Genomic DNA, 57,671 nt, shown 5'->3' with positions numbered 1-57,671 from the left:
AGCAATCATTTAAACTTGAGGTATAAATACTTATTTAAGTATGAACGAAATTCAATAACTGCATAGCTAAAACTGATAGGTCTAAGACACAGAAGAGTTAGCTAAGTAGTTATATTCTCCTGAGTAGCGTGATTTAAAGTCATGAAAGTTTCATTGAATAAGCTAAAAATTAAAAGCCACAGTTAATCTTAAAACGGCAAATAGCTAAAAGCTCAAAACAATTAAATCAAAAAACTTATCCTAAATCCCTAACCCACTAAATTGCCGATATTTTCTAACAGTCGGGAACTCGTTCCCGACCCCAGTGTGATCTAAATTTTCTAAAGCATCACAGATAATTTTTAAGCAATACACAAAACAGATAAATAGTAACAAACAGTCAAAAAGAGGAAATAATGCTACAGTTAGGTATTGATTTCGGAACTTGTTATTCTAGTGCGGCTGTAATGGTTGATAGGACTCTTAAATCTGTAAAAGAACCTTCACAACACAGCTATTCTTTTCCCTCAAGTATATTTGTAGAAAAACAAGGAGAAATTTTAGTAGGTCAGGCAGCAGAGCGGAAACGTAATTCGGAGCCTGAGTGCTATAAATCCAAATTTAAAAGGGATTTAGGCAGCAATTGCCCTTATTTTTTAGGAAATCATAGATTTTTGCCTGAAGAATTAGTAACCGCAGTGATTCGTAAGCTAAAAAGCGAAGCGGATAAAATGATGGAAGGACAGGGAAAAAGCCGCTTTACTGATGCAATTATAACGGTTCCTGCCACTTACAAAAGTAATAAACGTCAGTTGATGGAACAAGTAGGAAAATTGGCCGGATTTAACCAGGTACAGCTTCTTGAGGAACCGGTGGCGGCAGCGATTCATTTTACACAACAGTATCAACTACAAGAAGGAGAAATTTTTTTGGTATATGACTTAGGAGCCGGAACATTTGATGCTACCTTACTACAAAAAAAAGCTGGCACTTATCAAGTTCTGGCGGCTCCCGTAGGATTATCGGATTGTGGAGGAATAGACTTTGACAGAAAAATTTATAAAGATATATTAGCTAAATGTAGTGATCAATTAAAAGAGCGCTTAGACTCTCATAATAGAACTAAAGAAGCTTTATTGGCACGTGCTATTGTTGGAGATTATTGTCGAGATTTAAAACACCTTTTAAGCGAAACAAAAGAGGGAGAAATCATCATGCCCCTCACCTTGGAGTCCTATAGTTTGACTCGTTCAGATTTTAATAGAATGATTGCGCCACTCGTAGAAGAAACAATAGAATCTTGTGACCTATTGGTAAAAAAGGCTGGAATTAATTGGCAGCAAGTTAATAAAATTTTGTTAGTGGGAGGAAGTTGTCGTATTCCTTATATTAAGGAAGCAATTACCCAAAAATTAGGGCGACCTATATTGATGATAGATGAGCCAGAATTAGCTGTTAGTTTGGGAGCGGCTATTTATGGGGAAGAACAGCAAGAAAGGAGAAAATATTTTGTGGTTTCTGCCCAAGGTGGTTGGGCTAAATATTCTACTATCGGACAAGCGCTCGAAGAAGCTAAACCCGGTCAACGCATTAAAATTGAGCCTGGAATTTATCGAGAAGGTCTTGTATTGAATAAGTCAGTAGAGCTTGTTGGGGAGGGAAAACTAGAAGATATTGTAATTGAAAGTGCTGACTCCGATTGTATTTTGATGGCAACTGATAGCGCTGTAGTTCGGGGTTTGACTTTGCGCGGTCGTGCGGGAATAAACGAATATAAATATTTTGGCGTAGATGTGGCTGAAGGACATTTGATTTTAGAAAATTGTAATATTACTTCTGATTCTTTGGCCTGTGTTGGCATTCATAATTTAAGCGCTAACGCCACTCTTCGTAACTGCCGAATTCATCAGGGAAAATCCGCCGGAATTTTTATCTATGATCATGGGGAAGCCAAAGTATTAAATTGTAATATTTTTGGCAATAAGTTGTCAGGAATAGAAATTAGATCTGATGGTGGTTTAGAAGTTTCTAATTGTCGAGTATATGAAAACGGATCTAAAGGAATTTGCCTTCTTAACGAAGGAAAAAATAAAATAGAAAAGACGGTAATTTATTCTAATATAAAAGAAGGAATTTATATCTCAGGTAGTAAAGATGTTTATGTTGCTTCCTGTCAAATTTACGACGGAAAAGATGATGGTATTTGTCTTTTAAGCAACAGTGAAGCACAGATTGAAGGCTGTAAAATATTTAATAATGAGGGGATTAATATTAATGTTCTTACCCAGAGTAAGGTAAACGTTAATGATTGTCAAATTTATGACAGTAAATCCTTTGGTCTTGCTTTTGTGGAAAATAGTCAAGGATTTATTTATAATTGTAATATTTATGGTCATGAAAAATCAGGAGTAGTAAGTGCAGATAGCAGTTATACCGTCCTGGAAAAATGTCAAATACATAAGTGTCAAACCTATGGAATATATTTCTACGAGTCTGGTCAGGGTAAAGTCGAAGACTGTAACATTTATGAAAATAAAGAGTCAGAAATAGCCATTGAAGAAAACAGCAATCCTACTCTTTTAAACTGCAAAATTTATGATGGACAAAATTACGGAATTTATATCTTTGACAAGGGAAAAGGAACTATTAAAAATTGCAATATTTATGGTCATGCTAATTCAGGAGTATTAATTAGAGATAACAGTCAACCAGTTCTGCAAAACTGTCAAATACATAAGTGTCAAAACTATGGAATAGTTTTCTATAATTTAGGTCAGGGCAAAGTCGAAGACTGTAACATTTATGAAAATAAAGAGTCAGAAATAGCCATTAAAGAACACAGCAATCCGACTATTTTTAACTGCAAAATTCATGATAGCAAAAGTCATGGTATTTTTATTTGTGACAATGGCAAGGGAACTCTAAAAAATTGTAATATTTATGGTCATGCCCAGTCAGGAGTATTTATTAGAGATAATAGTGAACCCGTTCTGGAAAACTGTCAAATACATAACTGTCAAGAAGCTGGAATATATTTCTGCGAGTCAGGTCAGGGTCAAGTAGAAAACTGTGAAATTTATAAAAATAAAGAGTTGGAAATATTGATTGAAGAAAACAGCAATCCGACTATTTTAAACTGCAAAATTTATGATGGCAAATTTGGCATTGGTGTCTGGGATAAGGGAAAGGGAACTCTAAAAAATTGTAATATTTATGGTCATGCTATTGCAGGAGTATTAATTAGAGATAACAGTAAGCCAGTTCTGCAAAACTGTCAAATACATAAGTGTCAGGGACATGGAATATATTTCTGCGAATCTGGTCAGGGTAAAGTCGAATACTGTAACATTTATGAAAATAAAGAGTCAGAAATAGCCATTGAAGAAAACAGCAATCCGACTATTTTAAACTGCAAAATTTATGAGGGACAAAAGTTCGGAATTTATATCTTTGACAAGGGCAAGGGAACTATTAAAAATTGTAATATTTATGGTCATGCCCAGTCAGGAGTAATAATTAGAGATAACAGTGAACCAGTCCTGGAAAACTGTCAAATACATAAGTGTCAAATCTATGGAATATATTTCTGCGAATCTGGTCAGGGACAAGTCAAAAACTGTAACATTTATGAAAATAAGACAGGAGGAGTAAAACTTGAAAAAAGTAAGGCAACCATTTTAGACTGCAAAATTCATTCAAATAACCATCAGGCTGTAGAGATAAAAGCCAATAGTAAAGCAACAATTAGAGCCTGTGACCTGACCAAAAATAAAGGAGGATCATGGGACATAGATGACAGTTCTAAAGTTGAACGTAGTGATAATCAAGAAGAGGGTTATTGGAAAGCTTTTTGGAATAATTAGTGAACCTTTAAATTTATCTACAAGATAACTTTTATTAAGAGGAATAAACTATGACATTTAGGGACTTTTCCGACGATCTACCCGATCTCGATTCAAGTTTAGACGAGGGTTTTTACTCAGAACCAGAATCTACACTATTCGATCTTGACAACGATGGCACATTCGAAACCACCGCTCAAGGTTTTGATACCAATGGCGACGGAATAGCCGATCACTGGAGCTTACAAACCGACCTAGATGGCGATGGTATTGCCGACGAAACTAACATCATTGAAGGATTAGATAGCGACGGTGATGGAATCCCCGATACTTGGGAGATGTCAATAAATCTTGATAACGAAGAGATGGTTAATCAAAGCGCTTATTTTCAAGATACAGACGGGGATAGTTATCCCCATTTTCTAGAAACCAGTGATTTTAGTAATACCATTGGCGATCCTGCCGCAGACATGGAACACTGGCATCAACAAACCTATCAAGACACCTGTGCCATCGCCTCACAAGAATTCATCCTCGATGAACTAACCGGACAGGACTTTTCTGAAGACGAACTGCGTCAGGAAGCCATAGACAACGGATGGTATCTTCCTGGCGGCGGAACCCCCCTAGACAGTATGGGAAATTTGCTAGAAGCTCACGGTATAGACGTTGCCAAACAATACAATTGTACTTTTAAAGACTTAAATGACAAACTCGCTCAAGGAGAAAAAGTCATAGTAGCAGTAGATGCAGAAGAAATCTGGTATCCGGATCGGATTGATACAGACGACCTAATCGCCAACGCTTTGGGAATGCCAGGACAGGGAACTAACCACGCCATACAAGTTATAGGCATTGACAACAGTAACCCAGATCATCCGATGGTCATACTTAATGATCCAGGTTCTCCCAATGGACAAGGAATGGCAGTTCCTGCGGAGCAATTTATCAATGCTTGGGAAGATAGCGGTAATTACATGGTTTCTACCACAGGCCACACGGCTGTTGCAACAGTAGATGCTCATACTGCCGTAGGAGAGCAAATGGTGGGAAATTATGCAGATGCCAGTTATTACAAAGGAAAAGCAGACTCACAGCAAGAAATGGCTAAATGGTACGCAGAACATGGGGATTTTTTTGAAGCTTCTTGGAGACAAAAAGCGGCAGATGAATACCGCCAAAAAGCTGAAGAAGCCGCCAAGCATCCATGACCGATTTTACCTATAAAAATATCGACAAAGTTTCATTATGAATACTCAACTTATTAATAAGGCTTCTAGACATTCTGAGCCAATAACCTGCAAAACTGAACAAATTCTCAAAGATATTCGTAAAACACCAATTTTCTGCCAACTTATCCCCCAAGAAGCAGGAATTGGTTATCCGATACCCCTACGCAAAGAAGGTAAAGTTTACATTATTCTGCCTTTTTTTGGCATTGCACAAGCGCCAGAAAAAGAAACTAAAATCTTTCCTCCCTTTGCCACCATTACCTTAAATTGGTTTAATCAAGTGCCTGTGGAATATGTTAATTTGCGTTTTCGCAACCCGGCTCCGGAATTGAATTGGGAAGAAGAAGTCGGCACATTTCCTCATCCTGCCATACAACCGCTAACCATCGAACAATACAAAGAACATCGGCGAGAATTATTCGCTATGTATGATGAAATGTTTGACAATCTCGCTCAAGGGACTTCTTTTTCTCCTGACTGGTGTGAGCTATTTAGTCAACAATTACGGTTGTTAATTGAACCTTCTCTAGTGCCATATTACCGCGCTTTAGGTCAGAAATTTTTTGATAAATTTAACATTTAAGGAGTTTACAATGAATAACTATCAACAACGAAAACAGCAAATTTTGAAACTATTTGATCAAGCCAGTGCTGTAGCTAATCTTCACCGATATTCACAGACTCAGAAAAGCTTAGACGAAGCTAAACAGCATCTAAAAGAAGGCAAATTATTTGTAGTAGTATGTGGAGAATTTAAACAAGGAAAATCCAGCCTAATCAATGCTTTTTTAAACGAGAAAGATTTATTTCCCGTTGACACTGATATTACAACTAATCTTGTCTCAACCATTACTTATGGCAAAGAAGAAAAAATAAGTATTATTTTAGGTGAACAAGGAAACGAAACCGTCAAGCAAATTTCACGAAATGAAATTCCCGACTACGTTACCGAACAGCGAAATATCAGAAACGCTAAAAAAGCCAAAATGCTAGTCATTGAGTCTCCTAATCCTCAGCTTAAAGAAGGTTTAGTCTTAGTAGATACGCCAGGGGTAGGAAGTCTGAATACTGAACATACTGCTATTACTTACGCTTTCATTCCTAATGCGGATGCCATTCTTTTTGTAACAGATATTCTCAAGCCTTTAACTACAGAAGAACTTCAATTTCTCAAAGAAAGAATTTTTCCTCATTGCCAAAATATAATTTTTGTAGTAACGAAAATTGATGCGGTTAATAATTTTCAAGAAATCGTTGAAAATAATTTGGAAAAATTAACTAAAGTCTTGGATTGTTCCCGAGAACAAATTAGTATTATCCCTATTTCTAGCCGAGCAAAATTAGATTATCTCAAATTTAAAGAAAAAGAAGATTTAGAACTGAGTAACTTCTCTGAACTAGAAAATAAAATCTGGCAATTCATTAGTGAACAAAGGGGACAAGGCCTTCTCTTACGCGCTTTAAATGAATTAGAACAGTCAGTTAACGAAATGAAAGCGCCTATTGAAGTCGCAGTGGAAGCTCATCAAAATCGAACAAAAGAAGAATTAGATGAACTAGAACAACAAATGAAAGATACTCAAGAGCAACTTCAAGATTTACTTGATAGCAAGGCAGAATGGCGTAATATCCTTACAGATAGTCTTGAAGATATTAAACAAGAATTGCTAGTAAAATTTCAACAGAACTTTTCTCAAATACGTTCCCAAACCACTAAATATCTAGATGATCCTAGGCTAATGAAAAATCCCAAACAAATCGCTAGTTTAGTAGAAACAGATATTGATGTTTTAATGTCCGCTCTCAGTAAAGATTTAAATCAACAAGCTGCTGATTTATATGGTCAAATTGAAACACTATCAGGACTAAAATTAAGGAATTTTGAAGTAGAATTATTTGATCAACAAAAAGCACATCTTTCTCAGGAAACAGTAGAGGTTCAACAAAGCAGTTTACTAGACAAATCAATGAGCGCTACACGCGGCGCTTTATTTAATAGTACAGCCGGTTCGATTATTGGAGGTATTTTAGGAGGAGTTGTCGGTGGAATTGCTGGTTTATTTGTAGGAGGAGTTGGCGCATTTCCCGGCGCGGTAGCAGGGGCACAAATTGGCGCTGGTTTAGGGACGATTGGCGGTGCTGCCACAGGAGTTAAAGATGGTATATCCCAAGTTCAAGAAAAAGATCAAAATCGGCTTAAACGAGAAGTATCAAGAATAATCACTCCTTTTATTGAGGATAGTCAACGAATTTGTCACCAGACTTTGAACAAAGCCGTAAAAGGCTTAGAGCGCTCTATGCGCGACGAATTTACTAATCAGATTAAACGGCAAAAAGAAGGATGGGAAAGAACTTTACGCTCACTACAAGTATCCCGCAAACTCTCTCAAAGCAAAGCCATTCAACAAGCAAAAGAGTTACAAATTCCCTTGCAGCAACTCAAGCAACTTCAAACCACTATAGAACAACTTACTCAGGCCATTGTAGAGCAACCTATTTCTATTCCTTCAATACAAGCACCTTCTCAACCTAAAGTAAAAACTCCTGAAAAACCATCTAAAGAACCAGCAAAAGTCAGCACTTCCGCCAATTATGATTCAGGAGATTGGGCAGATGAATGAAATAACTTCCCTAGAAAATGAAGTTGAGCTATTATTAACCAGGGCGATTAATTCCACTGCTAATTATCCCGCCCTAGAAAATTTTCATCACCTCCTAAAACAGTGCCAAGACCGCTTAAAGCAACCGATGAGAATTGCAATTGTTGGGGTAATTAAAGCGGGTAAATCTACCTTAATGAATGCCTTATTAGGGGATAAAGTAGTTGCCACTGGTTCCGTTGAAGCAACTTTTAATATAAACTGGCTTCGCTATGGTAATCAACCTTCTTTAAAAGTTCACTTCAAAGACCAATATCAGCGCCCTCCAGAGACAAAATCTATTGAGGAATTAACAGCCCTCACCTTAAGAGCCAAGGAAAACTCTCAATATTTTTTAAGCATTAAATATATTGAGGTATTTTATCCCCAAGAAATGCTGAAAATTTTTAACATTATCGACACCCCGGGGCTGAAATCTTTTTATGAGGAAGACTCAAAAAATACTCAAGAATTCCTGCAATTGTGTGGAGATGAATTAACTCAAGTCACTCAAGAACAAGCCGCTCAGGCTGATGCGGTGTTATATCTATTCAGTCAGGCAATTGGTTTGCAAGATGCTCAAACAGTAGAAGCATTTCAAGGGCCTTTAGTCAATAACGCTACTCCGATCAACGCCATCGGTGCCCTGACTAAAGTTGATATGTACGCCAGTGATCCTAATATTACAGATCCGATGGCAGAGGGAGAGAAAAATTCTCAACGGTTGATGCAAAACACTCAGGTAAATCGGCTATTTTATACAATTTATCCGATTTGTGGACTATTGGCCGAAGGAGCGCAAACCCTAACCGCAAAACACTGGGATATTCTCCTCAAATTAAAGCAACAGCTTCCTGAGAAAAAATTTAGAAGCATCAGCCGCTATTATGGAAAATTCACAGGTGACTATAATTCTGAAGAAGTACCTATCTCTAAAAAAGATCGCGAAGAAATCATCAACCAACTAGGTTTATATGGAATCTCTTTAGCTTATGATTTAATTAGCTCAGGAGTGAATACTCTAGAACAACTTCAGGAAGAATTAATGAAAAAAACCGGCATTCCTGAATTGCGTCATCTAATTTTATCTCACTTCGGTCATCGCGCTTTTTTGATTAAATTGGGTACAGTTTTAGGACAAATTACTACAGCCTACTTTCAAGAAAGACAGCGCTTAAAAGGAACACAGCTACAAATTTTGGAGGAAATCGCCGGACAATTTGATACCTTACAAGCACAAGAACAGGCTTTTCAAGAATTAAATGTTCTTCGCAGTTATTACGAGAAAAAACTCGATTTTGATGAACAGGAGGAAAAACAACTTTTACAAATAACAGGAGAAAATGGCAACTCTTGTGGGGAAAGATTAGGAATGGAACAAGGAGAACAAGCAACCGTAACTGAAATGCTCCTTGTAGCTGAAGAAAGAATGCGCTATTGGACACAAAGAGCTAATGATTATATGGCAGGTGATCGCGCTACCCTTGCTGCGGCTAAAGTTCTCGCTCGTTCCTATGAACGCATTCTCTACCGAGTTCAAAAAGCCAAAGACAATCTATATATTTAGTCCCCTCAAATGTTACACCCAAAAAAAGGCGTAACATCTTAACCTATTTTTTGGAGATTTGATTATGATTCCCTTTTCTTTGTTCAAAGAAAAAAAACAAGCTGAAGAACTGGCTTTACAAGTAGAAGCGCTTGTCAGAAATTTAAGCGGGTTACCCCCGGCTCAATCTGACGACAAAAACATTATTGATGTTTTAGAATCTGTCGGGTTACTTTTAAAACGTTTTCAAGAAAATCCTGAACTTCTTAAGCAAAAAAAAACGCCTACGCCTGAACCTGAACCTGTTCAAACACCCCCCATAGAAGACCCACCTACTCAACAAGAATCACCACCTGTGATAGAAATTGTTCGGGAAGTTGAAGCCCAACCTTCCCAAACGGTTTACGCTTTAATTAGACTCAGAGATTGGGTTTTAGGCTCAAAAAGTGAAGATCAACAAGAAAAGTTAAATCCGAAAGTTTTAGAAATTATCTATAACGAATTGGCCCAAATTCTGGAAAATGAAGGAGTAATTTGTTTAGAAGAGGTAGGAAAATTTAATTACGAGCATCAACAAGCAGTCTCGACTGAAACAACAAATGACCCAGAAAAAAAAGATTTAATTTGCGATACCGTTAGACCCGGATATCTGTTTCAGGACAAGTTGATCCGTCCTCAAGAAGTAATTGTCTATACTTTTACCAATTCATAAACTCTAAACCAATAGTCAGCAGGCATAATTAAAAGAAAGGTGGGCAGCACAAAAAAATTAAAAATATTATCTAGAGGTAACGTAAGATACTACCCACCCGACAATCAAGACTATTGAACAAACCTTCATAAATAATCATGTTAGAAACCCTATTCACCCCCAACCCAGAAGCCGAAAAACCCACCCCGATACGTCCTCGCAAAGGCGTTATCATCGGTGCTGGACAAGTGGGGATGGCCTGCGCTTATTCAATGCTGATTCAAGACTGCTTTGATGAATTAATCTTACAAGATGTGGCCAAAGATCGCGTAGAAGGCGAAGTGATGGACTTAATGCACGGAATGCCTTTTCTAGCACCCACCGATATCAAAGCCGGCAGCGTAGCCGACGTAGGACAAGATGCTGATATAGTTATCATAACCGCCGGAGCCGCTCAAAAACCCGGCGAAACCCGCTTACACCTAGTGGAACGAAACGTCGCTATCTTTGAAAACATCCTCAAAGACGTGGTGAAATACTGCCCCAACGCTATATTACTGGTAGTCACTAATCCGGTTGATATTTTGACCTATATCACCTTAAAAATAACCGGTTTTCCCAGTTCTAGAGTGATCGGAAGCGGAACCGTACTAGATACAGCGCGTTTTCGTTCCTTACTCGGTCAAAAAATGGACATAGACGCAAGAAGCGTTCACGCTTATATCATTGGCGAACATGGAGATAGTGAAGTGCCGGTTTGGAGTACCGCCAATATAGCCGGTTTAAAACTCATTCCCGATAACTGGGAAAATTTATCTAAAAATGAACAGGAAGAACTCGAAGCCATCTATCATCAAGTCAAAAACGCGGCTTATGACATCATAAAACTCAAAGGATATACCTCATACGCCATCGGACTAGCCACCACCGACATCGTTAAAGCTATTTTACGCTCACAAGAAAGAATTTTAACCGTTAGTAGCCTGTTAACCAATAATTATGGAATAAAAGATGTCTGTTTGAGTATCCCCACCGTCGTCAATGACCGAGGAATCCTCAAAACCGTCAACATCTCCCTCAATGAAACCGAAAAACAAAAACTGCAAAACTCCGCTAAACTATTGCGAGAAGTATTTGACAGTCTAAACCTGTAAAAATGCTGAAGTCTGAACTTTTCTCTACCATTTGTGAATTAGATTTCATAAAGCACGACTTGAATGTCAGGATATAAATGCTATGGTTTATCAGGCACTCTGGCAACGTTACTTAGATTGGTTATATTATCACCCAGGCTTAGGTTTTTATGTGGATGTCAGTAGAGTCCGCTTCGATGACCCATTTTTAGAAACCATCAAACCTAAGTTTGAGAAAGCTTTTAAGGATACCGAGGAGTTGGAAAAGGGGGCGATCGCAAATCCTGATGAAGGTCGGATGGTAGGCCATTACTGGTTACGCGCCCCGGAACTCGCCCCTAATGATGACGTTAGAAAAGAGATTACCGAACCCTTAAAAGCTATTGAAGCTTTTGCCGCTAAAGTCCTCGATGGGACCATTAAACCCCCTACAGCCGATAAATTTACCGATGTGATCTCCATTGGAATTGGAGGATCTGCATTAGGTCCGCAATTTGTCTCGGAAGCCTTAGCGGGTGATTTTCCGCCAATGGCGATTCATTTTATTGATAACACTGATCCAGCCGGGATCGATAGTCTTTTAACCCGTCTCAAAGATCGCCTCAAGAGTACCCTGGTGATCGTGACTTCTAAATCCGGTGGCACTCCTGAAACCCGTAACGGGATGTTAGAAGTCAGACACGCCTATGAACAAAGCGGCTTAGATTTTCCTAAATATGCCGTTGCTGTCACCATGCCCGGCAGTAAAATGGACCAAGTGGCCCATGATTGGTTAGCGCGTTTTGCGATGCAAGACTGGGTAGGCGGACGTACTTCCGAATTATCTCCTGTTGGGTTGCTGCCGGCGGCGTTACAAGGGATTGATATTCAGGCCATGTTAGCCGGGGCCAAAGAAATGGACGTGGCCACCCGGGTCCAGGATATCAAAACCAATCCCTCGGCTTTACTCGCCCTCAGTTGGTATTATGTGGGCAATGGGAAAGGGGAAAAAGATATGGTGGTCCTTCCCTATAAAGACAGTTTGTCCCTGTTGAGTCGCTATCTACAGCAGCTAGTGATGGAATCTTTGGGGAAAGAAAAAGACCTCGATGGAAATATCGTTCATCAAGGAATTGCGGTTTACGGAAATAAGGGTTCTACTGACCAACACGCCTACGTTCAACAGTTACGCGACGGGGTGCCCAACTTCTTTGTCACCTTTATTGAGGTATTAGAAGACCGTCAAGGGCCCTCCATTGATTTAGAACCTGGGGTCACTTCTGGTGATTATTTATCCGGTTTTATTCAAGGCACTCGACAAGCTTTGTATGAGAATAATCGGGATTCGATTACCATTACTATACCCCAAGTTAATCCTCGCACCGTTGGGGCGTTAATTGCCCTTTATGAACGGGCGGTTACTTATTATGGGTTCTTGGTTAATATCAATGCTTATCACCAACCTGGGGTAGAAGCCGGTAAAAAAGCGGCGGCTTCTATTTTGGAGTTACAGCAAGGGGTGGTGAATGTGTTGAAGGATGCAGGGACAGGGTTAGATTTAACGACTCTCGCCGAAAAAGCCGGTCATCCCGAAAGCGTGGAAGCGGTTTATAAAATTGTTCGTCATCTGGCGGCTAATAACCGAGGAGTTGTCTTGACGGGGGATTTCGGTAAACCGGCAAGTTTAAAAGTGTCTCTTGGTTAAATTAAGATGAGGCTTACACCCTCAAAAGTGCAGCTACACGGGCGACTCAAGCTGCGCCATGCGATGGCGCAGTCGCGCCCTCATGAACAAAGCCCGCCTGCGCGGGCTAAATATTCAACTAATAATCTTGAAGCCATTTAATTGCCTGTACTTGATCTTTGAAAACTCTCAGCCGGTAACCGTTATTATGTGCCACTACCGGTAAAAAATCATAGGAATTATCTTCTAGAGAAGCTAAAATAGCAACAGTAAACCTTCTTTTCGGATTAATTCTTGTCAGTTCTTTATTAACAAAAAAATATTGAGAACTGAGTGAACCTTGATAAGAACTGCTTCGAACATCAATTAAAAATTTAGTCACTTTATACTGGTGAGCCAGCAGAACAATTTTTTCAGCCAATTTTACTGATTCTTGATAACCAAAAGATTTATCTATTCGTATCCCGATACAAGATTGATCATTGCCTAAACTCAATTGCTCACTCATGAAGCTGTCAAAACAAGAATAAAAAGTATTTTTAAACATTGTTTAAACTAATTATTAACTCCAATAATTAACTTAAACCTCAGTCAATAAAACAGGATTAAATCTTTATATTAAAACTTTACCAACTGAGGAATTTATATTGATTGTCCGATCTTTATTTACTTTTAAGAACGGCAATTAATGCAGGATATTCAGACTTTAAAAAAAATTTTTTGAACCTATTGATTAGGGATTGTAAACCCAAAAAACTAGCAAAGCCCACAAGGCCTGGCACTGAACTAGGTTCTGTCGGTTGAGGAATACTAATATTTTGAACCGGATGATTTACTTTTGCCGCATTTTCCTGGAAAATCGAGGAATAAATCCCTGAATTCCCTCCCCAAAACGCCACTCTACTAAAATTAATAAATGATTGATTGCATCTCGATGCCGCTAGATCATTATTTATCCCCAAAAATTCATTAGAGCCTAAACACAAATCTAACCTATCATTTTTGTCAAAGTCTGAAGGAATAACTGATGTTGTTTTCTCACTCAAGCTATTGCCGAAAATTTTGCCGCTACTGTCAGTAGAAATTGGTAAATTAGCCGCTAAAGTTCCATTTATAAGAACAATTTCAATTTGATTCGACTCATTAAAAGTTAAAGCATAAGCCGCCTGCTCTCCGATAGCCAGACTGGCGAAAATACTCAAAATTGTTAATTTAACAAAAATATTTTTCATGGCCTTCATTCCCTTTCTTGCAAGTCGCTAATCTGTTGTTTATTGATAAGGCTGGTCGATTTTTTGGGCTTGTTATTGCCGTGTTTCAGTCCATTGATGTTGAGCCTCGTACTCCTGCAAAGCGATTTCGTATTTGGACAAGCGAGAGGTGATCGCTCTCAATAATTCTTCTCGGGTAAAAGGCTTAGTCAGATAATCATCGGCTCCCAATTCCATGCCATATCTGATATCAGCTTTGTCAGCCATTGCCGTTAAAAAAATGAAAGGAATTGATGCCCTCATGGGGATTTGGCGTAATCCTTCCAGCACTTCGTAGCCATCGATTTCAGGCATCATCACGTCACAAATAATCAGATCAGGAAGATTATCTTCTGCCCATAACAAGGCTAGGATGCCATTATCGGTACTAAAGACCTGAAAACCTTCAGCTTCGAGCAACTCTACTAAGTTTTCTCTAACAGATAGTTCATCTTCAATCACAAGAATTTTTTTCATGGTTTTTTACCTATTGATTTAATAAGGGTGCAGTTGCAGTTGTGCTTGGGTGGAGAGAGACTAATTTATCTTTGTCAGATAACCGACAACCACTATAAGGAAGCTTGACGGTAAAGGTTGTACCCTCTCCCAGGCGGCTTTCTACTTCTATTTGCCCGCCGTGTAAATCCACAGCTTTTTTAACAATGCTCAATCCTAGTCCCGTCCCGGATATAGAACCGACATTACTCGCTCTAAAGAAAGAATTAAATAATTCTGGTTGTTCATTAGCCGGAATGCCGATCCCTTGGTCTTGAATGCGAAAAATGACCTTTTGAGATTCACATATTAAGTCAAACTGAACCAGACTGCTTTCAGGAGAATACTTAATGGCATTGGTGAGCAAATTAGTGAGGATATGTCGCAGAAGTTGTTGGTCTAGGCAACCGTTTGGGCATTGATTATGAGCGCAAAAGACAATGGTATGAGTGCTAGTGGTCAGTTGCACTTCCTCCACTAATTGGCGACAAAATTGTGCTAAAGAGATTGGTGTTGGCATAAACTCTATTTTGCCCGCTTCGGCTTTACCGAGTACCAGTACATCATTCAACAATCCGGTCATGTGTTTGACTGCCGTTTGAATGCGCTGAAGATGAGTCATTTTTTTCTTTTCATCCAATTTGTGAGCGTAATGTTCTATTAATTCGGCAGAAGATAAAATGATGGCTAATGGCGTGCGAAACTCATGGGAAGTCATGGTAACAAAGCGAGTTTTAAGTTCATTGAGTTGTTTTTCTTTTTCTAAAGCATGGCGAATATCTTGTTCTACTCGCTTGCGTTCGGTGATGTCACGCACAATCGCCATCACTTCATTTTCAGAGGTAATAGCAATGCGAACCTCGTAATCTTTTTCACCATGATGGCTGTTGAGTTGATACTCAAGAATTTGTAATTCTTCAGTTAAAAAAGCTTCTTTAATACAGTTCATCATCGATTGACCGATTTCAGAAGGCAAAACTTCCCCGAGATTTTTTTCTAAAAATTCCTCACTCAACAAAGGCACTTCAACACATTTGCCGGCTTTGAAGTTGACCACAGTCCCCTCTTTGGTGATACGAAACATCCAATCTGGAATCGCATTGAGAAGGGCCCGATTGGTTGCCATACTCTGTTTCAGGGCATTTTCGGCTCGCGCTCGCTCGGCAATTTCATCTTTTAAGGAAATATTGATCGACGCTAACTCGGCAGTCCGTTGTTGTACTCTGTGTTCTAGTTCTTCGTAAGACTGTTTGAGTAAGGCTTCTACCCGTTTGCGTTCGGTAATATCAGTCAGGTAAGTTCTAATTAGTTCTCCCACGATAATATAATGAATGGATTGTTCAAAAATTTGCTCGCCAACAGTTACTTCTCGGACAAAATGGGTTTGCTGCTCATTTTCTACCATCGAAACAATGCCAGCGAGAACCGGGTGTCGAAGTCCTTGTTGTCGAAGGTTAGGAAACTGGGACACAGCAGCCGGGTTGAGATAAGTAATGTTTCCTAATAAATCAATTTCGATAATCGGATTAGCAATTAGTTCCGGAAAAGAGGCTAATCTTTCTAATGAGGTTTCGCAAGAATAGCTTTTAGTGTCATCTGATGAAATCAGGGTGGTAAAAGGACTATTTAAATTGGATAAGAAACCGGAAACCTCTTCATCTTCACAAGAGTTTAAATACTCTATGTCTGCTCGATTGACAGTGGCATAATATCTGGCCCTAACATCCTTACTAAAGTAAATCTCATCTCCATGTTGAAGGTCATGAGAAAAGCAGGAACAACCATTAACGCTGATGCCATTTTTACTACGTTTTCCCTGTAAATCTCCATCGATAAGGCGGAAGCTATGATGAGTGGTTTCAGGCTGAGTTAGCCGCAATAAAATTGCGTGATAACGCGAAATTTCTGGAGAGTCGAGGACGATAGAATTAGTGGTAGCACGACCAATAGAACAGGTTGCCGACTCTAGCACTATAGTGCGTTTTCCACGTAGGTCTTCAATTATTAGGAGATGCTCAATGTTTTGATTTTGGTTCATAATTTATCTATTTTTTAGACTTTGAAGCAAAAATTTGTAAAATTTTCACAATTAATCTACACATGACACAGATTACTCTAGATACTCTCTTAAAGGAATTTATTCCCTTAAAAAAATATTCAAGTTCATCACTTAATGATGCTGTGCCGCTTCTTGGCTTTAAGCAACCAGAGTGACAAGGGTTTCGCTGATTTTAAGCTTTGTGTGCCGAATGGATACAACAAACGTGATGCTTAGTGTCCTTAATTTTAACTTTTTTTAAAAAATGCTTATTTTTTAGAGATAGCAAAATATTTCTCCTGATTGAACTTTTTTTTAGGAACTATTATTTGCTTACTTACTTACTTCAAAGACTAGCTTATTTAACTTCTTGAGTCTGATAAGGAGATAGACACTCATCAACAGAGAAAAATGAGGCAATGACTATGTTCGTCACTTCGCTATCTTTTGCGTGACAACCGTCATGAATTCAGGAAATTTAGCTTGTTTAATACAATGAGCTTGATTGCTCTCCTGAACCTTCACTCTTGATGAGTGAGTTGTCAACAATTTTTCTCATGCTCGTTTAAAATTTATCTTAATTATTATTATTGATTGTTTTGCCCAGAAAACCTACAGAAATTTCACGGAAAAATCTTGAAGCTTTTTTCAATATAGATGAGTTTATTGTTCGGTTTTAATACAAAATTTAACAACAATATACACTATATATAGGATGTTATAAAATATGAAGCTATTTTCAACTTGCTTTGATACAAGATATATTTTAGTCAAAGAAGTCCCCAAAAGAACGTAAATAAATATTATTTTATTAAGAAATGTAAATGAACTAAAATGATCAGTTTTAGAGCGGAAAAAGGTTAAGTTAAGGCGGAACGAGCCTATAGGATCAAATTTAAAAACTCAAATATCCGCCTAACCTATCTAAGTTTAGGAGTTTTTTAAATTAAGGCATCTGAAGCATTACCAACTCTTTTTCGGGTAAATAACTCTTAAACTGCCCCTGATCTGCCAACACGGCCACTAAATGCAAATGACAATCCGGTTCTAACCTTAAATCTGCCCAAGGAACTGCCACTTCTAAACATTCATTAAAGGCGGCTATGGCTTGAGTATTTCTCGGTTTCCAAAAACTTTTTTCATCTGCTTCTTGTAACCAAACCGACTCAGTCATTAAATTAATGCCTAAATGATGATGAAAATAATAATTTAAAGGCGCTTGATCCGGTAAATCTGCTAAATTAGCACGACTATTATGACGTTCTGCACCCGGATAATACCAAAGCAAATGCAACTCTAGCGGAATATCTTTACCCGGCACCACTCCCGGTTGAAAATCCAAACGCAGATAAAAATTTAAATGATCCCAACCATACAATAATCGTTGCACCACCTCTCGCCGGTGCATAGTACCACTCCCGCCGCCAAATTCTATCCGTCCGGCTTTATCCCAGTCTTGCTCATCTCCAAACCCATCAATAACGGGATGAATAAAGCTTTCAGGACGATGTTGACGCTTTCTGTGATGCTCTTCTAACGGTTGACGCAAAATCGGCGGAATCGGTTCATTTAGGGCGCTGTACAAGCCGGCCAGATGAGAGCGAAACAATTGATCAAACAATTCATCCTGATTAGAAGAATGTCCCTCACCAAACCACCAAAACCAATCTGAACCTTCTGCGGCATATAACGCCTCCCAAGCTTCGGGATTATTTTCCTCGGTTGCTTCGGGATGTTTCGCTAAAATCTCTCTAGCATCTGCTAATAAGTCCCAAGCGCGATTTTTAACCGGATCTCCGATCCAAGTGGTAAAACTCCCATCTACCCAAGAACCACTATGTAACCTTTCTGCGGGAAGGGTTTCTGTAGGAGGAAACTGATCTAAAAATTCTGAAACCGTCACTAATTGAATTTCTGGATGGTCGCTCAATTTTTGATAAAGCGCTTCTAAGAAAGGAATACCATCTCGCTCATAACTTTCCCAGCAATTTTCCCCATCTAAAGCAATGGTGACTAACCAAGGTTGCTCTAAACTCACGCCTTCTTGTTGTTGGTTGACCAAACAACGGTTAATGGCCTCTAAATGTCCCACTAAATCCGTTGCCGCCGCTTTTGAATCCATGCCACTATAGGTAAAACCGATTAAATCAGAAAGACGGTGGTCGCGAAAAACAATGGCTAAATCTCCTTGTGAGGTTTGGAGGCGGTAGGGACGATAGAGTGCTTTAGGGTCTTCGACATTGCCGGTTTCATCCCGATGAAAATAAGTGTTCAGGGTATGACCCAGTACCGCCTCATCCGAACAAATCCATTGAAAACCGGTTTTACTAATGTGGGGTAAAATAGCCGGACTAACCGACTGTTCAGAAGGCCATAACCCTCTCGGTTCTCGTCCAAAGCGATCGATATAAATATCCCACGCTTTGCGTAAATGTCGAGGAATATCCTCTTCCCACTGAAAACGCCGCTCAGGTAATCTCATATTAGGCACTGCCACTAAACCCTCATGGGTATCGGCTAGTAGGGGTAAAATGGGATGAGTATAAGGCGTGGTGGTCACTTCTAATTGTCCGCTTTCCTGCATCTTGCGGTGTTGGGGAAGAATGCGGCTAATGATTTGTTTTTGTTTGGTAAATAGACGCTGGCGATCACTTAAGGTAAAATCTTTGCCTTGTTTGAGCCAAGTTTCAATGTCCGGATCATCCCAAAACAGAGGATCGATCCAGGCTAAATTATGCCAAGTGAGTAAATCACTGTAATCTTGATGGGTCCAGTTTTCTAGACACCATAAGCGCCCTTCGTCTTGGCGTTGGCTATATAATTGAGCATAGCGAGGATGAGGATCAATGAGCCGATGGTGATTCGCATCAAAGAAATGTTCAATGATAAACTTTTTGTGTTTTTCTGTGAGTTGAGCTTCTGGCGTTAGGGTTAATGCAATGTAGGGATCTAACGCAGTACCGGCGGCATAGTCTTCGAGTTGTAAGATTAAAGAGGGAACTAGGTTAACCGTTTGATGAAGTTTTGGATAACGCTCCAAAATCAAAACTAAATCTAAGTAATCTTTAGTCCCATGAAGGCGCACCCAAGGGAGACGATATTGTCCTGAAGCATCGGTCACAGCTTCGGGGGATTTATAAAGGGGTTGGTGTTGATGCCAAATAAAAGCGACGTATAGAGGATAGGACATAGATAACTCAGTCAGCGTTCTTTGAGCAATTACTTTACAATTGTTAGCACAAAATCCCCTATTGAGTGAGTTAGTGACGATATATTTTTTTAGGGTCAATGGTGAGTCAGGCCTGTTTTAACTCTCGCCTTCCCCTATCACTGAGGGAGTTGTTGGGGAAAGTTGATGATAATTACCTTTCAAGACAGCAAACTGAGTTTTGAGAGTATGGACGTTAACTCGAAGCTCCTTTAAAGTTTTTTTTAACTTTCTTGATTGGGTAATGAGGGCATTACTATTAGAAATTATCGAAGGTTTTGTTTGATGAGTTAACTGGCCGTTAGATTCTAATATATCTAATGTGACCGGAAAGCCATAAAGAACACTAATTAGTTCCGCTAAACACTCAGCCGCAGGTTTTTCAGTGGCCAAAATTGCCTTGGCTAATTGTTTTACCTCAGCCAAGCTTGTATTCTGAAATCTAACTGCCTCAGCTAAGGCCTGATTGGTATACATTAATTCTTGGTAGAGTGCTTGTAACTCCTCATAGGCATCTCTGAGTTGTTGCTGGAGTTTTTCTAACTCCTGATTTTTTCTATCCTCGACACTACGCCAATAATCTATTTGTTCGCGTAATAACTCTAATTCATCAAAGATAGCCCATAAGTTTTGGTCATCAACAATTGTTGGTTTTTTTGGTTGGATAACTTGTTTTTTAATCCTGCTGTATCGGTTGGAAAAATTTTCACCGTTTAATTTATCCACTGATCAACTTCTAGTTTTTGAGTTATGTGGCAACAAAATAGAGAAAAAGTCTCTATCGTATTATATGATACTATATTTATTTGCCAGAGGCTGTTATCGAGAAAAACCCCTTCTATCAAAAAGGTGGGCAATGCCCACCCTAGATGACTTTAGGTATAACTTGATTACTTGTTCGGTTGAGGAGTGGTCCGTAAATAAGGCTTAACTTCGGTCACTCCTTTGGGGAATTTTTGCTTGGCTTCTTCGGTGGGAATAGAAGGAACAACCACACAATCATCTCCATCTTTCCAGTTAGCCGGCGTGGCTACTTGATAATTATCCGTCAATTGTAAAGAATCGATCACTCGAAGAATTTCATCAAAGTTACGCCCGGTACTCGCTGGATAAGTAATGGTTAGACGAAGTTTTTTGTTAGGGTCAATAATAAATACACTGCGGACAGTTAAATTATTGAGAGAATTCGGATGAATCATCCCATAGAGATCCGATACCTTACGGTCTGGGTCAGCAATAATAGGATAATTAACCGTTGTCTTCTGAGTTTCGTTAATGTCGTTGATCCAGCCTCGGTGAGACTCAGCATTATCCACACTTAAGGCGATCACTTTAACATTACGCTTATCAAACTCAGGTTTTAGACTTGCGACGGTGCCTAACTCAGTGGTGCAAACAGGAGTGTAGTCAGCCGGATGGGAAAACAGCACTACCCAGCTATCTCCTGCCCATTGGTGAAATGAAATACTGCCCTCGCTAGAGTCCTGAGTAAAGTCAGGTACAATATCGCCTAGTTGAAGAGCCATAATTCTGTATTTCCTGTAACAATTTAAAGAATTAATCTCTATTATGGGCACAAAACCCGTGCTTTCCTATAGAATTTTATGTCTTTGTAACAATTGGTAACATTTGTCGGCCCTTGATCCATGCTCCCCTCAACAAATTTTCTAAACTCCTGTATGATACGGAATACAGCAGATTAATCAAAGATCATCTGAGTCAGGAAATGCCCACAGGCAAGCTGAAAAAGTTTCCTTGGCGGCTTACCCTACTCAAATCGATCATTAAAATATTCTTTGGCATGATATAAATTTTTTTAAATACATCTGCTGTGACATTGTTCGGTTATCCCTAAATCTTAAGTGATGAGGGAGTTCTGTTAGGAGGAATCAAATTGATGAAAGTTATTGCTCGTATTCTCATTGTTTTTACCCTAATTCTCGGTTTAGTAGGGTTTTTTAACCCCATTCCAGCCCAAGCGGCTCTTAATGCGGTTGATGCTAAACTAACCACAGAATTTGGTCAAAAAATCGATTTAAATAATAGCCATATCCGTCAATTCCGGGATTTACGGGGTTTCTATCCCAATTTAGCCACCAAAATCATCAAAAATGCTCCTTATAACAAGGTAGAAGAGGTGCTAGATATTCCTGGCTTATCTGAAAGTCAAAAAAATCGCTTACAAGCTAATTTAAACAGATTTACCGTGACTCAACCTTCTAAAGAATTAAACGAAGGAGATGATCGCATTAACCCCGGTGTTTACTAAACACGCCTGAAAAACTTGACAAATTCCTGAAAACCTGCTCTAAATTCGGGGCGGGTTTTTAGGTTTTGTCGCTCAGATTCAAAGAGACACCAGAAGCGTTACAATAAATGAAATTTAAACAGATTTTAACTGAACTAATTAGCCTTGGCTGACCACCTTTACCCATCTTCAGACACCCCGAAAATTCCTAAGCAAAGCGACATTCTTGTAGTAGGGTCAGGTGCGGCTGGACTCTACGCCGCTTTGTGTTTACCTTCTCATTATCAAGTGTGTCTGATTACCAAAGATACCTTAAAAACGGGCGCAAGCGACTGGGCGCAAGGAGGAATTGCCGCCGCCGTAGATCCGGCCGACTCGCCTAAACTTCATTTTGAAGATACCTTAAGAGCCGGTGCCGGTTTATGCGACCCGAAAGCGGTTAAATTTTTAGTAGAACAAGCACCTGCCGCCATTAACAGGCTAGTAGAATTAGGGGTCAGCTTTGACCGCAAAGGGGAACAACTGGCCATGACTCTAGAAGCCGCCCACTCAAGACCTCGGGTTCTTCATGCGGCTGATACCACAGGTCGGGCCATTGTCAGCACGCTAACCGAAGAAGTCTTAAAACGTCCTAATATACAAATTCTTTCTCAGGCCGTCGCCTTGAGTTTATGGCTAAACCCCCAAAGCGGTCAATGTCAGGGCATTAGTTGTCTTTATCAAAATCAGATCCGTTGGCTCAAAGCCGGTGCCGTCATTTTAGCCACTGGAGGCGGCGGACAAGTTTATGCTCAAACCACTAACCCCACCGTCAGTACAGGGGATGGAGTCGCTTTAGCCTGGCGGTGCGGGGCAATGGTACGAGACTTAGAATTTGTTCAATTTCATCCCACTGCGCTGACTAAACCCGGTGCCCCCCATTTTCTCATCAGTGAAGCCGTTAGGGGAGAAGGCGCTTATCTGGTGGATAGTCTTGGGGAACGCTTTGCTTATGCTTATGACGAACGCGGAGAATTAGCCCCTAGAGATGTGGTGAGTCGAGCCATCTTTAATCATCTGCAAAAAACTAGCACAGATCCAGCCAAGGCTAACGTTTATCTGGATTTACGCCCCATAGAGCCAGAACGCATCCGGCGACGTTTTCCTAATATTATTCGTGTCTGTCAACAATGGGGAGTAGATGTTTTCACAGAACCCATTCCGGTTGTACCGGCTGCCCATTATTGGATGGGAGGAGTGTCCACAGATTTAAACGCACAAACCTCTATTCGCGGATTATACGCTATCGGTGAAACAGCAAGTACGGGAGTACATGGAGCTAATCGCTTGGCTAGTAACTCCCTATTAGAGTGTGTGGTGTTTTGCGCCCAACTTCCTTATCTAGAAATTGAGGCTATTTCCACAACCGAAGAGAGTTTACCTATATCGGTCATTCCAAAAACTGAAGCATGGTCCGAAGAAATCGACAAAATTAAACAACTCCGCGCAGATTTACCCGTCCTCATGTGGCAAAGTGCGGCTATTAGTCGCTCTCATGATGGCTTAGAATTAGCTTTAAAAAGAGTTATTGATTGGCGCGAAGAGGTGGCAGGCTTTAAGGTCTGTCAATATATCCTGAATTTAACAGCTAATCAAAATTTAATATTAGAGTCGCCGATCCAAGAGCAACAACTGAGAATAGCCGCAGAGGTGCTAAATTTGTTAGATATTGCCTATTTAATTCTCAAAAGTGCCCTCTTCCGCACAGAAAGCCGAGGAGGACACTATCGCAGTGATTATCCTCAGCCATCCCCCCATTGGCAAGTTCATACCTTAGTACAACATGATCGCTGGTGGACATCTTCCATCAACTCTTGAATAAGCTAAGAAGCTATTTCACTCCTCAATACAATAACTCGGTTTTCTGGCTAACCTAATCCCGGATTTGGAAAAATATCATTAGTTTTGCTTTAATCTATCTGTCGGTTAAAATCAAGGGAAACAGTTCTCAATTTTTAGGTGTCATCAGATGAAAAAACTGACATTATGGAAAAAGAGATTAATTAACTTTTAAGTAAAACTAAGCTAAGTGAAAACTAGCAGAAAAGCCAAGGGGGCATGACTAGACCGCTCAAGGAATATTGCTTGTAAAAACAGACTGGCTATAGCTTTTACCTATTTAACTCAATTATGATGCGTTATCCTTTTCCACTTTTAATGGCTATCTGTATTAGTTATCTGGGCCTTGCTCCTAATGAGATTCGCCTAGCTAAAGTTAAAACAACGGGTTCACAAATCTTAATAATCCAAATCCTAGAAGCTAATGCTCAACAACCCCCTTCTTCTACTCAAAAGGGATCAGCTTATGATCGCTATATGAAGGAGGGTTATCAGGCGATGCAAGAAAAAGATTATCAAAAAGCGAAAGCGTTCTTTGAAAAAGCCGTCTCAGCAAGACCCGGTGATTCTTATGCTAAGTCCGCCCTCAATAATGTCCAAAAAAACCTAGGTAAACCCACTCAAGAACACTCGGCTAACGCGGCTAAAAATCTTTCCCTTTTTTCGGGCAATTCCCTTTGGCTCATCATCGGTTTAAGCTTGCTATTTCTGGCTTTTTTGGGAGCATTAATTTCTTTCTTGACGCGGTTTAATAAAGGGTCTAAATCCCTAAAATTTTCCTCATCAAAACCGAAAAAAGATTCCTCAGAATTGGAAGCAGAATCGTCATTTTCTGGACATTTTTTCAACAAAAATAATGAGGAGCAAGCGGCGGATAATAGTTTTAAACCTAATGCTAACTCAGGGAGAGAATATTCTTTACCCGTTCAACCCACCACCCGAATTCCGAGTTTAGATCTCATTGAAGAGTTGATAAAATCTCTTGAAGATCCCGACTCAAAAAACCGACGCAAATCGATCTGGAAGCTTGCTCAAGTTTCAGATTCTCGGGCGATGAAGCCTTTGGTGGATTTAATGATTCAAACAGACTCTTATGAGCGGAGCTTAATTTTAGAAGCTCTATCACAAGTGTGTAGCCGCACCCTCAGACCCATGAATCAGGCATTGGCAATTTCCTTACAGGATAAAAATTCTCAAGTCCGTAAAAATGCCATCCGAGATTTAACGCGATTATATGATTTGATGTCTCAAATTAATGAACTTTTATGTTATGCTCTTGATGATGAAAATATCGAAGTTCAGGAAACCGCCAAATGGGCATTAAGCAAATTAAATCTGCGAATGCCAATTAAATTAAATTTAGGCACAGAGAATGTCGATGAAGAGAGTACATTTGAGGAAGATATAGACGATGAAGACATCAATGAAACCGACAATCGAAATCCTTGGAAAACCTAGATTTTGTCCGTTAAATATTTATTAAAGTTTCTCATGTTTAAATTATTATTTTTATCAACCCCAGTGGGTTTCCTCGGCTCGGGAATAGGAGGAGGCGTAGAATTAAGTTTATATAATGTCGCTAAAATTTTACTGTCTCGAGGCCACCAAATACAGGTAGTTGCCCCGGCCTCATCAGTATTACCTGAGATTCCTATCATTGAAATAGCTGGTAATTTACAGATTTCAGCCCAAAGCCAAGAACGAGATACTCCCATCTGTTTACCCCCGAATTCAGTATTAGAAAATATGTGGGACTATGCGCGGCAAGTGCAAACCGAGTATGATTTAATTGTCAATTTTGCCTATGATTGGCTTCCCTTTTATTTAACTCCTTTTTTTCATCGTCCTATCGCTCATTTTATTACGATGGCATCCCTCAGCACCGCGATGGATCAGATTATTCAAAAAATTTATGCTCAATTTCCCCAAACTTTGGGCTTTTATTCGAAAGTCCAAGCAGAAACCTTTGGTATAGGAGATAAGGGTCGTTACCTCAGTAGTGCCATCGATCTATCGTTATATGAATTTTGCAATACCCCAGAATCTCACTTAGCCTGGTGCGGACGCATTGCCCCAGAAAAGGCGTTAGAAGACGCAGTAGCCGCCTGTGATCAAACAGGAGTTCCCCTAAAAATTTTTGGCAAAATACAAGACCCGCAATATTGGCAAAAAATCTGTCAAGATTATCCCAATGCTCCCATAGAATATGTAGGGTTTTTATCTACAGACGAACTCCAACGCCATCTCCGTAAAAGCCGTGCTTTGATCATGACACCCCGTTGGGTAGAAGCTTTTGGCAATGTGGTTATTGAAGCTTTAGCTTGTGGTGTTCCTGTTATTGCCTACCGCCGAGGGGGTCCGGCAGAAATTATTGAGCAGGGAAAAACGGGGTTTTTAGTTGAACCCGATGATGTTATGGCATTGGTTAGCGCTATTGAACGACTCGATGAAATTGATCGTCTTAGTTGCCGCATCTCGGCAGAAACCCATTACTCTTTAGACGCATTGGGCGATCGCTTTGAAGCTTGGTTTAAGGATATTATCGCTATCGCTTAACGACGAGGATGTAATTCAATCACTTTTTCTTTGATCATTACATCATAGTCCCCAAAAAAGTTTTGTCCAAGCAGACCTTGGTCTTGTCCTTCCATTTGCGAAACAATACCCACGACGAGATTTTTCCGCGTTAAATTGCCAGCTTGTAGGGAAAATACACGACCTAGATGATACGCTACCGGACCTCCCGCCGTTTGAGCCACATCTTGAGTTTCTTTACGAACGCCGATCGCTTTGGCCATAGATTCTGTAATGGTGACTCCTGATGCACCGGTATCAAAAAGCATCTCAAAACGCTGTTTACCATTAAAAACCACCATAACCGTAGGAATTCCTGAAACGCGACGGATGATAGGGATTTGATAAACGCCTGAGACTCCCACAGACGGAGTTGATGAACCAGCACCACAAAGATGTCCTAAATCTATATGCTGCCCGCCTGTCCCTTCTAAATAACATCCTGATTGAGCTTGGGTTGAGGATGATGTCAACGGAGCAACCATTATTCCTGATGCCAGAATCAGGACACTAAAAAATTTTTTCATAAATTCCTGTTAATTGCTATAAAGACTTCAAAGCTCTATTAGTAAAGTGCCCTAATTAGTTGATTAATTTAACACCAATAGCTAAAAAAATTTTTAGATCGGCTGACTATGTTAACCTTGTTAACTTGATTTTTATCGGTGGTAGTTAATATCCAATCCTCACCCACACATATTTGATGCTTATTATAGGGGAAAACCGCCAACAGTCAAGGACAATAGGCATAATTCTTTTTCTGTTGATCGCCCTCTCCCTCTAAAAAAGTTTACTGCCTTTGTTCAACCGGGAGGCCATGTCATAGGACGATCCCCTAAAATATGTAAGTGCAGATGATAGACTGTCTGTCCACCATCATCGCCATTATTGATTACCACTCGATAACCGTTTTTAAGTCCTGCTTGAGCGGCTACTTTTTTGACACTTAGCAATAAATGCCCCAATAGCTGTTCATCTTCCTCGGTTGCTGCATCTAATTGAGTGATCGGTTTTTTGGGAATCACTAGAATATGAGTCGGCGCTTGTGGTTGAATATCTTTAAACGCTAAGACCAAATCGTCTTCGTAAACAATGCTTGCAGGTATTTCTCGGCGGATGATTTTCCCAAAAATCGTATCACTCATAGTTAGTTGAAATAGCTGTGAATTTTTTCTCCTCTTATGATATAATATTTGGTCTATTAAAATAATCTTCCAGAAAAATCTTCCCTCCTACCTTGCCGCTAGGGCTGTCAATAGAATTTGAATTTTAATGAGTTTTACTTAAGAAAAAACCGACATGGATCTCGGGGAAATTCCCCTTAAAAAAAGTTTTTCCATGCTTTCATGGAGGTCATTAATTTTTTTTATCAAAGACATTTATTATTAATAGCTAATTCAGTTGATTATTGTCAGTAATTTCCGAACAGTCTTTAGGGAAAACTAGGAACTAAATCAATCCGTCCTGCGTCTAACTCTTCCATGAGTAACTCTAGGGCCTCATAATCTACATCGGAAATATAACCATTACGGGTTAATTCTTCATTGATACCCTTTTCGATCTCAGGAGTTAACTGCTTGATATAAATAGCTTTTTCCACCAATTGACGAATAATAGAAATTGTGTTTACCAATTTTATCCTCCCAAAAACACTTGACAAATGAAATTTTTTAGTTAAATTAGTGATTAGTAGTAGGATTGATTTTTTTAGACAAAATCGTAAATAAATTTTTTATGTTATCATCTACCCCAAGAGGAAAATGCACATAGGTTAGCCTAGCTCGAGTACAACTCTCACTATTTGTATAGGGCTATACTTGAGCTAAACCGAAGGCTAAACTGTTATTTACGGATTATATAAGCTAAATACTCGGCAAAAACCTTAAAAAAAGCTTAAAATGCCCGAAAGCGCAGAGATTCAAAGGATAAAAAAATCTAGGCTCACGCTGATAGGGGATGATCAACACTAATTGTCCGACTGGAGCGTCAACTATGTTTAGTAAAGAGGGTTAAATAATGAGGAGTACAGTCAAATCATCTAAAATCATTACCATCGAACCGGCTGGATATATAACAGCCGCTAATATCTCCGAGTTTCAAGAAGAACTCACCTTGAGTCTCACATCGGGTGACCACTCCGTCTTTTTGATCGATATGACTAAAGTAGAGTTTCTCGATAGTGCAGGACTCATGGCTTTAGCATCGGCGTTTCGTCTGGCGGAAAAACTGGGCAAACGCTTTAGTTTATGTTCAATTCCTCCCTCAGTTAAAATTATTTTTGAACTGACTCAGTTAGATAGAGTTTTAGATATCTATGAGAGCCGCGAAGCTTTTGAGGCTTCGGTCCATCTCACCCCCGAAATGGCGGCCTAGTGCATTCAAGATGCTGTTCACTCTTAAACCGGTTCGCTATAGTAGAGTGTAGCTCGCGTTAGTCTGAACACCGGAGAAGCTCAACTGTGGCGGTAGCAATCGAGAAGATCTTAACATCGGAAATTCATAAACCGGCTCGCTATTTAGGTAACGAGTTAGGAGCAAAACATAAACCTTGGGAAAATGCTAAAGTCAGATGGGTACTTACTTACCCAGAAGTCTATGAAGTGGGTGCTTCCAATTTAGGACATATTATTCTCTATAACATTCTCAATAGTCAACCGCGCCAACTGTGCGATCGTACTTATTTACCTGCTTCAGACTTAGCCGCTAAATTACGCGCCACCAATACAGCCCTATTTGCCTTAGAGTCTCGCCGCTCCCTGAGAGAGTTTGATCTTCTGGGATTTAGTCTCAGTTATGAACTAGGAGCAACCAATATATTAGAAATGCTAGACTTAGCGGGGATTCCCCTAACCTGGCAAGAACGTCAAAACGGAGATTATCCGCTCATTTTTGCCGGCGGGCAAACAGCCACCTCAAACCCTGAACCCTACGCAGATTTTTTTGACTTTATCGCTTTAGGAGACGGAGAAGAATTACTCCCTGAAATAGGCTTAGTCATCGAAGAAGCCAAACAAGCCGGCTTAAACAAAGAAGAATTATTATTAGATTTAGCCCAAGTCCCGGGGGTTTATGTGCCCAGATTTTATGATCTTGCTGAAGATGGGTCCGTTTATCCCAACCGAGAAGACGTACCCAAAAGAATTATCAGACGAGTCGCTACCCCCATACCGGCTTATTCGATAGGTTTAGTGCCCTACATTGAAACCGTACACGATCGTCTGACGATGGAAATTCGCCGAGGATGCACCCGGGGATGCCGCTTTTGTCAACCGGGAATGCTAACCCGGCCTGCGCGGGATGTAGAACCCGAACAGGTGGTAGCCGCTATCGAAAAAGGCATGAGAGCAACCGGCTATAATGAATTTTCCCTTCTTTCTCTCAGTTGTTCCGACTATCTCGCCCTTCCGGCGGTGGGAATAGAAATTAAAAACCGTCTCAAAAACGACAATATTACTCTGTCTCTTCCTAGTCAACGGGTGGATCGCTTTGATGAAAATATTGCCAATATCATTGGCGGCACTCGTCAGTCTGGGTTAACCTTTGCGCCCGAAGCCGGCACCCAGCGCATGCGAGATGTGGTCAATAAAGGCTTAACCAACGAGGAATTACTCAGAGGGATAACAACCGCCGTAGAACAGGGGTGGGATAAAGTTAAACTCTACTTTATGATCGGGTTGCCCGGAGAAACCGACCTAGATGTGATCGGTATTGCTGAAACAGTGCGCTGGTTGCGTCGAGAATGCCAAATTAGAGGACGAAAGCGACTCGACTTTACCCTGACTATCTCTAACTTTACCCCGAAACCTCATACCCCCTTCCAATGGCACTCCGTCTCTACCGCCGAATTTTTGCGGAAACAAGACTTATTGCGACAAGAATTTCAGGGCATCAAAGGCGTTAAAGTCAATTACACCGATGTCCGCATTTCAGCAATGGAAGACTTTATCGGTAGAGGAGACAGGCGCTTAGGGGCTGTGGTGCGTCGTGCTTGGGAATTAGGAGCCGGTATGGACTCATGGTGGGAAAATTTAGGGAAAGCTTATCGGGCCTGGCAACAGGCCATCGATGAAGCCGGCTTAACCTGGAAGTATCGACAAGTAGAAAACGGTGAATGGAATCTTTTTGATCATTCACAAATTGATTATGATGCCCCCTTGCCTTGGGACCATATTGAGAGTGGCATTGATAAAAGCTGGCTCAAAACTGACTTACAAAAAGCAATTGATGCCGCCACCGTTCCTGACTGTTCTTTTGATGGCTGTTCTCATTGTGGGGTCTGTGGGCTAGATTTTGGCCATAATGTTGTGGTTCAACCGCCAAATATTCCCTCTTTTGCAGGGCATTTTCAGCCCAACCAAGACCGAGTTCAGCGCTTTCGGGTCTGGTTTGGTAAGCAAGGGGAAATGGCTTTTGTGAGTCATTTAGATTTAGTGCGGCTGTGGGATAGGGTAGTCAGAAGGGCGGCTATCCCCATTTCTTTTACTGGGGGTTTTCATCCGGGCCCGAGAATTTCTATGGCTAATGCGCTTCCCTTGGGCGCAACCAGTAGCGGCGAAATTGTGGATTTTGAACTGACTCAACGCATGAATTTAGAGGAGTTTCAAGCTAAATTAGCCGCTCAGTTGCCTGCGGATATCCCGATTTATCGAGTGGCTGAGTTGAGTCTCAAAGCCCCGGCGGCAACTCGGTTATTAGACCAAGCAGAGTATTTTATTACTGTGGGAACTCCGGAGTTAGTCAGTGATCAACAGTGGCAAAGTTGGGTTGATGCTGTGTTAAATTCCTCGGAAATTATCATGGCAAAAACCACGAAATCCGGTAAAGTTAATCAGGTGAATTTACGAGAGCGGCTCTATGAGTTATCGATTTATACTGAGGGTGAGTCTCCCGTTTTACGCTATCTAGGAAGTTCGAGAAATGATGGTTCTCTCCTGCAACCTGAACATCTTGTCTATATGTTAGAACAGGTTTCTGGGCAAGAGATTGAATTGCTGAATATTCATCGTCAGGAGTTGATTTTGGCTGATAAGTGTGTTGATGAAGTGGCGGCTACCCCCTGAACCGAGCAAAGTCTCTTAATATCCTACACCCCCTACCAATAGTCATTATTTTTGTCCAGAAAGATTATTTAAATATTGCACTTTGTCGATATTGAGGAATAGGTTTATTGGTGATGATTGAATAGAGAACATCTGGATCTAAATCTGCTCCATTTTCCCAATAAATTGTTCCCCATTCTGGATGAATTTTTACTTGTTTAAAAGTGTCTAAATTTTTTAAGGGTTCAAAAACTCCTGTAAATTCAATAATTTGGTTAAGTTCAACTATTCCTTCTTGTCCGTCTTCAAATTTCAGGTAGAGTTTATAGTTCTCTAAAGGAGTAACTTCAATGATATCTTTTAACATAATTTATTCTAAAGGTTCAATGGAGTTTAAAGGCTGATTATCTCTAGCTAATTGCCAGTTTTCTAACAATTCTGTTTGATGTAAAGCAGCCCATTCTATGACTAAGCCTAAAATTCGAGGAGTTAGTTTACCTTCTAAAACCGATAAATTTTCTAGGTCAATAAGAGCTTTTTGTTGGTTATAGCGAACATGAAAATGAGGTGGCGGATGGTCATTATAATACATAGTAATAATAATTCCTAAAAACCGACTAATTTCTGGCATGAAATTTTTGATATTTCTTAAAATAATTTAGGAAGGGTGCTGGGATGGTTGTGTTTTGAGTGTAGTGGGTTTCTTTGTTCGCGTCAAGACTTGTAACCTGTAATATATCACTAAGTAGTCGGACATAAATAAAGTCCACTGTGTCAAGAATTGTAAAACGCCTACAACCCTTCTCCATTGCCCATTCCCCATTGCCCATTCCCCAAACTCGCAGTTAACTTTAATTTTGTCCAGGTACTTATCACAGACCTTGCCCTTCAGGGTGTGGGTAAAATTAATAAAACAACTGTAGCCGCTTTTGTCATGCCCGACTTTGAACAATTCGTCAAAACCATTTATTCCAAAGACTTAGAAGAGAAAAAGACTTGGTATTCTTCAGTCGCCGTTGCTTATGATAAAACCCGACCTCGTTACCCTCAAGAACTCATTAAACCTGTCCTAGAATTAGCCCAACTGCCCCCCGATGCCACTATTCTAGAAATCGGATGTGGCCCAGGTACTGCGACAGTAAGCTTTGCCGAAAAAGGCTTTAAAATGGTCTGTCTCGAACCGAGTTTAGAAGCTTGTCAACTAGCACAAAAAAACTGTCAAGCTTATCCTAAAGTAGAGATTAAAAATAGTACCTTTGAAGAGTGGCAACCGGATACTGAGAAATTTGATGCTGTTCTTGCCGCTACTTCTTTTCACTGGGTAAAAGCTGAAATAGTTTGCTCTAAAGCGGCAGAAATTTTAAAAGATGATGGTTCTCTTATTTTGCTCTGGAATACTCCCCCTCAACCCTCTTATGAAGTGTTTCACCCGTTGCTAGAAATCTATCAACAAAAGGCTCCCTCTTTGGCAGGATACGCCGGCTATGAAGACTTAAAAATTCATCAAGAAAACCTGAGAAAGTTGGGTATAAAAGTCATTGAATCCGGTTTATTTAAGAATCTAGTCTATGAACAGATAGTCTGTGAAGTCACTTATACGGTTGATGATTATTTGGGACTTTTGAGTACCTTGTCGCCCTATATTATGTTAGAGTCGCAGGTGAGAGTTTCTTTGTTTGAAAGTTTGAGAGAACGACTTTTAAGTCTCTGCGGCAATAGCCTTCAATTGTCCCATATCTCCGCTTTTCAAATTACACAAAAAAGTTAAAATAATCAGTTAATGGGTGCGTTACTAACACACCCTACCAGTTAAAAGGGCCTTTGGCATTAGCAATCCAATCACAATCTTGCCCCACAAAATGAATGACCATAGATTTGCGGGTTAAAGCAGGATTGTTAATTTTTGCTCCTCCATGAATCAGCATCCCATGCCAGAGAAGTACATCTCCTTTCTGAGCAATAAATTCTTTTTTGGGAAATTGTTCTGCTCGGGATTTTACATATTCATTATATAAAGGCATTTTTTCCGGTTCACTATTCTTTAAATTTTGTTCTGGATAGTTGGGAAAAAAACTTTTAACTGTTGTATTTTTATGAGAACCCGGACAAACAATCAGAGGGCCTGAATCTTTAGAAATGTCTTCTAGCGCAATCCAAACGCCGACTAAATAATTTACGGGATTAATATAAAATACGGCCATGTCTTCATGAAGCGGCTGTTCAGTTCCATGTAAAAAATTTATCGAATATTTAGGAATAGAAGGTTTGCCCAAAATGCCACTCACTAATTCTTGCAGTTGCGGGTTTTCAAAAATGGCTTTGGCTAGGTTTGAGCGTTCATGAAAAGCGTGAACTCTCCAAATATAATTAACTAATTTTTTTCGAGTTTCTCGGTCTAAATTGAGAACATCTTTATGAGCTAGACTTGCCGCCAAACCTTCCATCTGTATTCCTTCAATTTGGAATCCTTCCAGAGGAACATCTAGAAAAAATAGATTTGCTAATTCATCGACTAACTGATCAATTAATATTTCAGGAATAACATTTTTGACGACAATATAGCCCTGATCTATCCAATTAGATAAAAGTTTATAAGTCTGTTTATTAAACTTTTTTTGTTTAAATTTTTGCTCTAATTGTGCTTGAGCGTTAGGCTGATCTAACCAAGGAATATCTGGATTAGTTTTTAAATTAAAGGGAGAAAAAGGAAGTAATTTATTGATTAAATTAAAAGCCATATTTTAACCGTGAGCCGAAAATATTTGGGTTGGTGAGTGATAAGAAGATGTCCACTCCTCAACGCTCCTATTTTATAGCTTTAGGGACAACTACAGGGGAATTGCTGCGACAGTTTGCATCATTTGCCTTGTGAACCCCAGCAATGACACAATTTAAAATGAATCTTATCGTCTTAAAACCGCCTTGAGTCTATCTCTATTTACTGAGTTTCAACCCCTAGCAGCGATCGCCACCACGCCAAGCGCCGCCGAAACCTTATATCCTCTGTGCCAAACCATCGGCGCAACTCTTCATCTCCCTGACTCGCTAACTCCCTTCAATAACAGCCAAACTTACACAATTTCGCTCAAAGAACATCTCGCTACCCTCTGGAAGACTCAGCGAACCCTGATCTTTTGTTTGGCTACTGGCGCAGTAGTACGTTTAATCGCCCCTTTACTAGAAGATAAATCCACCGATCCGGCCATTATAGTCATTGATCAAACCGGTAAATGGGTCATTAGTTTATGTAGTGGTCATACTGGAGGGGCAGATCGTCTGGCCGAGTTAATTGCTACTGAATTAGATGCTACCCCTATTATCACGGGTGCATCAGCCAATTTAGGATTGCCGGCTATCGATATTTTAGGGCTTCCTTTTGGCTGGCGTAAAGGGGAGGGAGATTGGACCCAAGTTAGCGCCGCCATCGCCCGTCAAGAAAAAGTACAGGTGATTCAAGAAGTGGGTTCAACCCTATGGCAAGATCATTTACCGGAGAATCATCCTTTCTATTTTGGGTTTCCAGAAGCCGATCAGGCAATTATCCCCGCCGCTAGAATTTGGATCAGTGCCACCAAACGGCAATTTGCCGAAAAATCGGATTTTCCGCGAGTTCAATGGCATCCACGAGTTTTATGGGTAGGAATAGGATGTATCCGAGGCACCTCTCGACAACTGATAGAAACGGCTATAGAACAAGTGTTTCAACGATATCATCTAGCAACCGCAGCGATCGCGGGTTTAGCGACGATTGATCTTAAAGCTGATGAAACAGGACTATTAGAATACTGTATTGAGAAACAATTACCTCTAAAAACATTTGCGGCTGAAGTGTTGGGGGGTATTGAGGTTCCCAACCCTTCAGAAATTGTCTCTCAAGAAGTCGGAACTAAAAGCGTTGCTGAAGCATCGGCTTTATCTGCTGTTTCCCCTCAAAAAGCCGCTTTAATTGTCCCTAAACAGATTATCAAATCTGAACAAGAAATGGGGGCAGTAACCATAGCCATTGCTCAATCTGACTTAGAATATACAGGAAAAATCGGACAATTATGGTTAGTGGGAATTGGTCCAGGAAAGTTAGATCAAATGACTCCGGCTGCCATGACGGCCATTAAACAAGCAGATGTCATTATTGGCTATTCTCTTTACCTTGAACTGATTAAACCCTTACAACGAAAGGGACAAATCGTCGAATCATTTCCCATTACTCAAGAACAAAAACGGGCACAAAGAGCCATAGAATTAGCCCAATGGGGATTAACTGTAGCGGTCATTTCTTCAGGGGATTGTGGCATTTATGGCATGGCCGGTTTAGTTTTAGAAGAATTACAACAAGCGGGATGGGATGGACATAATCCCAAGCTAGAAGTCTTTGCCGGTATAAGCGCTATACAAGCCGCCGCCTCAAGGGTAGGCGCTCCTCTGATGCACGATTTTTGTACGATTAGTTTAAGTGATTTGTTAACGCCTTGGCAAGTGATTGAAAAGCGATTAGAAGCGGCAGCAAAAGCCGATTTTGTCACGGGAATTTATAACCCACGCTCGCAAACTCGAACCGGACAAATTATTAAAGCACAAGAGATATTTTTAAAATTCCGTAATCCTAATACGCCTGTGGCCATTGTTCATTCAGCTTATCGGGAACAGGAACAAATTACCCTGACCACTCTCGAAAAGATGTTAGATTTTCCTATTGATATGTTGACCACAGTCATTATCGGCAATTGTAGCACTCGTCAGTATGCTAATTGGCTGATTACACCCCGAGGCTATATCAGTTAACAGGGAAGAGTATTGACTAATGACTATTGACTAATGATTAATGACTAATGACCAATGACTATTTTTTATTACCGATTAATAAATTAATGCCCCAAGAAACCAAGGAAAAAACAATTGAGCCTATTAAAGCATCCCAAAAACTGTTGATCTTAAATCCACTCAAATATCCAACCAAGGAAAAACAGATAGCATTGATTATAAATAAAAATAATCCTAACGTTAGAATGGTTATGGGAAAAGTTAAAATTTTTAAAATGGGTCTGACAACTGCATTGACCAATCCTAAAATAATCGCTCCTATTGCTGCCGTTGTCCAACTTTTAATTTCAATCCCAGGAACAATATTGGCTGTAATCATCAAAGATACAGCAGTAACAATCCAAGTTATTAAAAAACGTGGCATAGACGATTTTAGCTAAACCTAGACAAGTGCGTTTTCATTGTAGATCATTTTACTCAGCGATTTTTTCTGATACTGGAGCAGTGGGCATCCGAGCCGGCGTACTCCGATAACTCACGTTCACTCCTTCTTCAGATTGTTCTAGCACTAATAGCGGGGTAGGTCGAGCTTTTTGGTCCCACTGCATCAGAACCACATGACCATGAATAGCAGGCTGCCAATTTTCATGCTCAGAATTAGCCGATAGAAAAACTTCCACGCACTCAATAATTTCATTAACGGTGGTAGAAGAAGTTTGAGTCGGTAACTTGGTTAATTTAATCTGAATTCGGAACAAAACTCCTTTATTCCATTTTCCTTCTCCTGTTTCTACTTCATAAGTAACATCAAAATTTTCATCAATTTTACGGCTACCGGGAACTACACCAGCCATATTTTTATCTGTACTTGGACGTAAAGCTTCCCCGATCAACTGAGTAATTTTCATCTTAATTTGGTTGACGATAACATAATGGAAGACTTCTTCATCCATTCGCATTCTTAAATAATCAAGATTAAATGCCCGAGAATGAACTAAATCCGGATTAGACTCCATCTTTTTAATAGTCACTAAGGCTAATTTCAGTTTTTTCTTTAAATCCTTAGTTTTAAATTGCTCAAATTTTAAAGCTTTCTCCGCCTTAATAATTTTTAGCTTACCATAGACAACTACAGCAATTAAAACGAGCGCTAAGGCACTGGTGCTATACATCCAAGCCTTGGCTCCAGAGGGATTTACTGAGGATACTGAAATCGGGGATGATGTCGCTAATTCGGTAGAAGTTTGTGCTAAAACGGGATTGACGAACAACCATTGAGAGGACATATTTCACACTTTGACCAAAATTGTAGTGCTATACTCAGAGTTCCCAAAAAGGAGGCGAATTTAACATGGCATCACTAATAAAAGATTTAATAGTCCCTACTTGTGACTCCCAGAAAGTTATTCAGACGCTATCATGTCTATCTATCGTGGTTTTAGTCAGTCTGTTATGCTTGGGAACAAATTCAGCCGCCATCGCTGTTACTGTGCGGTTTCCTGATACGGAGTCAGCTATGATCATCGCCCAACAAGGAGACAGTAAAATTCCGCCTGTAGTGGTTAATAGTGTTCGTCAGGATTTAGCGCGGCGTACCAATATTGCCACTGACAAGTTAAAACTTAAATCCGCAACGCGACAAACTTGGCCCAATGGCTGTTTAGGACTAGCGGCTTCCGATGAAATTTGTACTCAAGCGTTGGTTGAGGGGTGGCGAGTGGTAATGTCTTATAAAAATCAAACTTGGGTTTATCGAACCGACAGCCAAGGAAGAGTCATCAGAATGGAAAAATAAGAGCCTAATTGCCATAAATTTTTATTAGTCTTAGCCGTTTATTGAGTAGCTTATCCTTACCAAATTTTATTCATATCTAAGACAAAACCTACCAGTAGAGGCTCTCCGGTGAGCGAAGTAGGATTATCTAAACATTCCTCGGTTTTATCGCTACGGTAAATATAAACCTGGCGATTTTTCCGGTCAATTAACCAGCCTAATTTTACTCCTAAAAAAATCCACTCTTGCATTTTTCGTTGTAAAGAAACAACCGAATCACTAGGAGAACGTAATTCTACAACAAAATCCGGACACAGAGGCGGGAACTTGATTTTTTCTTCGGGAGTTAAACTATTCCAACGGTCTAAAGTGAGCCAAGCGGCATCAGGATTCATGGGGTCCCTAGAGGCTCCTTTGATGCGAAATCCGCCACTAGAATCAAAAGCCATTCCAGTCCCATCTTTTTCTGTCCAATTATAAAGTTGGGCACTTAAACTTAAATTCCGATTACTGGTGTCTCCTCCGGCTGGGGTCATAATTAATAAATCTCCGGTTTTTGTATCTCGTTGAATAACTAAATGATCATTGATATCACACAACTCAAACAACTGATCATCATCAAGTTTAATAGAAGGAGGCAAAGTGATTACTAATGGATTTGACAGCATAAACAATTCCTCAGTTATTAGTTATTAGTCATTGGTCATTAATTATTAGTTATTAGTTATTAGTCATTAGTGGTTAGTCATCAGTCAAAGTCGTCTAGCTATCATTAATGAGGGATTAAAGCTCAGTAATTGAGAATAAAATTCAAGACTAAAGACTAATGACCAAGGACTAAAGACTAATGACTAAAAAAATTACATTCCCATGATTTCGTAACCAGCATCCACGTAGATAATTTGTCCAGTAATGCCACTCGATAAATCACTACACAAAAAAGCCGCCGTATTTCCCACTTCTGTCTGAGTGACAGTACGTCTTAAAGGGGCAGTTTTTTCTACATGATGAATCATATCTAAAATACCGCCCACCGCAGAAGAAGCCAGAGTCCGGATCGGTCCGGCAGAAATCCCATTGACGCGAATGTTATGAGGTCCTAACTCAGCCGCCAAATAACGAACACTCATATCTAAACCGGCCTTAGCAATGCCCATCAAATTATAATTAGGAATGACTTTCACTCCCCCTAAATAAGTGAGAGTGACAATACTGCCGCCTTCTGTCATCAAAGGTTTAGCGTATTTAGCCAAACGGGTTAGAGAATAGGTACTAATTTCTAAAGATTGCTGGAAAGCCTCCCGAGAAATAGCACTAAAATCTCCGGTTAAACCCTCCTTATCGGCAAAAGCCAAACAATGGATCAAAATGTCAAGCTTTCCCCATTGATCAGCGAGGGTTGCAAAAGTTGCCTCAATCTGTTCTTGATTCTGTACGTCACAAGGCACAAATATGCTAGGATTGAGGGGTTCTACTAACTCTCGCACCTTTTTTTCAAAACGTCCTTTATCATCTGGTAAAAAGGTTATACCAAGATTGGCTCCGGCTTTGTGTAACTGCTGGGCAATCCCCCAAGCGATGGAACGATTATTGGCAATGCCTGTAACAAGCGCGTTCTTTCCGTTTAAATCTAACATAGTGGTTCAAAGGGTAAAATTTCTTGGCCGTAAGTTGAGAGCGTCAAAAGGGATGGTTATAATCTTTGAATGTATGCCTTCATCGAGACTCACACCCCCCATAAAACCATTGTTAAACAAAAAGTCCCTAAAAATTTTGCCAGTTGGCTAGGAAGTGTGTTTAATATTTATTAATTTAAGACTCGATTAAGTCTCAAAGAACCTTTTATTTTCCTCTCTGTGTTAAGTGTGATGGATCTATCCCTGACTCAAGATAAACCTTTAGCTGCAGTCTTTCGTCGCATCGGTGGCGGTAACTATCCCCCTGTCGTAGAATCCTATGAGAGAGGAAAAACCATTTTCTTCCCGGGTGATCCGGCAGAGAGAGTTTACTTTCTGCTCAAGGGGGCTGTTAAACTCTCGCGAGTTTATGAAGCCGGAGAAGAAATCACAGTAGCCTTGTTGCGCGAAAATAGCGTATTTGGGGTACTATCTCTCATAACAGGAGAACGCTCAGACCGGTTTTATCATTCTGTGGCCTTTACCCCTGTAGAATTACTTTCAGCACCGATTGATCAGGTAGAGTTAGCCCTCAAAAATAATCCTGAATTATCGATGTTAATGTTACAGGGATTGTCGTCACGGATTTTACAAACCGAGATGATGATTGAAACCTTAGCTCACCGAGATATGGGTTCTCGGTTGGTGAGTTTCTTATTAATTCTGTGTCGAGATTTTGGTGTCCCTACACCAGATGGCATTCGAATTGATTTAAAGCTATCTCACCAGGCGATCGCAGAAGCCATTGGCTCTACCCGAGTCACTGTTACTCGTCTATTAGGAGATTTGCGACAAGAAGGCATGATTTCAATCCATAAGAAAAAAATTACTGTTCATAATCCCGTCGCTCTGAGTCAACAGTTTACTTAACTCTATCCAAGAGCAGTTACAATCATGACTAGCGCCTTTATCCTAATTACAGCAATCCTGATTTTAGGAGGGTTAATCGCTGCATTAGGAGATCGCATAGGAAGCAAGATCGGCAAAAAAAAGCTGAGATTATTTAATCTGCGTCCTCGTCAGACAGCAGTGCTTGTTACTATTGTAACAGGGATAGCCATTGCAGGTTCAACCTTGGCGTTGTTATTTAGTTTAAGTAAGTCTCTACGTCAAGGCGTTTTTGACCTGGATAAATTGCTCAATGAACGTCGAGATGCCATTAAAAAACTTGAAACCAATTTACAAACCGTTAAAGAAGAGAAAACCTCTATAGAAAAAGAATTAAATATCGCTCAAACTAAACAGACATCAATTCAAAAACGTCTTTCTCAGCTAAATAAAGATTTTAAAAAATCTCGAAGTCAATTTGATCAAGTATCGAGTCAATTAACAATTTTACGCTCGGATATTCAATCTCTATTAGAAGAACGTCAAGATCTGGTGGAGCAAAGGCAAAAGTTAACCCAAACCATTGAGAATATTCAAAAGCAAGTACAAGAAAAAGATCAACAATTAACTGAACGAGAAAATAGCCTAGCTCAACAAGATAAAAAACTTGCCCAACAAAATCAACAATTAACTCAACAAGATCAAATTATTGCCGAAAATCAGTCTCGGATTCAACAATTAGAAAAAGCGAAAAATAAATTACAAAACCAAATTAAGCAACGTGATAGTAAAATTTCTTTCTTAGATAAAGCCATCGCTCAAAAAGATGAAAATCTGAAAAGTCGAGAAGAAAAATTAGGAGAATTAGAAAATCAGTTGGCTTTTCTGAAACGAGAAGTAGAAGTCTTAGAACAATATTATCAAAATTATCAAGACTTACGGGAAAGAAAAATAGCAATTCTTAAAGGACAAGTTCTATCTTTAGGAGCATTTCGCTTAACTCGACCTGAGTCTGATACAATTATCAAAGTGATCGATCAACTTTTACAAGAGGCAAATAGAACCGCCATAATGGCCACTCGACCTGAAAGTAAAAATACAGATGAAAGACTGGTAAAAATTACTAAAGCTCAAGTGGAACAATTAATTCAAACCCTAAAAGATGGGGGAGAATATGTGGTCCGAATAATTTCAGCCGGCAATTATGTTTTAGGAGAACAAGAAATTAGAGTCTTTGCTGATGTGGTTCCCAATCAAAAAATTTTTGACGAAGAACAAGAAATAGCGGCTGTATCTATAGATTCAGGAAATTTGACCGAAGAAGAAATTCAAAAAAGATTAGATATTCTCTTATCAGCCGCTCAATTTAGAGCCAGGAGACAAGGCATTTTAGGGACCATTCAAATTGGAGATGGAAGTTTAACAAAATTGGTTCAGTTTATTCAACAAGTTAACAGCAGTGAACAACCTTTAGATGAAATTCAAGCAGTTGCATCTGAACCCACCTATACCGCCGGACCGCTAAAACTTCGCTTGGTTGCCGTCCGAGATGGTAAAGTGATTTTTAGCACTTAAGTCATTGGTTAATAGTAGGTAGCTCCGATGATTTTAGGATTTGATCCCGGTAGAGATAAATGTGGTGTGGCGATTATGGGAAATGACCGTCAGATTTATTATCATGAGGTAGTAGAATCAGATGGCGCGATCTCGGTCATAAACACCCTATTTCAACAGTATCCCATCGAATTATTAGTCATGGGAAACCAAACCACCTCTAAAACTTGGAAGGCTAAACTAGAAACAGAATTAGCCGAGTCTATTCCTATTGTGATGGTAGATGAGAGAAATAGCTCACTAGAAGCCCGTGATCGCTATTGGGAAATGTATCCCCCCAAAGGGTTACAGTGGTTTATCCCTCAAGGAATGCGGCTTCCTCCTCGTCCTATTGATGACCTGGTGGCTATCTTATTGATAGAACGCTATTTAAATAAAACACCCTAATAATAAAGAAAATTATATGAAAGGACTTTGGCTAGAAAACCAACAACTTCACCTGCGTACCGATATCCCAACTCCTTCTCCTCCATCTGGTGAGGTTTGTGTACGAGTTTTACGGGCAGGAATTTGTAATACTGATCTAGAATTACTCAGAGGTTATTATCCCTATAAAGGTGTTCTCGGCCATGAATTTGTCGGACTGGTAGAAAACGGACCCGAACATCTGATCAATAAACGGGTAGTAGGAGAAATTAACGCCAGTTGCGGTTATTGTCGTTTTTGCCGCACAGGACAACCGACTCACTGTGAAAATCGCACGGTTTTGGGTATTGTTAACCGTCATGGGGCTTTTGCGGATTATCTGACTCTACCAGTTACTAATCTTCATCCTATCCCGGATTCGATCACCACTGATGCGGCAACTTTTACAGAACCGGTGGCGGCGGCGTTGGAAATTCAAGAACAATTGTCTATTACTCCTAATGAACGGGTTTTAGTGGTAGGAGATGGCAAATTAGGGCAATTAGTCGCTCAAACCCTGGCTTTAACCGGTTGTGAACTATTGGTCATTGGTCGTCATCGGGAAAAATTGGCACTATTAGAAGCCAGAGGCATAAAAACCGGGTTGAGTGAGGCGGTGAGTGATAGGGCGTTTGATATCGCGGTGGAATGTACCGGCAACCCTGAAGGGTTTAGTCTGGCTCGTCGTGCCTTGCGTCCTCGTGGTACGCTAGTGCTGAAAAGTACCTATGCCGGCAATTTAACCCTAGATGCTTCTTCTTTAGTGGTGGATGAAATTACGGTTATGGGTTCTCGTTGTGGTCCTTTTCCTAAAGCTATTGAATTACTCGCAGCCGGAAAAATTGATGTAGAGGGGTTAATAGATGGGCGTTATCCCCTTAGTGAAGGAAAGGAAGCTTTTGAAGCGGCGCAACGTAAAGGCGTGTTAAAAATTTTATTGGAGATGAGTTAAATTATATATTGTAAAGCTTGAGATATTAACAAAATATGAGTATCTAGAAGTAACTTCATTTAGGTTCAAATAAATCTAAAATATCATCAGATAATGATGCGTTAAAGTCACACAATAAAAATAGGATGCCTTAAGAAAACATCCTACAGTTAATAATTCTTTTAGCCTGCTATGCTAAGGCTTTGTTCGGTTGGCCCCCGCCCTTATTGGGTAAGGGATTATTTCAAGCGTTCAATCAAATGATCTCCCACTCGCAGCGCATTAGCAATAATCGTCAAAGCCGGAGTCACACCAGCACTAGACGGGAAGAAACTCCCATCAACAATATAAAGATTATCCACATCATGAGCGCGACAATTGATGTCTAAAACCGATGTGGTGGGATCTTCCCCAAAGCGGCAAGTGCCACACTGATAAGCCACCACTTGAATCGGAGTTTCACTGCGCGGGTAAACCCCCCAAGGAAACAGAGAATTATCCGAACTGCGATCAATAGCTTTGAGAACATCCATCCAACGATGAATCAGGCGATCATGAGCTTCTGTATTATTCGGAGTATAATCCAAACGGAGCTTATCCCCCACTAGCTGCACGCGATTATTGGGATCAGGTAAATCTTCCGTCTGCAACCACCAACCAATAGAATGATTCGCCAATTGCCGCAACCCAAAACCCGGCATCAACTTCACCAACAGCGACAAAATCGGCATCGCCTCAGTGGGCAGCATATCTTGAACGATATTACCAGTATTTTGAATATGACCCATCGGGGAAGAAAAATCTTTATCTCCCCAGTAAAAATCATTCACACAAATGGTCTTTTGAAACACACTCTTATTCGGTGCAGAACTAAATTGCACCATCACCGTATTCAGGTGTTTCATAAAATTTCGTCCCACCTGATCCGAACGATTCGCTAATCCGATAGGATGCTTTTCACTGGCAGATCGTAGCAACAAAGCCGCCGAATTAACCGCGCCACAAGCTAACACCACAATATCGGCGAAAAATAAATAAGACTGCCCACAAATTTCCGCTTCTACGGCCTTAACTTCTCGTCCCGAAGAATTGGTATGTAAACAGACCACCTTAGCCTTAGTTTTTAGGCTCACATTCGCATATTTTAACGCCGGTAAAACGCCCACTTCTTCAGAATTCGTCTTAACATCAGCCCGATTAAGAACAGTCGTATCCCCTTCGATATTAGGACTTTCAAAGAAATTATGGCGATTATTTTGCTTAATCCCTAAAGGCAGATGAAACGGATGTAACCCTTGCTTAGAAATCGCCTCACAAATTTCTTGCATCCGAGGTTCATGAGTTACCGGCTGATGGGGATATTCTTGGGTGCGGGGTGGGTCGGTGGGGTCTTCACCGCCTTTTCCATGAACATTGTAAAGCTTTTCGGCTTCGGTGTAGTAGGGTTCAAAGTCTTGATATTTCAGGGGCCATTCTGGTGAAACTCCATCCTGATGTTGAACTTTTTCAAAATCCCGTTCCCGCATCCGCAGTAAAGCCGCGCCGTAAAACTTGGTACTTCCCCCTACCCAATAGTTAATGTGAGGACGAAATCGATCTCCTGAACTGTCGAACCATTCCTCATCGGCCGAGGGAAGGTCACTTTTAGCCACCATATCCATCGCATTCCAACGTTCATTCTCATGAGGCGATAAGTCACCCCGTTCTAGGATGAGAATTTTTTTGCCGGTTGGTGCGAGTTTTTGGGCTAATGTTCCGCCGCCTGCTCCGGTTCCGACGATAATTACATCGTAGTGTTGATCGTCAATTATCATAGTTGTTTCCTGTCAGTTATTAGTCATTCGTTATGAGTCAGGAGTCATCAGTCATCAGTCATGGGTTAACCGTTATTAATTCTTCGGGGTATTTTTAACGATTAACTTCTCTTTGTTGACTGGGGTCGGGAACTCGTTCCCGACTGTTGACTGTTAACTGTTAACGATTCTTTATTGCCATAAATAAAGAAGGATAAATAAAATAATCCAGATGACATCGACAAAATGCCAGAACAAAGAAGTCGCATTAATTCCGAAATGACCCCTGTCATAGTTGCCCGGAATAAAAGAACGCATCAACATAATTCCTTGTAACAGAATGCCGCTTGCTACGTGCAACCCGTGAAAACCGGTCAATAAATAAAACATTCCCCCGAAAACCCCCGAGGTAAAGCCGAACTCAAGATGGCTCCATTCAATGCCCTGACCTACTAAAAAGTAAGTCCCCATCGCCATTGTGGCCACTAAAAAGACACGAAATCCTAACAGATTTTTGCGTTCGAGAAACTTTTCGGCTACGTAGATCACGCCGCTACTGGAAACCAAAATTACTGTATTAATAGCAGGGTCTTTAATCTCCAGTCCAGAAACTCCAGGCGGTAACCAGTTAATCGCCGTTGTTTTATAAACAAAATAGCCTATAAAAAAACTCAAAAATATCACACTTTCCGAGAGCAAAAACACCACAAAGCCGAACATACTATTCGCTTCTTCATCGTGGTGATGTTCAAGAGTTATCGGTCGCTGTAAATGTTCAGTTGTAATGATAGAACTCATGATTTGATCCTTAGTTAAAGCCGATAAGTACCTGGACAAAAATAAACAACAAAAATGGATAAGGTGGGCAAAAGTTTAACGTTTTAAGCAACTTTGCCCACTGGATCGGATGACAGCTTATTGGGCTGGTGAAGCGACTTCTGTAGAGTGAGACTCAGCCGCCTGACCTGGAGTGGCGATCAAGGGTTCATTTCTCCCATATCCGTAGGGTTCACTGATCACTACTGGGATTTCTTCAAAGTTTTCATGAGGAGGAGGTGAGGGAACCAGCCATTCTAAGCCGATGGCCCGCCAAGGATTAGCTGGTGCTTTTGGACCTTGTATCCAAGAACTGACCATATTGAAAATAAACGGCAGGGTAGACATCCCTAATAAAAAGCTTCCCACACTGGCTACCACGTTCCAGTTGGTGAATTCTGGGTCATAGGAGGCCACGCGGCGCAACATTCCTTGTAATCCTAGGGGGTGCATGGGGAAAAAGTTGAGGTTAGTGCCGATGAAGGTTAACCAAAAATGTAATTTTCCTAAGCCTTCATAGTACATCCGCCCTGTCATTTTCGGGAACCAATGGTAGAGAGCGGCATATATTCCCATCGTCACTGTACCGAAAAGAACGTAATGGAAGTGACCGACGACAAAATAAGTATTATTAACATGAATATCCACAGGCACGGCGGAGAGCATGATCCCCGTAATGCCAGAAAAGACAAACATGATCAAAGCCCCCAGAGCAAACAACATGGGGGTATTGAGCCGCAGTTTACCGCCCCAAATGGTCGCTACCCAGGCAAATACTTTAATTCCGGTGGGGACAGACACACACATGGTAGTGAGCATGAAAACCAAGCGCATCCAAGCGGCTGTTCCACTAGCATACATATGGTGAACCCACACAAAAGCACTGACTGCGGTAATAATCAGGGATGAAACGGCTACTACCTTATAACCGAATAGGGGTTTACGAGCATAGACGGGAAACAGTTCCGAAAAAATGCCAAAAACCGGCAGAATAATCACATAAACCGCCGGGTGGGAATAGAACCAGAAAAAGTGTTGAAATAGAACGGCATCTCCTCCCTTGGCAGGGTCAAAAAAGCTGGTTCCTAGGGTCACATCGAATAGCAGCATCACCGCCCCGGCTGTGAGTGCCGGTAAGCCGAAGAGTTGGATAATTTGAGCGGCGAATACGGTCCAAACAAAAGCCGGCATCCGGAAAAAGGTCATCCCCGGTGCCCGCATTTTAACAATGGTGGTGACAAAATTGACCGCCCCCATGATGGAGGATACCCCAGAGATAGCAACCGCTAAAATCCAGACGGTTTGACCATTAAGCCAGAAACCTGACGGATTTTGCAAACTCACCGGCGGATAAGACCACCAGCCGGCTTGTGCCGAACCACTGGGCAAAAAGAAACTGGCCATGATCAGCGTACCCACCACCGGAACCATCCAGAAGGCAGCCGCATTCAGACGAGGAAAGGCCATATCTCTAGCCCCAATCATCAGGGGGACGAGATAATTAGCCAGACCGAGTAAAGAGGGGAATGTCCACAGAAATAACATAACTGTGGCGTGCATCGTGAACATCCCATTAAAAAAGGTTCGTTCTACCAAATCGGCTTCCGGGGTGATTAATTCTCCCCGAATGACCATCGCGAATATGCCACCGATGAGGAAGAAAAAGAAAGAGGTAACGAGGTACTGTATGCCAATGACTTTGTGGTCAGTGCTAAAGCTGAAGTATTGCTTCCACGCTGCACCCTTTTTGTGATGAGAATGTTGATTAACAACGGTTTCTATATGAATTTCTGTCATGTCCTTTTGATCCTATACAGCGAGTAATCACTCTTTAATTCAACTGGGTTGAACTTTGTCTAGTCGTGATAATTGACTACAGGAGGACTTGCCGGTGCGACGGAAGGCCAGCCAGCTTGAAACGGTTTGTTTTTGTTGGTTTCTTGTTCGTACTCGGTAGCCGCTTGATTGGTTGCCGGAGTTGGTGTGAGAGTTGCTGCGGAGTGAAGCCACTTTTGATAATCCTCAAGGGATTCCACTATTACATTGGCCTGCATGGTGGCAAAATAAGTGCCGCTAAATTGAGAATCTCTCAGCCGATATTTACCGGTCCGGATGGGGGTAAATTCAACGTCTAAAGGATGGGCGGGAATAATATCTTGTTTGATGCGAAAGGCAGGAATATAGAAGCCGTGCAATACATCATCCGATGTTAAAGCTAGACGAATCCGTTTTCCTTCGGGTAAATGTAATTCTGTGCTACTAACCTTGCTATTGGGATATTTAAAAACCCAAGCCCATTGTTTAGCCTCTACTTCGATTTTTTCCACCGCTTCAGGAGTATTGGCGGTTGTAGCAGCCATCGCCGACTCCATTTTTATCGGTAAATGGAGATGTCCTAACCCCATGTTGGTTTGAATTCCCATGTCTATGTAGATTTGGTAACTGTAACCAGCTATCCAAAATACGAGCAAAATGGGGATGGCTGTCCAGATGATTTCTAGGGTAACATTCCCTTCAACCGGGGGCCCGTCGCTGTAGTCGTATTTACCCGCCTGTTGGAAAAACACCGAATACATGACTGTTCCGGTCACCCCAAGAAAGATAAAAGTCCCTAAAGTGACTAAGAAACTAAATAAATTATCCACTAATAAGGATTCGGCGCTGGCTTGTGGGGGTAGCCAAGCGTAGGATAGTTGTCCTATCCAGATACTAATCGCCATTAAAATTACGGCGATCACACCTAACATCAACCACCTAGAGGGAGGAATCTCAAGTTTATGGTGATGGTGGGATGAATTATGTCCCCCCTTTGACTCCTGTGACATACTAATAACCTCGTATTGATGAGTTAACCGTTATTCGTTAACAAGGAGACGGTTCCTATCACGTCTCTAAAAATGAACATTTTCGCTCAATCGCAATAATCCATCGGCGCTATGGTGAGCATTTTCGCTCAATCGCAATAATCCACCGGCGGTATTGTGTACCATAAACTCGGCCGCCAGTTGGGCCCCTAGGGTTCCGTGAACATACATCAGAAACATAATCCCGAGTCCTGCTGCCAGATAGCCCCACTGCACTTGTTGTAGTTCATTTTTACGCCATAAGTAGCGCTGAAATCCTCTCCAGATGGCCATCCCCACCATGAAGGCTAACAGTAGCACGCCGCCAACCCCATGCCACAGCATCGTTTCCATTGCTTGCAATCCCCAAGCACTTTTAATATCGGTGAGGGGGTCTGCTAACATGATTTCATAAAATCCTGCCGCTACTGTGGCAAAGGTAATGATAGCCGCAGCGACCATGTTATACCAACCCACATCAAAAAAATTGGAACGGGCCACAGGAATCGCTAAAAACTTGAAGATGGGTTTTTTAAAGGGGAAAAGCACACCGACAATATCGAAGAGAACCCCCATGATAAATAGACCAAGAGTTAAATGAACTAAGTTAGGATGAATGGGAATAGCATAAGGCAGCCCATTAGGCCCTAATTGTCCGCTTAACTGGTCAATTAGTTCAGAATTCATTGTAAAATTCCCTCCTTGACAGCTTCAACAACTTTCACGGTATGTAATCCATAAACCCAAACCAGTTCATCGCCTAAATAAATCTGAAAGAACACCAAACTGGTTAAGAATAGTCCTACCCCTAAATAAGTAATAGGAATTTTATTAGGATTGCGTGAACGAAGGATGTAACGCCAAGCGGTAATGGCAGCAATAATCCCTGAAAGTGACCAGCCGATCAGTGTATGTAAATTGAGGACGGGTTGAACTACTTCATAAGGTTGTGCTAAACCGGCTTCTACTTGCCCAAAAATGATCGCGACGAAGATGGAAAGTGTGGCAAAACACATATTCCACCAACTTACTTCATAAAAGGAAGATTTGCGACTAAAATAGCCTATCAGATCGCAAATAAAAGCAAACAAAACCATTGCTATTACAAAGTGAACAACAATGGGATGTATTGTGTCTGGATAGGGTAAGTTGTGATCGTTTAAAGATGGAAAATACTCAAGCATAGTTTTTGTAAAGGTAGTAACAGAGTTGATTCTTATCTACTTCCTCTCTTCTTAATTTATTAAAATAGCAGGAGTCTTTTTGTTCTTTTTTATACGGAAATAATCTTTATTTTTTACTCCTTTTTTGACCTTTTGTCAAACTTATGATTATTTTTCTTGAGAAGTTATAAGCGGGTAAAATTATCGTCATTAGTCTTTAAATCCCTTGCCTGATAAGTAATTTCACTGTATTTCAGTGTATTTAATTTTGCGGGAATTTGTTGATGTGAAAAAAGCCTGTAAACCGATAATAATTCGTGGCTCTTTTTGGTAAAGACTTTTATCCTAGCCCAAAGCTACCTCCCACTGAGATTTCTTTATAATTTCTTATACTCTATTTAAATTGACATATTTACATATATCTTAATGTAAAATTAGTTACATTTTTGAGTTTTTATCCCTAAAACTTTAGATTGAGAAAATGTTCAAAACGAACAATTTTTTCGGATTCTTTTGCCTAGAGAGAAAAGAGTTAAGAAGCTTTAAGACAAGATAAGCTATTTAAACTTCTTGAAGTAAATACTAAAAAATTTAATAGTTCTATAATTATGTTTAAGATTGTTTTTTTGAGTTTATATTTATTAATACTTTTAGGGATTTTTATCATATAGTGTGCAAGTGTGAAGAATTGTAAAGTCCCTACAACCCTTTCCTATAGCCTATGGCCTTTTGCCCAGGAATAATCTACCTGTACCAGTACAGGATTAATCTTGTTCTCATCTTTGAGAGAAAATTTCTCAACAGAATTTCAGAATATCGGTTTATGCTTATATTTGTCAGCTATTGTTGAGATAGTAATAAAGATGAAACCAGAAGATTTGCTGCTGATTATTCATCCTGCAATCGCAGTTGTTTCTGTTTTTCCTCTTGTGGGTATTGTAACTTACTTTGCCTGGCAAACCCGTCAACGGCGTTTACAAACTTTACAAGGGGATAAAAGTAAAATCCCTGCTACTGTAGGGCGCAATCATCTAAAAATTGGCAAATGGTTATCCACTGTAGTGATCATTGTGACCTTATTAGGACTAGCTTATCCCATTGGCAAGAATATCATCTCTAATAAACTTTGGGTCGCTAATCCTTTTCAAGTGGTGTTTATTCTTCTGATGTATGGGTTAACCATCATCTCTGTTGTCTTTCTGCTTCGCGCACAGCAGAAGCACTGGCGGGCCATTTTTGCTATTCTGGCCGGGATGGCGATAGTAGTCTTAGGTTGTCAAGATGGGGTTTTTCGACGCACCAATGAGTGGTATTGGTCACATTATTATTATGGGATTACGGTTGCTCTATTGATGATTTTTTCTTTAGCGATTATAGACAATATTTATCAAGATCGCTCTAACCGTTGGCGTTATATCCATATCATCCTAAACTGTCTTGCTTTATTTCTATTCCTCGGGCAAGGATATACCGGGACTCGAGATATCCTCGAAATCGGGTTTTATTTACGCCGTCCTTAATCTGACACCTGATCTCTGTTTATCTCTAAAAGGGGTAAGAGCAATTCTTAAACTCTAGCCCCCTTCAGCATAATTTTATTTGATTCCTAACAATTCCACATCAAAAATTAAAGTCGCATTCGGAGGTATTACACCGCCTGCCCCCCTAGCACCATAACCTAATTGCGAAGGGATAATTAAGGTGCGACGACCTCCCACTTTCATACTGATGACCCCTTCATCCCAACCTTTAATTACCTGTCCTACCCCAATCTTAAAAGAAAAAGGTTGACCCCGATCGCGGGAACTGTCAAATTTTTTCCCATCTTCTAAGGTTCCTGTATAGTGAACGGTTACAGTTTGCCCTTTTTGGGGAGTCTCGCCGCTTCCTTCAGTGATGTCAACATATTTCAATCCTGAAGGCGTTGTTACTTCGTTTTGTGCCATTTGGTTTGTTTCCTGTTTAATATTGATTGATTGCACAACCGGTTGGTCATCGGCTACAGTTGCTACCACTGTAGATTGATTTGGGTTGATTTGAGATGCGATCGCTTGTTGTTTTCCACCACTCACAAGAGAGGTCACTATTAACAATAATCCAAAAAAAACAATTACCCCAAAACTAATTAAAATTTCTCGCATTGCTGGTTCCTGTGGATAAAAAATTGACTTTAGCGCCAAAGTTTGTTTTCTAAATCTCTTATTTGCCGCTCTAAGCGATCTATTCTTCCCCGCAACTCATCCATTTCTGATTGACGAGGCACTCCTAAGTCTTTTAGTATATTTCGCATTTGGCGCTCCATATTGCCTTCCCAGTTGGTTTGTTCAGATTTGAGCCGCTCCATCAAATCATCTACAAACCCTTTTGCCTGTTCGGAATTAATTTTACCTTCTTTTACCCACTGATCGCTCGCTTCTTTGATTTTTTCAGCAACTAGCGAAGTTGTTCCTACTCCTATTAACAGCAACTGTCTAATCCAGTCATTACTATCCATTTATTCTCATGTCCTCCCTGTAGGGCTTCTTTATAGTTCTAGTTTATCGCTCCCCGGCAGAAGCCCCCCTATCGCTGGCAGGGCTGTTTCAAAGTCGGTTGAAAATTAACAATAGTCGGGAGTAGGAGGAGAGGGTTAGTCATACTCTCTTTCAAAAATAAGCCTTAAGAATGATGCTTTAAAGCTTAAAAATTTGCTATTTATAGCCTTAATAACCGAGTTCAATCGCTAAATATCCATAAATATAATTATATAAAAAAATTTTTGCTCATTTTATGGCACAACAAGCCTGGAAAAATGAAATCTACGATCTCATTCGTGGCATATCGGGCGGTTTTCTCTTCGGAATTCCCCTGATGTATACGATGGAAGTATGGTGGATTGGTTCTTACACCAAACCCCCTCTCATGTTGGGAGTCATAGCCGTTACCTTTGTCATCATTTTTTTACTGAATCGGACCGATGGTTTTCGTCGGCGTAAACCTGACGATTCTCTGCAAGCGGCAATGGATAGCGTTGAAGCCTTAGCCATTGGCTTCGTTTGTGTTACCTGTATGCTCATTGTGCTACAAGAGGTGATTTGGGAAACGCCGCTAGATGAAGCATTAGGAAAGATCATCTTTGAGGCTGTACCTTTTGCTATTGGGGTTGCCTTAGCGCGAACCATGCTCAGTGATGGGGAAGAGGAAGAGGTTAATTCTTTTTCTCCTATGCCGGTGTCCTTGCCTTCTCTTCGACAACAAGAGCAAGAACGCTATCAAGCAACTTTAGCAGATATTGGAGCCACTTTGGTAGGAGCCTTGCTGGTAGCCTTTAACATCGCCCCCACTGATGAAATCTCGATGTTAGCGTCAGCCGTTTCGGCACAGTGGTTACTGGTGATGATCATCATTTCTTTGGTTATCTCTTATATGATCGTTTTTGTGGCTGGATTTACCACTCAACAAAAACGTTTACAACAACAAGGCATTTTTCAGCGTCCGATGGTTGAAACTATGGTCTGTTATTTACTTTCCTTAGTGGCCTCAGCCTTGATGTTGTGGTTTTTTCATCGGCTCAGTTTAAGTGATCCTTGGACTATTTGGCTACGATATAGTATTTTACTCGCTTTGCCAGGTACCATCGGGGGAGCGGCAGGACGTTTAGCAATATGAAAAGAAAAACTGTTCCTTATAAATTTAAATTAAGCAAATCTCGGCAACATCTATCTGCTGAATGGGTGACGTTCTTTATCGCTTGCTTGATCGTCTTAACGCTAGTTGGCTTAGTCATCTATATTTGGATAACACAAGAGGATAAACCTCCGGTTTTATCCATTACTTCAAGCACCGAAATACGAGTGGCACAAGGACAATATTATGTCCCGTTTGAGGTCACTAATACTGGAGGAGGTACAGCCGAGTCTGTACAGGTCATTGGTGAACTTTTGATTGATGGAAAAACACAAGAAGCAGGAGAACAACAAATAGATTTTCTTTCAGGCGGCGAAACCTCTAAAGGCGCTTTTATCTTTACTCACAATCCTCAACAAGGAAATTTAATGATACGAGTAGCAAGTTATAAGCTGCCTTAATCTAAAAAAAATTCTGAAAATTGCCCGACTTCAAAAAATCCTCAAAATCTTTTGATAACTTTTAACTAATGCTCATTAATTTACAGGATAGCAATAGCGGCGTTACTCGGCGTTAGAGTGACGCTTTTTCATTTTTCAGCCCCTATAATCTTCTAAGATTGAGAAAGTCACTCAACCGTTTCTTGCTGTCCGTCATATTTACGAAAAATTGTTAAGCTCAACCCTTGATTTATTCACCATCTCTTAACCTAGTCTTAAAATAAAAGTGACAGGCAGTTACCCTCGATTTTGAGGAAGCAATTTATGAGGGAAAGATGAAAAACTTTACTCAGGCCTCCCTAAATGGAAAAAGCACAAAGAATATCCTCTCCACTCTGCACACAAGCATCAAAGGAAGAAGACGATACAAAATAAAAGGGTTGCGACAATTTTTAGCTCTCAAATATCTTCTAGAGATGAAGCTATCTCACGAAAGAGGTATTAACTATGTGCGGGCTAACACCACAAGCGGTAATCTTTTATTATTATATCAAGCAGACCGTAATCCAGAAGAAATCAAGAGTTTGATCGAAGCCCTTGTCCAAGAATTTTACCAACATCCTCAACAATATAAACAACTAGAAAACCTAGGGAACGGGCATAGCGGTGAAGCCGTACCGGCTCAACTGTGGCATTTTGAAGATATAGACAGCATCCTCGCTCAATTAGATACCTCCAGCGAAACCGGACTGACCACTCAATTAGTACAAAACCATAGTCAACGATATGGGGCAAATGTACTCAGCGAAGCTAAACCCCGTTCAGGATTAAGTATTTTTATTGATTATTTTAAATCAGCCCCCGTCGCCCTATTAACTTTGGCAGCAGGTTTATCGATTATTACCGGAGGCATAATAGATGCAGGGGTCATCATGGGGGTAGTAACCATTAACGCTATCCTAGGCTATGTGACCGAAAGCCAATCAGAACGCATCATTAATTCTCTCAAGAACCTGGTAAACCCCTCTGCCTGGGTGATGCGAGAAGGTGAAATTACTCATGTTCACGCCGCCGAAATCGTGGTGGGAGATATTTTAATCCTTAAACCCGGCTGTTATATCCCCGCAGATGCAAGACTCATTGAAGCAGAAAATCTAACCCTTGATGAATCAGCCCTCACCGGAGAAAGCATTCCGGTGCAAAAATTTGCTCAAACCCTCATAGAGGCTCAAGTGCCCCTCGCTGAACGAGTTAACATGACTTACCGAGGGACTTTCGTGACAGGTGGACAAGGAAAAGCCGTCGTAGTAGCCACCGGCAAACAGACAGAAGTCGGCAAAATACAAGCTTTAGTGGGAGAAACCAACAACCCCCAAACCCCCCTAGAAAAGCAATTGGCTCAAGCCGGAGGACAACTCGTCGTCGCCTCTGGGGCAGTGTGCGGCTTAATCTTTACCCTCGGGTTAGCTAGAGGTTACGGTCTGATACAAATGCTCAAAAGCTCTATCTCTCTAGCTGTAGCGGCTGTACCCGAAGGACTGCCCACCATCGCCACCACCACTCTGGCCTTGGGTATCCGTAATATGCGTAAGAGAAAAGTCCTCATTCGTCGTCTGAATGCAGTAGAAGCTTTAGGTTCAATTCAAACCATTTGCCTCGATAAAACTGGGACTTTGACAGCAAATCAGATGTCAGTGGTAGAAATCTATACTGACAACAAAACGATCAAAATAGAAGGGGGCAAATTTTGGCAAGACCAACAACCCCTCAAACCCTCTAGCAGCGAAAAACTGCTCAAGCTGCTTCAGGTGGTGGTACTGTGCAATGATTCTGAAATCACTCGTAAGAAAAATCAGGAATACAGAATTAAAGGATCTTCGACGGAAAATGCCCTCGTTGAAGTAGCCATAGCCGCCGGAATGGATGTGCAAAAGCTTAGAGAAAACTATCCTCGCACTGAAACTAGCCATCGTTCCCAGTTTAATAATATTATGACCACCATTCACACCAGTGGTGAATCGCAAAAATGGATCGCCGTCAAAGGAAATCCCTCAGAAGTATTAAAACAATGCGGCTGGTATGAAAAAGAGGGTCAACGGTTGCCGCTTTCTGAGGCAGATCGTCGCGCCTTAGAACATCAAAATGAGCATCTTGCCGCTAAAGCCTTACGGGTGTTAGGGATAGCTTATGCTCAAGTTGATCACTCTGCCCACAGTAACGGGAATGGAAATGGTAACGGAAACGGTTATGGACATCATTTAGTCTGGTTAGGATTGATAGCCATGATCGATCCCATTAGAAACGGTGTTAAAACCTTAATTGGTCAATTCCATCATGCCGGCATTGAAACCGTGATGATCACCGGCGATCAACGCTCTACAGCCTACGCCATTGGCCAAGAATTAAAACTTTCAGCCCAAAAGAAACTAAATATTGTCGACTCCAGCGAATTAGACAGCGATGATCCCCATGCCATGAGAAAACTGTGCAATCATGTCAATATTTTTGCGCGCATTACTCCGGCTCATAAACTGCAAGTGGTGCAGGCCCTGCAACATACCGGCAAAGTGGTAGCCATGACGGGAGATGGAATCAACGACACACCCGCCTTAAAAGCCGCCGAAGTTGGGGTGGTAATGGGACACACCGGCACCGATGCCGCGCGAGAAGTAGCAGATGTGATCCTCGAGGATGACAATATAGAAACCATGATCGTTGCTATTAGTCAAGGACGTACTACTTATAACAATATTCGCAAATCCCTACATTTTCTCTTATCAACCAACTTAAGCGAGATTCTCGTAATGTTATTTGCCAGTATAGCGGGTTTGGGACATCCACTGAACGCTATGCAATTATTATGGCTTAATCTAGTGACCGATGTATTCCCCGGATTAGCGTTAGCTCAAGAGCCGCCTGAACCGGATGTTCTCGAAGTCCCTCCTCGCTCACCTGATGAACCGATTCTCAAAGGTTCTGATTTAGGACGAATTACTTTAGAATCGACTATGTTGTCCGTGAGTACCTTAAGCGCTTATAGTTATGGATTAGTACGCTATGGGGCAGGAGCAAGAGCCAGTACCATTGCTTTCATGAGTTTGGTCTGTGGACAATTATTTCATGCTCTGAGTTGCCGCACTGAAAAACGCTTGAGAAAAGCTCAGTTACCGCCGAATCCTTATCTTAATGCGGCTTTGGGGGGTTCTTTGGCTTTACAATTGTTGCCTCTGGCTTTCCCGGCTATGGGAAATCTTTTACAAGTGGTTCCTGTAGGCCTTCTCGATGGCGTAATTATTGGCGGTAGTGCCTTGCTTCCTTTGGCTATTAATGAAGAAACCAAGCCTGCGCTTAGGGAAGAAAATTTGTTAGAAGAAGAGGAAGTGATAGAAATTACACCACTCCACAGGGGGAATGGGGAATGGGGAATGGGTAATGGGTAATAGGTAATGGGACCCGGTGGAGTAAAGGATAAAATAGCCTTTGTCCTTTCCCCTTTGCCCTTTAACCTTTGCCCTTTAACCTTTCCCCGATTTGACAAGGTTTTAAATAAATTGGTGCAAGATCTCAGT

50 protein-coding genes are annotated in these 57,671 nt (G+C 40.7%); 25 read left to right on the top strand and 25 right to left on the bottom strand.

The features are described from left to right. Positions 1-395: 395 nt before the first annotated feature. The 8 genes from CYAN7822_RS21685 (at position 396) to CYAN7822_RS21650 (ending at position 12,746) form a co-directional block, all read left to right on the top strand. A complete protein-coding gene (locus CYAN7822_RS21685) occupies positions 396-3,842 on the top strand; it encodes a right-handed parallel beta-helix repeat-containing protein (RefSeq protein WP_013324396.1) in 3,447 nt (1,148 codons plus the stop codon). A gap of 50 nt (positions 3,843-3,892) precedes the next feature. Beyond that, a complete protein-coding gene (locus CYAN7822_RS21680) occupies positions 3,893-5,032 on the top strand; it encodes a C39 family peptidase (RefSeq protein ID WP_013324395.1) in 1,140 nt (379 codons plus the stop codon). A gap of 37 nt (positions 5,033-5,069) precedes the next feature. After that, the gene (locus CYAN7822_RS21675; RefSeq protein WP_013324394.1) at positions 5,070-5,636 is read left to right on the top strand and encodes a hypothetical protein; all 567 of its coding nucleotides are present in this window, start codon (positions 5,070-5,072) and stop codon (positions 5,634-5,636) included. Between the two features lie 10 nt (positions 5,637-5,646). After that, positions 5,647-7,674 (top strand): dynamin family protein, encoded by a 2,028-nt coding sequence (locus CYAN7822_RS21670; RefSeq protein WP_013324393.1) that lies wholly within the window; start codon positions 5,647-5,649, stop codon positions 7,672-7,674. After that, the gene (locus CYAN7822_RS21665; protein ID WP_013324392.1) at positions 7,667-9,259 is read left to right on the top strand and encodes a dynamin family protein; all 1,593 of its coding nucleotides are present in this window, start codon (positions 7,667-7,669) and stop codon (positions 9,257-9,259) included. The genes CYAN7822_RS21670 and CYAN7822_RS21665 overlap by 8 nt, the downstream gene beginning before the upstream one ends. Before the next feature lie 64 nt (positions 9,260-9,323). Then, entirely contained in the window at positions 9,324-9,950 is a 627-nt protein-coding gene (locus CYAN7822_RS21660) for a nucleotide exchange factor GrpE (RefSeq protein WP_013324391.1), read from the top strand. Between the two features lie 137 nt (positions 9,951-10,087). After that, a complete protein-coding gene (locus CYAN7822_RS21655) occupies positions 10,088-11,083 on the top strand; it encodes an L-lactate dehydrogenase (protein ID WP_013324390.1) in 996 nt (331 codons plus the stop codon). An 82-nt stretch (positions 11,084-11,165) separates the two neighbouring features. Continuing rightward, positions 11,166-12,746, top strand: coding sequence for a glucose-6-phosphate isomerase (locus CYAN7822_RS21650; RefSeq protein ID WP_013324389.1), 1,581 nt, complete (start codon positions 11,166-11,168; stop codon positions 12,744-12,746). Positions 12,747-12,864: 118 nt separating this feature from the next. Here CYAN7822_RS21650 and CYAN7822_RS21645 read toward each other — a convergent pair whose 3' ends face one another. The 7 genes from CYAN7822_RS21645 to CYAN7822_RS21620 all read right to left on the bottom strand — a co-directional run bounded on the left by CYAN7822_RS21645 (position 12,865) and on the right by CYAN7822_RS21620 (position 21,242). Continuing rightward, the gene (locus CYAN7822_RS21645; protein WP_041933340.1) at positions 12,865-13,272 is read right to left on the bottom strand and encodes a hypothetical protein; all 408 of its coding nucleotides are present in this window, start codon (positions 13,270-13,272) and stop codon (positions 12,865-12,867) included. 115 nt (positions 13,273-13,387) lie between these two features. Continuing rightward, on the bottom strand, positions 13,388-13,957 hold the full coding sequence (locus CYAN7822_RS34775; RefSeq protein ID WP_013324387.1) for a hypothetical protein: 570 nt from the start codon (positions 13,955-13,957) through the stop codon (positions 13,388-13,390). A 72-nt stretch (positions 13,958-14,029) separates the two neighbouring features. Continuing rightward, positions 14,030-14,452: a response regulator transcription factor gene (locus tag CYAN7822_RS21640; RefSeq protein ID WP_013324386.1), complete on the bottom strand. Its 423-nt coding sequence runs from the start codon at positions 14,450-14,452 to the stop codon at positions 14,030-14,032. A gap of 10 nt (positions 14,453-14,462) precedes the next feature. After that, positions 14,463-16,508: an ATP-binding protein gene (locus tag CYAN7822_RS21635; protein ID WP_013324385.1), complete on the bottom strand. Its 2,046-nt coding sequence runs from the start codon at positions 16,506-16,508 to the stop codon at positions 14,463-14,465. A gap of 946 nt (positions 16,509-17,454) precedes the next feature. Further along, on the bottom strand, positions 17,455-19,698 hold the full coding sequence (locus CYAN7822_RS21630; protein WP_013324384.1) for a glycoside hydrolase: 2,244 nt from the start codon (positions 19,696-19,698) through the stop codon (positions 17,455-17,457). 117 nt (positions 19,699-19,815) lie between these two features. Next, a complete protein-coding gene (locus tag CYAN7822_RS21625) occupies positions 19,816-20,442 on the bottom strand; it encodes a hypothetical protein (RefSeq protein WP_013324383.1) in 627 nt (208 codons plus the stop codon). A gap of 164 nt (positions 20,443-20,606) precedes the next feature. After that, the gene (locus CYAN7822_RS21620; RefSeq protein ID WP_013324382.1) at positions 20,607-21,242 is read right to left on the bottom strand and encodes a peroxiredoxin; all 636 of its coding nucleotides are present in this window, start codon (positions 21,240-21,242) and stop codon (positions 20,607-20,609) included. Between the two features lie 371 nt (positions 21,243-21,613). Between CYAN7822_RS21620 and psbU the strand changes: the two genes are divergently transcribed. From psbU to CYAN7822_RS21600, 4 genes are all read left to right on the top strand, one after another. Beyond that, on the top strand, positions 21,614-21,985 hold the full coding sequence (gene psbU, locus CYAN7822_RS21615; RefSeq protein ID WP_013324381.1) for a photosystem II complex extrinsic protein PsbU: 372 nt from the start codon (positions 21,614-21,616) through the stop codon (positions 21,983-21,985). Between the two features lie 144 nt (positions 21,986-22,129). Then, positions 22,130-23,821 (top strand): L-aspartate oxidase, encoded by a 1,692-nt coding sequence (gene nadB / locus CYAN7822_RS21610; protein WP_013324380.1) that lies wholly within the window; start codon positions 22,130-22,132, stop codon positions 23,819-23,821. Positions 23,822-24,133: 312 nt separating this feature from the next. Beyond that, entirely contained in the window at positions 24,134-25,300 is a 1,167-nt protein-coding gene (locus CYAN7822_RS21605; protein WP_013324379.1) for a HEAT repeat domain-containing protein, read from the top strand. 33 nt (positions 25,301-25,333) lie between these two features. After that, positions 25,334-26,398, top strand: a complete 1,065-nt coding sequence (locus tag CYAN7822_RS21600) for a glycosyltransferase family 4 protein (RefSeq protein WP_013324378.1) — start codon at positions 25,334-25,336, stop codon at positions 26,396-26,398. Here the strand turns inward: CYAN7822_RS21600 and CYAN7822_RS21595 are convergent. The 3 genes from CYAN7822_RS21595 to CYAN7822_RS21585 all read right to left on the bottom strand — a co-directional run bounded on the left by CYAN7822_RS21595 (position 26,395) and on the right by CYAN7822_RS21585 (position 28,049). Continuing rightward, positions 26,395-26,943 (bottom strand): retropepsin-like aspartic protease family protein, encoded by a 549-nt coding sequence (locus tag CYAN7822_RS21595; RefSeq protein ID WP_013324377.1) that lies wholly within the window; start codon positions 26,941-26,943, stop codon positions 26,395-26,397. The two genes, CYAN7822_RS21600 and CYAN7822_RS21595, sit on opposite strands and share 4 nt — an antisense overlap. Positions 26,944-27,219: 276 nt before the next feature. Further along, positions 27,220-27,561, bottom strand: a complete 342-nt coding sequence (locus CYAN7822_RS21590) for a histidine triad nucleotide-binding protein (protein WP_013324376.1) — start codon at positions 27,559-27,561, stop codon at positions 27,220-27,222. A gap of 287 nt (positions 27,562-27,848) precedes the next feature. Further along, entirely contained in the window at positions 27,849-28,049 is a 201-nt protein-coding gene (locus CYAN7822_RS21585) for a hypothetical protein (protein ID WP_013324375.1), read from the bottom strand. 383 nt (positions 28,050-28,432) lie between these two features. On the opposite strand from CYAN7822_RS21585, the gene CYAN7822_RS21580 reads away from it, so the two are divergent. Next, positions 28,433-28,789 carry an STAS domain-containing protein gene (locus tag CYAN7822_RS21580; RefSeq protein ID WP_013324374.1) on the top strand — a complete coding sequence of 119 codons (357 nt, stop codon included), beginning with the start codon at positions 28,433-28,435 and terminating at the stop codon, positions 28,787-28,789. Between the two features lie 86 nt (positions 28,790-28,875). Beyond that, a complete protein-coding gene (locus CYAN7822_RS21575; RefSeq protein WP_013324373.1) occupies positions 28,876-31,476 on the top strand; it encodes a TIGR03960 family B12-binding radical SAM protein in 2,601 nt (866 codons plus the stop codon). A gap of 64 nt (positions 31,477-31,540) precedes the next feature. Here CYAN7822_RS21575 and CYAN7822_RS21570 read toward each other — a convergent pair whose 3' ends face one another. Continuing rightward, positions 31,541-31,822, bottom strand: a complete 282-nt coding sequence (locus CYAN7822_RS21570) for a DUF2442 domain-containing protein (protein WP_013324372.1) — start codon at positions 31,820-31,822, stop codon at positions 31,541-31,543. 3 nt (positions 31,823-31,825) lie between these two features. Next, positions 31,826-32,086: a DUF4160 domain-containing protein gene (locus tag CYAN7822_RS21565; RefSeq protein ID WP_013324371.1), complete on the bottom strand. Its 261-nt coding sequence runs from the start codon at positions 32,084-32,086 to the stop codon at positions 31,826-31,828. Positions 32,087-32,350: 264 nt separating this feature from the next. Between CYAN7822_RS21565 and CYAN7822_RS21555 the strand changes: the two genes are divergently transcribed. Next, positions 32,351-33,223, top strand: coding sequence for a class I SAM-dependent methyltransferase (locus tag CYAN7822_RS21555; protein ID WP_245602615.1), 873 nt, complete (start codon positions 32,351-32,353; stop codon positions 33,221-33,223). 34 nt (positions 33,224-33,257) lie between these two features. Here the strand turns inward: CYAN7822_RS21555 and CYAN7822_RS21550 are convergent, their stop codons facing one another. Beyond that, entirely contained in the window at positions 33,258-34,193 is a 936-nt protein-coding gene (locus tag CYAN7822_RS21550; protein WP_013324369.1) for a phytanoyl-CoA dioxygenase family protein, read from the bottom strand. Between the two features lie 184 nt (positions 34,194-34,377). On the opposite strand from CYAN7822_RS21550, the gene cobJ reads away from it, so the two are divergent. Next, positions 34,378-36,234, top strand: a complete 1,857-nt coding sequence (gene cobJ, locus CYAN7822_RS21545; protein ID WP_013324368.1) for a precorrin-3B C(17)-methyltransferase — start codon at positions 34,378-34,380, stop codon at positions 36,232-36,234. 58 nt (positions 36,235-36,292) lie between these two features. Here cobJ and CYAN7822_RS21540 read toward each other — a convergent pair whose 3' ends face one another. Continuing rightward, complete coding sequence (locus tag CYAN7822_RS21540) at positions 36,293-36,637, bottom strand: phage holin family protein (protein ID WP_013324367.1); 345 nt, start codon at positions 36,635-36,637, stop codon at positions 36,293-36,295. 49 nt (positions 36,638-36,686) lie between these two features. After that, entirely contained in the window at positions 36,687-37,499 is an 813-nt protein-coding gene (locus CYAN7822_RS21535; RefSeq protein WP_013324366.1) for a hypothetical protein, read from the bottom strand. Between the two features lie 65 nt (positions 37,500-37,564). On the opposite strand from CYAN7822_RS21535, the gene CYAN7822_RS38705 reads away from it, so the two are divergent. Next, positions 37,565-38,008 (top strand): hypothetical protein, encoded by a 444-nt coding sequence (locus CYAN7822_RS38705; RefSeq protein WP_013324365.1) that lies wholly within the window; start codon positions 37,565-37,567, stop codon positions 38,006-38,008. A gap of 56 nt (positions 38,009-38,064) precedes the next feature. Here the strand turns inward: CYAN7822_RS38705 and CYAN7822_RS21525 are convergent, their stop codons facing one another. Together CYAN7822_RS21525 and fabI are read right to left on the bottom strand one after the other, a co-directional pair. Beyond that, positions 38,065-38,655, bottom strand: coding sequence for a Uma2 family endonuclease (locus CYAN7822_RS21525; protein ID WP_013324364.1), 591 nt, complete (start codon positions 38,653-38,655; stop codon positions 38,065-38,067). Between the two features lie 192 nt (positions 38,656-38,847). Next, positions 38,848-39,624 carry an enoyl-ACP reductase FabI gene (gene fabI, locus CYAN7822_RS21520; RefSeq protein ID WP_013324363.1) on the bottom strand — a complete coding sequence of 259 codons (777 nt, stop codon included), beginning with the start codon at positions 39,622-39,624 and terminating at the stop codon, positions 38,848-38,850. A 231-nt stretch (positions 39,625-39,855) separates the two neighbouring features. Here fabI and ntcA point away from each other — a divergent pair, with 231 nt between their 5' ends. The 4 genes from ntcA to CYAN7822_RS21500 are packed head-to-tail and all read left to right on the top strand — an operon-like array spanning position 39,856 to position 43,462. Further along, positions 39,856-40,533, top strand: a complete 678-nt coding sequence (gene ntcA, locus CYAN7822_RS21515) for a global nitrogen regulator NtcA (protein WP_013324362.1) — start codon at positions 39,856-39,858, stop codon at positions 40,531-40,533. 24 nt (positions 40,534-40,557) lie between these two features. Beyond that, entirely contained in the window at positions 40,558-42,066 is a 1,509-nt protein-coding gene (locus CYAN7822_RS21510) for a DUF3084 domain-containing protein (RefSeq protein ID WP_013324361.1), read from the top strand. A 27-nt stretch (positions 42,067-42,093) separates the two neighbouring features. Then, a complete protein-coding gene (locus tag CYAN7822_RS21505) occupies positions 42,094-42,492 on the top strand; it encodes a pre-16S rRNA-processing nuclease YqgF (protein WP_013324360.1) in 399 nt (132 codons plus the stop codon). Positions 42,493-42,508: 16 nt separating this feature from the next. Further along, entirely contained in the window at positions 42,509-43,462 is a 954-nt protein-coding gene (locus tag CYAN7822_RS21500) for an MDR/zinc-dependent alcohol dehydrogenase-like family protein (RefSeq protein ID WP_013324359.1), read from the top strand. 218 nt (positions 43,463-43,680) lie between these two features. Here the strand turns inward: CYAN7822_RS21500 and CYAN7822_RS21495 are convergent, their stop codons facing one another. The 6 genes from CYAN7822_RS21495 to CYAN7822_RS21470 form a co-directional block, all read right to left on the bottom strand. Continuing rightward, entirely contained in the window at positions 43,681-45,255 is a 1,575-nt protein-coding gene (locus CYAN7822_RS21495) for a GMC oxidoreductase (protein ID WP_013324358.1), read from the bottom strand. 171 nt (positions 45,256-45,426) lie between these two features. Further along, a complete protein-coding gene (locus CYAN7822_RS21490) occupies positions 45,427-46,032 on the bottom strand; it encodes a cytochrome c oxidase subunit 3 (protein WP_013324357.1) in 606 nt (201 codons plus the stop codon). Between the two features lie 117 nt (positions 46,033-46,149). Further along, positions 46,150-47,847, bottom strand: coding sequence for a cytochrome c oxidase subunit I (ctaD, locus tag CYAN7822_RS21485; RefSeq protein ID WP_013324356.1), 1,698 nt, complete (start codon positions 47,845-47,847; stop codon positions 46,150-46,152). A gap of 59 nt (positions 47,848-47,906) precedes the next feature. Then, positions 47,907-48,875 (bottom strand): cytochrome c oxidase subunit II, encoded by a 969-nt coding sequence (locus CYAN7822_RS21480; protein ID WP_013324355.1) that lies wholly within the window; start codon positions 48,873-48,875, stop codon positions 47,907-47,909. 66 nt (positions 48,876-48,941) lie between these two features. Continuing rightward, positions 48,942-49,580 carry a DUF2231 domain-containing protein gene (locus CYAN7822_RS21475; protein ID WP_013324354.1) on the bottom strand — a complete coding sequence of 213 codons (639 nt, stop codon included), beginning with the start codon at positions 49,578-49,580 and terminating at the stop codon, positions 48,942-48,944. Then, positions 49,577-50,077 carry a DUF2231 domain-containing protein gene (locus CYAN7822_RS21470; protein ID WP_013324353.1) on the bottom strand — a complete coding sequence of 167 codons (501 nt, stop codon included), beginning with the start codon at positions 50,075-50,077 and terminating at the stop codon, positions 49,577-49,579. The genes CYAN7822_RS21475 and CYAN7822_RS21470 overlap by 4 nt, the downstream gene beginning before the upstream one ends. Positions 50,078-50,919: 842 nt before the next feature. Here CYAN7822_RS21470 and CYAN7822_RS21465 point away from each other — a divergent pair. After that, positions 50,920-51,576 (top strand): DUF4079 domain-containing protein, encoded by a 657-nt coding sequence (locus CYAN7822_RS21465; protein WP_013324352.1) that lies wholly within the window; start codon positions 50,920-50,922, stop codon positions 51,574-51,576. 75 nt (positions 51,577-51,651) lie between these two features. On the opposite strand, the gene CYAN7822_RS21460 is transcribed toward CYAN7822_RS21465, so the two are convergent. Continuing rightward, positions 51,652-52,197, bottom strand: a complete 546-nt coding sequence (locus CYAN7822_RS21460; RefSeq protein WP_013324351.1) for an FKBP-type peptidyl-prolyl cis-trans isomerase — start codon at positions 52,195-52,197, stop codon at positions 51,652-51,654. A gap of 29 nt (positions 52,198-52,226) precedes the next feature. After that, complete coding sequence (locus CYAN7822_RS21455) at positions 52,227-52,550, bottom strand: phasin family protein (RefSeq protein ID WP_013324350.1); 324 nt, start codon at positions 52,548-52,550, stop codon at positions 52,227-52,229. A 275-nt stretch (positions 52,551-52,825) separates the two neighbouring features. Here CYAN7822_RS21455 and CYAN7822_RS21450 point away from each other — a divergent pair, with 275 nt between their 5' ends. The 3 genes from CYAN7822_RS21450 to CYAN7822_RS21440 all read left to right on the top strand — a co-directional run bounded on the left by CYAN7822_RS21450 (position 52,826) and on the right by CYAN7822_RS21440 (position 57,542). After that, the gene (locus CYAN7822_RS21450; protein ID WP_013324349.1) at positions 52,826-53,704 is read left to right on the top strand and encodes a TIGR02587 family membrane protein; all 879 of its coding nucleotides are present in this window, start codon (positions 52,826-52,828) and stop codon (positions 53,702-53,704) included. Then, a complete protein-coding gene (locus CYAN7822_RS21445) occupies positions 53,701-54,123 on the top strand; it encodes a TIGR02588 family protein (RefSeq protein ID WP_013324348.1) in 423 nt (140 codons plus the stop codon). Before CYAN7822_RS21450 ends, CYAN7822_RS21445 begins: the two co-directional genes overlap by 4 nt. A 314-nt stretch (positions 54,124-54,437) precedes the next feature. Further along, the gene (locus tag CYAN7822_RS21440) at positions 54,438-57,542 is read left to right on the top strand and encodes a cation-translocating P-type ATPase (protein ID WP_013324347.1); all 3,105 of its coding nucleotides are present in this window, start codon (positions 54,438-54,440) and stop codon (positions 57,540-57,542) included. The last annotated feature ends 129 nt before the right edge of the window (positions 57,543-57,671 follow it).

Source organism: Gloeothece verrucosa PCC 7822, from assembly GCF_000147335.1.
GTDB lineage: Bacteria > Cyanobacteriota > Cyanobacteriia > Cyanobacteriales > Microcystaceae > Gloeothece > Gloeothece verrucosa.
Note: the sequence above shows the minus strand (reverse complement) of the source record. Positions and strands in the feature narration are given on the sequence as shown.

Excerpts from the sequence above, each read along its gene's own strand:
- CYAN7822_RS21685 (WP_013324396.1), top strand. The coding sequence starts at position 396 with ATGCTACAGTTAGGTATTGATTTCGGAACTTGTTATTCTAGTGCGGCT.
- CYAN7822_RS21680 (WP_013324395.1), top strand. The coding sequence starts at position 3,893 with ATGACATTTAGGGACTTTTCCGACGATCTACCCGATCTCGATTCAAGT.
- CYAN7822_RS21675 (WP_013324394.1), top strand. The coding sequence starts at position 5,070 with ATGAATACTCAACTTATTAATAAGGCTTCTAGACATTCTGAGCCAATA.
- CYAN7822_RS21670 (WP_013324393.1), top strand. The coding sequence starts at position 5,647 with ATGAATAACTATCAACAACGAAAACAGCAAATTTTGAAACTATTTGAT.
- CYAN7822_RS21665 (WP_013324392.1), top strand. The coding sequence starts at position 7,667 with ATGAATGAAATAACTTCCCTAGAAAATGAAGTTGAGCTATTATTAACC.
- CYAN7822_RS21660 (WP_013324391.1), top strand. The coding sequence starts at position 9,324 with ATGATTCCCTTTTCTTTGTTCAAAGAAAAAAAACAAGCTGAAGAACTG.
- CYAN7822_RS21655 (WP_013324390.1), top strand. The coding sequence starts at position 10,088 with ATGTTAGAAACCCTATTCACCCCCAACCCAGAAGCCGAAAAACCCACC.
- CYAN7822_RS21650 (WP_013324389.1), top strand. The coding sequence starts at position 11,166 with ATGGTTTATCAGGCACTCTGGCAACGTTACTTAGATTGGTTATATTAT.
- CYAN7822_RS21645 (WP_041933340.1), bottom strand. The coding sequence starts at position 13,272 with ATGTTTAAAAATACTTTTTATTCTTGTTTTGACAGCTTCATGAGTGAG.
- CYAN7822_RS34775 (WP_013324387.1), bottom strand. The coding sequence starts at position 13,957 with ATGAAAAATATTTTTGTTAAATTAACAATTTTGAGTATTTTCGCCAGT.
- CYAN7822_RS21640 (WP_013324386.1), bottom strand. The coding sequence starts at position 14,452 with ATGAAAAAAATTCTTGTGATTGAAGATGAACTATCTGTTAGAGAAAAC.
- CYAN7822_RS21635 (WP_013324385.1), bottom strand. The coding sequence starts at position 16,508 with ATGAACCAAAATCAAAACATTGAGCATCTCCTAATAATTGAAGACCTA.
- CYAN7822_RS21630 (WP_013324384.1), bottom strand. The coding sequence starts at position 19,698 with ATGTCCTATCCTCTATACGTCGCTTTTATTTGGCATCAACACCAACCC.
- CYAN7822_RS21620 (WP_013324382.1), bottom strand. The coding sequence starts at position 21,242 with ATGGCTCTTCAACTAGGCGATATTGTACCTGACTTTACTCAGGACTCT.
- psbU (WP_013324381.1), top strand. The coding sequence starts at position 21,614 with ATGAAAGTTATTGCTCGTATTCTCATTGTTTTTACCCTAATTCTCGGT.
- CYAN7822_RS21605 (WP_013324379.1), top strand. The coding sequence starts at position 24,134 with ATGATGCGTTATCCTTTTCCACTTTTAATGGCTATCTGTATTAGTTAT.
- CYAN7822_RS21600 (WP_013324378.1), top strand. The coding sequence starts at position 25,334 with ATGTTTAAATTATTATTTTTATCAACCCCAGTGGGTTTCCTCGGCTCG.
- CYAN7822_RS21595 (WP_013324377.1), bottom strand. The coding sequence starts at position 26,943 with ATGAAAAAATTTTTTAGTGTCCTGATTCTGGCATCAGGAATAATGGTT.
- CYAN7822_RS21590 (WP_013324376.1), bottom strand. The coding sequence starts at position 27,561 with ATGAGTGATACGATTTTTGGGAAAATCATCCGCCGAGAAATACCTGCA.
- CYAN7822_RS21580 (WP_013324374.1), top strand. The coding sequence starts at position 28,433 with ATGAGGAGTACAGTCAAATCATCTAAAATCATTACCATCGAACCGGCT.
- CYAN7822_RS21570 (WP_013324372.1), bottom strand. The coding sequence starts at position 31,822 with ATGTTAAAAGATATCATTGAAGTTACTCCTTTAGAGAACTATAAACTC.
- CYAN7822_RS21565 (WP_013324371.1), bottom strand. The coding sequence starts at position 32,086 with ATGCCAGAAATTAGTCGGTTTTTAGGAATTATTATTACTATGTATTAT.
- CYAN7822_RS21550 (WP_013324369.1), bottom strand. The coding sequence starts at position 34,193 with ATGGCTTTTAATTTAATCAATAAATTACTTCCTTTTTCTCCCTTTAAT.
- CYAN7822_RS21540 (WP_013324367.1), bottom strand. The coding sequence starts at position 36,637 with ATGCCACGTTTTTTAATAACTTGGATTGTTACTGCTGTATCTTTGATG.
- CYAN7822_RS21535 (WP_013324366.1), bottom strand. The coding sequence starts at position 37,499 with ATGTCCTCTCAATGGTTGTTCGTCAATCCCGTTTTAGCACAAACTTCT.
- CYAN7822_RS38705 (WP_013324365.1), top strand. The coding sequence starts at position 37,565 with ATGGCATCACTAATAAAAGATTTAATAGTCCCTACTTGTGACTCCCAG.
- CYAN7822_RS21525 (WP_013324364.1), bottom strand. The coding sequence starts at position 38,655 with ATGCTGTCAAATCCATTAGTAATCACTTTGCCTCCTTCTATTAAACTT.
- fabI (WP_013324363.1), bottom strand. The coding sequence starts at position 39,624 with ATGTTAGATTTAAACGGAAAGAACGCGCTTGTTACAGGCATTGCCAAT.
- ntcA (WP_013324362.1), top strand. The coding sequence starts at position 39,856 with ATGGATCTATCCCTGACTCAAGATAAACCTTTAGCTGCAGTCTTTCGT.
- CYAN7822_RS21510 (WP_013324361.1), top strand. The coding sequence starts at position 40,558 with ATGACTAGCGCCTTTATCCTAATTACAGCAATCCTGATTTTAGGAGGG.
- CYAN7822_RS21505 (WP_013324360.1), top strand. The coding sequence starts at position 42,094 with ATGATTTTAGGATTTGATCCCGGTAGAGATAAATGTGGTGTGGCGATT.
- CYAN7822_RS21500 (WP_013324359.1), top strand. The coding sequence starts at position 42,509 with ATGAAAGGACTTTGGCTAGAAAACCAACAACTTCACCTGCGTACCGAT.
- CYAN7822_RS21495 (WP_013324358.1), bottom strand. The coding sequence starts at position 45,255 with ATGATAATTGACGATCAACACTACGATGTAATTATCGTCGGAACCGGA.
- CYAN7822_RS21490 (WP_013324357.1), bottom strand. The coding sequence starts at position 46,032 with ATGAGTTCTATCATTACAACTGAACATTTACAGCGACCGATAACTCTT.
- ctaD (WP_013324356.1), bottom strand. The coding sequence starts at position 47,847 with ATGACAGAAATTCATATAGAAACCGTTGTTAATCAACATTCTCATCAC.
- CYAN7822_RS21480 (WP_013324355.1), bottom strand. The coding sequence starts at position 48,875 with ATGTCACAGGAGTCAAAGGGGGGACATAATTCATCCCACCATCACCAT.
- CYAN7822_RS21475 (WP_013324354.1), bottom strand. The coding sequence starts at position 49,580 with ATGAATTCTGAACTAATTGACCAGTTAAGCGGACAATTAGGGCCTAAT.
- CYAN7822_RS21470 (WP_013324353.1), bottom strand. The coding sequence starts at position 50,077 with ATGCTTGAGTATTTTCCATCTTTAAACGATCACAACTTACCCTATCCA.
- CYAN7822_RS21465 (WP_013324352.1), top strand. The coding sequence starts at position 50,920 with ATGAAACCAGAAGATTTGCTGCTGATTATTCATCCTGCAATCGCAGTT.
- CYAN7822_RS21460 (WP_013324351.1), bottom strand. The coding sequence starts at position 52,197 with ATGCGAGAAATTTTAATTAGTTTTGGGGTAATTGTTTTTTTTGGATTA.
- CYAN7822_RS21455 (WP_013324350.1), bottom strand. The coding sequence starts at position 52,550 with ATGGATAGTAATGACTGGATTAGACAGTTGCTGTTAATAGGAGTAGGA.
- CYAN7822_RS21450 (WP_013324349.1), top strand. The coding sequence starts at position 52,826 with ATGGCACAACAAGCCTGGAAAAATGAAATCTACGATCTCATTCGTGGC.
- CYAN7822_RS21445 (WP_013324348.1), top strand. The coding sequence starts at position 53,701 with ATGAAAAGAAAAACTGTTCCTTATAAATTTAAATTAAGCAAATCTCGG.
- CYAN7822_RS21440 (WP_013324347.1), top strand. The coding sequence starts at position 54,438 with ATGAAAAACTTTACTCAGGCCTCCCTAAATGGAAAAAGCACAAAGAAT.